50 protein-coding genes, 8 tRNA genes and 1 pseudogene (2 of these 59 cut by a window edge) are annotated in these 57671 nt (G+C 38.4%); 20 read left to right on the top strand and 39 right to left on the bottom strand.

The window, feature by feature from the left end:
- Positions 1 to 1060: the 5' portion of a mechanosensitive ion channel gene (locus QSG86_RS15600; RefSeq protein WP_317032338.1), read on the bottom strand. It extends 506 nt beyond the left edge of the window; 1060 of the gene's 1566 nt are visible here — the first part of the coding sequence; the start codon lies at positions 1058 to 1060; its stop codon lies beyond the left edge, outside the window.
- A 376-nt stretch (positions 1061 to 1436) separates the two neighbouring features.
- On the opposite strand from QSG86_RS15600, the gene QSG86_RS15605 reads away from it, so the two are divergent.
- Entirely contained in the window at positions 1437 to 1859 is a 423-nt protein-coding gene (locus tag QSG86_RS15605) for a hypothetical protein (RefSeq protein ID WP_317032339.1), read from the top strand.
- 102 nt (positions 1860 to 1961) lie between these two features.
- Here QSG86_RS15605 and QSG86_RS15610 read toward each other — a convergent pair whose 3' ends face one another.
- Complete coding sequence (locus QSG86_RS15610) at positions 1962 to 2723, bottom strand: ferredoxin--NADP reductase (RefSeq protein ID WP_317032340.1); 762 nt, start codon at positions 2721 to 2723, stop codon at positions 1962 to 1964.
- An 86-nt stretch (positions 2724 to 2809) separates the two neighbouring features.
- Between QSG86_RS15610 and gigC the strand changes: the two genes are divergently transcribed.
- Complete coding sequence (gigC, locus tag QSG86_RS15615; RefSeq protein WP_317032341.1) at positions 2810 to 3694, top strand: LysR family transcriptional regulator GigC; 885 nt, start codon at positions 2810 to 2812, stop codon at positions 3692 to 3694.
- Between the two features lie 43 nt (positions 3695 to 3737).
- Here the strand turns inward: gigC and QSG86_RS15620 are convergent, their stop codons facing one another.
- The 15 genes from QSG86_RS15620 to QSG86_RS15690 all read right to left on the bottom strand — a co-directional run bounded on the left by QSG86_RS15620 (position 3738) and on the right by QSG86_RS15690 (position 20376).
- The gene (locus QSG86_RS15620) at positions 3738 to 4037 is read right to left on the bottom strand and encodes a cold-shock protein (protein WP_317032342.1); all 300 of its coding nucleotides are present in this window, start codon (positions 4035 to 4037) and stop codon (positions 3738 to 3740) included.
- Between the two features lie 80 nt (positions 4038 to 4117).
- Complete coding sequence (gene upp, locus QSG86_RS15625) at positions 4118 to 4753, bottom strand: uracil phosphoribosyltransferase (protein WP_317032343.1); 636 nt, start codon at positions 4751 to 4753, stop codon at positions 4118 to 4120.
- Positions 4754 to 5311: 558 nt separating this feature from the next.
- Complete coding sequence (gene nuoN, locus QSG86_RS15630) at positions 5312 to 6805, bottom strand: NADH-quinone oxidoreductase subunit NuoN (protein ID WP_317032344.1); 1494 nt, start codon at positions 6803 to 6805, stop codon at positions 5312 to 5314.
- A gap of 3 nt (positions 6806 to 6808) precedes the next feature.
- A complete protein-coding gene (gene nuoM / locus QSG86_RS15635; protein WP_317032345.1) occupies positions 6809 to 8425 on the bottom strand; it encodes an NADH-quinone oxidoreductase subunit M in 1617 nt (538 codons plus the stop codon).
- 1 nt (position 8426) lies between these two features.
- Positions 8427 to 10316 (bottom strand): NADH-quinone oxidoreductase subunit L, encoded by a 1890-nt coding sequence (gene nuoL, locus QSG86_RS15640; RefSeq protein WP_317032346.1) that lies wholly within the window; start codon positions 10314 to 10316, stop codon positions 8427 to 8429.
- Positions 10313 to 10621 (bottom strand): NADH-quinone oxidoreductase subunit NuoK, encoded by a 309-nt coding sequence (nuoK, locus tag QSG86_RS15645; protein WP_317032347.1) that lies wholly within the window; start codon positions 10619 to 10621, stop codon positions 10313 to 10315. The genes nuoL and nuoK overlap by 4 nt, the downstream gene beginning before the upstream one ends.
- On the bottom strand, positions 10621 to 11142 hold the full coding sequence (gene nuoJ, locus QSG86_RS15650) for an NADH-quinone oxidoreductase subunit J (RefSeq protein WP_317032348.1): 522 nt from the start codon (positions 11140 to 11142) through the stop codon (positions 10621 to 10623). Before nuoJ ends, nuoK begins: the two co-directional genes overlap by 1 nt.
- Positions 11139 to 11681, bottom strand: coding sequence for an NADH-quinone oxidoreductase subunit NuoI (nuoI, locus tag QSG86_RS15655; RefSeq protein WP_317032349.1), 543 nt, complete (start codon positions 11679 to 11681; stop codon positions 11139 to 11141). The genes nuoJ and nuoI overlap by 4 nt, the downstream gene beginning before the upstream one ends.
- An 18-nt stretch (positions 11682 to 11699) precedes the next feature.
- The gene (gene nuoH / locus QSG86_RS15660) at positions 11700 to 12716 is read right to left on the bottom strand and encodes an NADH-quinone oxidoreductase subunit NuoH (RefSeq protein WP_317032350.1); all 1017 of its coding nucleotides are present in this window, start codon (positions 12714 to 12716) and stop codon (positions 11700 to 11702) included.
- Positions 12717 to 12719: 3 nt separating this feature from the next.
- Complete coding sequence (gene nuoG, locus QSG86_RS15665; protein ID WP_317032351.1) at positions 12720 to 15404, bottom strand: NADH-quinone oxidoreductase subunit NuoG; 2685 nt, start codon at positions 15402 to 15404, stop codon at positions 12720 to 12722.
- A gap of 11 nt (positions 15405 to 15415) precedes the next feature.
- Positions 15416 to 16747: an NADH-quinone oxidoreductase subunit NuoF gene (gene nuoF, locus QSG86_RS15670; RefSeq protein ID WP_317032352.1), complete on the bottom strand. Its 1332-nt coding sequence runs from the start codon at positions 16745 to 16747 to the stop codon at positions 15416 to 15418.
- Complete coding sequence (nuoE, locus tag QSG86_RS15675; protein ID WP_317032353.1) at positions 16744 to 17253, bottom strand: NADH-quinone oxidoreductase subunit NuoE; 510 nt, start codon at positions 17251 to 17253, stop codon at positions 16744 to 16746. Before nuoE ends, nuoF begins: the two co-directional genes overlap by 4 nt.
- Positions 17254 to 17266: 13 nt before the next feature.
- Positions 17267 to 19054: an NADH-quinone oxidoreductase subunit C/D gene (nuoC, locus tag QSG86_RS15680; RefSeq protein WP_317032354.1), complete on the bottom strand. Its 1788-nt coding sequence runs from the start codon at positions 19052 to 19054 to the stop codon at positions 17267 to 17269.
- Between the two features lie 92 nt (positions 19055 to 19146).
- Positions 19147 to 19824 (bottom strand): NADH-quinone oxidoreductase subunit B family protein, encoded by a 678-nt coding sequence (locus tag QSG86_RS15685; RefSeq protein WP_317032355.1) that lies wholly within the window; start codon positions 19822 to 19824, stop codon positions 19147 to 19149.
- A gap of 6 nt (positions 19825 to 19830) precedes the next feature.
- Positions 19831 to 20376, bottom strand: coding sequence for an NADH-quinone oxidoreductase subunit A (locus QSG86_RS15690; protein ID WP_317032356.1), 546 nt, complete (start codon positions 20374 to 20376; stop codon positions 19831 to 19833).
- Between the two features lie 470 nt (positions 20377 to 20846).
- Here QSG86_RS15690 and QSG86_RS15695 point away from each other — a divergent pair, with 470 nt between their 5' ends.
- Complete coding sequence (locus tag QSG86_RS15695) at positions 20847 to 21203, top strand: hypothetical protein (RefSeq protein WP_317032357.1); 357 nt, start codon at positions 20847 to 20849, stop codon at positions 21201 to 21203.
- A 121-nt stretch (positions 21204 to 21324) separates the two neighbouring features.
- Here the strand turns inward: QSG86_RS15695 and QSG86_RS15700 are convergent, their stop codons facing one another.
- Positions 21325 to 22233, bottom strand: coding sequence for a farnesyl diphosphate synthase (locus QSG86_RS15700; protein WP_317032358.1), 909 nt, complete (start codon positions 22231 to 22233; stop codon positions 21325 to 21327).
- 502 nt (positions 22234 to 22735) lie between these two features.
- On the opposite strand from QSG86_RS15700, the gene yccS reads away from it, so the two are divergent.
- The 3 genes from yccS to QSG86_RS15715 all read left to right on the top strand — a co-directional run bounded on the left by yccS (position 22736) and on the right by QSG86_RS15715 (position 28345).
- Entirely contained in the window at positions 22736 to 24910 is a 2175-nt protein-coding gene (gene yccS / locus QSG86_RS15705) for a YccS family putative transporter (protein ID WP_317032611.1), read from the top strand.
- Between the two features lie 83 nt (positions 24911 to 24993).
- Positions 24994 to 25554 (top strand): YcxB family protein, encoded by a 561-nt coding sequence (locus QSG86_RS15710; RefSeq protein ID WP_317032359.1) that lies wholly within the window; start codon positions 24994 to 24996, stop codon positions 25552 to 25554.
- A 154-nt stretch (positions 25555 to 25708) separates the two neighbouring features.
- Positions 25709 to 28345 carry a sulfite reductase flavoprotein subunit alpha gene (locus QSG86_RS15715; RefSeq protein WP_317032360.1) on the top strand — a complete coding sequence of 879 codons (2637 nt, stop codon included), beginning with the start codon at positions 25709 to 25711 and terminating at the stop codon, positions 28343 to 28345.
- A 131-nt stretch (positions 28346 to 28476) separates the two neighbouring features.
- Here QSG86_RS15715 and QSG86_RS15720 read toward each other — a convergent pair.
- The 11 genes and pseudogenes from QSG86_RS15720 to QSG86_RS15770 all read right to left on the bottom strand — a co-directional run.
- A pseudogene (locus QSG86_RS15720) lies at positions 28477 to 28591 on the bottom strand (transposase); the annotation flags it as partial.
- A gap of 405 nt (positions 28592 to 28996) precedes the next feature.
- Positions 28997 to 29072 (bottom strand) — tRNA-Val (locus tag QSG86_RS15725).
- 24 nt (positions 29073 to 29096) lie between these two features.
- Positions 29097 to 29173 (bottom strand) — tRNA-Asp (locus QSG86_RS15730).
- Positions 29174 to 29208: 35 nt separating this feature from the next.
- Positions 29209 to 29284, bottom strand: a tRNA-Val gene (locus QSG86_RS15735).
- A 27-nt stretch (positions 29285 to 29311) separates the two neighbouring features.
- Positions 29312 to 29388: transfer RNA gene (locus QSG86_RS15740), tRNA-Asp, on the bottom strand.
- Between the two features lie 11 nt (positions 29389 to 29399).
- Positions 29400 to 29475 (bottom strand) — tRNA-Val (locus QSG86_RS15745).
- A gap of 19 nt (positions 29476 to 29494) precedes the next feature.
- Positions 29495 to 29571 (bottom strand) — tRNA-Asp (locus QSG86_RS15750).
- A 48-nt stretch (positions 29572 to 29619) separates the two neighbouring features.
- A tRNA-Asp gene (locus QSG86_RS15755) sits at positions 29620 to 29696 on the bottom strand.
- A gap of 28 nt (positions 29697 to 29724) precedes the next feature.
- A tRNA-Val gene (locus QSG86_RS15760) sits at positions 29725 to 29800 on the bottom strand.
- Positions 29801 to 29978: 178 nt separating this feature from the next.
- Positions 29979 to 30491: a cell wall-recycling L,D-carboxypeptidase ElsL gene (elsL, locus tag QSG86_RS15765; protein WP_317032361.1), complete on the bottom strand. Its 513-nt coding sequence runs from the start codon at positions 30489 to 30491 to the stop codon at positions 29979 to 29981.
- Between the two features lie 14 nt (positions 30492 to 30505).
- Positions 30506 to 30871 (bottom strand): YbaN family protein, encoded by a 366-nt coding sequence (locus tag QSG86_RS15770; protein ID WP_317032362.1) that lies wholly within the window; start codon positions 30869 to 30871, stop codon positions 30506 to 30508.
- A gap of 86 nt (positions 30872 to 30957) precedes the next feature.
- Between QSG86_RS15770 and QSG86_RS15775 the strand changes: the two genes are divergently transcribed.
- The 3 genes from QSG86_RS15775 to dapE all read left to right on the top strand — a co-directional run bounded on the left by QSG86_RS15775 (position 30958) and on the right by dapE (position 33435).
- The gene (locus QSG86_RS15775) at positions 30958 to 31827 is read left to right on the top strand and encodes a DUF1853 family protein (protein ID WP_317032613.1); all 870 of its coding nucleotides are present in this window, start codon (positions 30958 to 30960) and stop codon (positions 31825 to 31827) included.
- A 111-nt stretch (positions 31828 to 31938) separates the two neighbouring features.
- Positions 31939 to 32088 (top strand): entericidin A/B family lipoprotein, encoded by a 150-nt coding sequence (locus tag QSG86_RS15780; RefSeq protein WP_317032363.1) that lies wholly within the window; start codon positions 31939 to 31941, stop codon positions 32086 to 32088.
- A 213-nt stretch (positions 32089 to 32301) separates the two neighbouring features.
- The gene (gene dapE, locus QSG86_RS15785; RefSeq protein ID WP_317032364.1) at positions 32302 to 33435 is read left to right on the top strand and encodes a succinyl-diaminopimelate desuccinylase; all 1134 of its coding nucleotides are present in this window, start codon (positions 32302 to 32304) and stop codon (positions 33433 to 33435) included.
- 164 nt (positions 33436 to 33599) lie between these two features.
- Here dapE and QSG86_RS15790 read toward each other — a convergent pair whose 3' ends face one another.
- The 3 genes from QSG86_RS15790 to QSG86_RS15800 form a co-directional block, all read right to left on the bottom strand.
- On the bottom strand, positions 33600 to 34832 hold the full coding sequence (locus QSG86_RS15790) for an ATP-binding protein (protein ID WP_317032365.1): 1233 nt from the start codon (positions 34830 to 34832) through the stop codon (positions 33600 to 33602).
- A 124-nt stretch (positions 34833 to 34956) separates the two neighbouring features.
- On the bottom strand, positions 34957 to 37038 hold the full coding sequence (locus QSG86_RS15795) for a methyl-accepting chemotaxis protein (RefSeq protein WP_317032366.1): 2082 nt from the start codon (positions 37036 to 37038) through the stop codon (positions 34957 to 34959).
- Positions 37039 to 37485: 447 nt separating this feature from the next.
- Entirely contained in the window at positions 37486 to 37854 is a 369-nt protein-coding gene (locus tag QSG86_RS15800; protein WP_317032367.1) for a PleD family two-component system response regulator, read from the bottom strand.
- A gap of 523 nt (positions 37855 to 38377) precedes the next feature.
- On the opposite strand from QSG86_RS15800, the gene rutD reads away from it, so the two are divergent.
- From rutD to QSG86_RS15840, 8 genes are all read left to right on the top strand, one after another.
- Positions 38378 to 39220: a pyrimidine utilization protein D gene (rutD, locus tag QSG86_RS15805; RefSeq protein WP_317032368.1), complete on the top strand. Its 843-nt coding sequence runs from the start codon at positions 38378 to 38380 to the stop codon at positions 39218 to 39220.
- 503 nt (positions 39221 to 39723) lie between these two features.
- A complete protein-coding gene (rutA, locus tag QSG86_RS15810; protein WP_317032369.1) occupies positions 39724 to 40836 on the top strand; it encodes a pyrimidine utilization protein A in 1113 nt (370 codons plus the stop codon).
- Complete coding sequence (gene rutB / locus QSG86_RS15815) at positions 40833 to 41561, top strand: pyrimidine utilization protein B (RefSeq protein WP_317032370.1); 729 nt, start codon at positions 40833 to 40835, stop codon at positions 41559 to 41561. The genes rutA and rutB overlap by 4 nt, the downstream gene beginning before the upstream one ends.
- 31 nt (positions 41562 to 41592) lie before the next feature.
- Positions 41593 to 41973: a pyrimidine utilization protein C gene (rutC, locus tag QSG86_RS15820; protein WP_317032371.1), complete on the top strand. Its 381-nt coding sequence runs from the start codon at positions 41593 to 41595 to the stop codon at positions 41971 to 41973.
- Between the two features lie 78 nt (positions 41974 to 42051).
- Positions 42052 to 42618, top strand: a complete 567-nt coding sequence (rutF, locus tag QSG86_RS15825; RefSeq protein WP_410487482.1) for an NADH-dependent FMN reductase RutF — start codon at positions 42052 to 42054, stop codon at positions 42616 to 42618.
- Between the two features lie 30 nt (positions 42619 to 42648).
- The gene (gene rutG / locus QSG86_RS15830; protein WP_317032372.1) at positions 42649 to 43998 is read left to right on the top strand and encodes a pyrimidine utilization transport protein G; all 1350 of its coding nucleotides are present in this window, start codon (positions 42649 to 42651) and stop codon (positions 43996 to 43998) included.
- Between the two features lie 45 nt (positions 43999 to 44043).
- Entirely contained in the window at positions 44044 to 44880 is an 837-nt protein-coding gene (locus tag QSG86_RS15835; RefSeq protein WP_317032615.1) for an NAD(P)-dependent oxidoreductase, read from the top strand.
- 38 nt (positions 44881 to 44918) lie between these two features.
- Positions 44919 to 45512: a nitroreductase family protein gene (locus QSG86_RS15840; RefSeq protein ID WP_317032373.1), complete on the top strand. Its 594-nt coding sequence runs from the start codon at positions 44919 to 44921 to the stop codon at positions 45510 to 45512.
- Between the two features lie 150 nt (positions 45513 to 45662).
- On the opposite strand, the gene QSG86_RS15845 is transcribed toward QSG86_RS15840, so the two are convergent.
- The 3 genes from QSG86_RS15845 to QSG86_RS15855 are packed head-to-tail and all read right to left on the bottom strand — an operon-like array spanning position 45663 to position 50612.
- Entirely contained in the window at positions 45663 to 46790 is a 1128-nt protein-coding gene (locus QSG86_RS15845) for an ABC transporter permease (RefSeq protein ID WP_317032374.1), read from the bottom strand.
- Position 46791: 1 nt separating this feature from the next.
- Positions 46792 to 49557: a ribosome-associated ATPase/putative transporter RbbA gene (gene rbbA, locus QSG86_RS15850; RefSeq protein ID WP_410487503.1), complete on the bottom strand. Its 2766-nt coding sequence runs from the start codon at positions 49555 to 49557 to the stop codon at positions 46792 to 46794.
- Entirely contained in the window at positions 49551 to 50612 is a 1062-nt protein-coding gene (locus tag QSG86_RS15855; protein ID WP_317032375.1) for an HlyD family secretion protein, read from the bottom strand. The genes rbbA and QSG86_RS15855 overlap by 7 nt, the downstream gene beginning before the upstream one ends.
- 546 nt (positions 50613 to 51158) lie before the next feature.
- Here QSG86_RS15855 and QSG86_RS15860 point away from each other — a divergent pair.
- Positions 51159 to 52874: a proline--tRNA ligase gene (locus tag QSG86_RS15860; RefSeq protein ID WP_317032376.1), complete on the top strand. Its 1716-nt coding sequence runs from the start codon at positions 51159 to 51161 to the stop codon at positions 52872 to 52874.
- 82 nt (positions 52875 to 52956) lie between these two features.
- Here the strand turns inward: QSG86_RS15860 and dcd are convergent, their stop codons facing one another.
- Entirely contained in the window at positions 52957 to 53526 is a 570-nt protein-coding gene (gene dcd / locus QSG86_RS15865) for a dCTP deaminase (RefSeq protein ID WP_120400892.1), read from the bottom strand.
- A 152-nt stretch (positions 53527 to 53678) separates the two neighbouring features.
- Between dcd and QSG86_RS16705 the strand changes: the two genes are divergently transcribed.
- Positions 53679 to 53867 (top strand): transposase, encoded by a 189-nt coding sequence (locus QSG86_RS16705; protein ID WP_410487504.1) that lies wholly within the window; start codon positions 53679 to 53681, stop codon positions 53865 to 53867.
- 102 nt (positions 53868 to 53969) lie between these two features.
- On the opposite strand, the gene QSG86_RS15870 is transcribed toward QSG86_RS16705, so the two are convergent.
- The 3 genes from QSG86_RS15870 to QSG86_RS15880 all read right to left on the bottom strand — a co-directional run bounded on the left by QSG86_RS15870 (position 53970) and on the right by QSG86_RS15880 (position 57087).
- Positions 53970 to 54563 (bottom strand): LysE family translocator, encoded by a 594-nt coding sequence (locus QSG86_RS15870; protein WP_317032377.1) that lies wholly within the window; start codon positions 54561 to 54563, stop codon positions 53970 to 53972.
- 420 nt (positions 54564 to 54983) lie between these two features.
- Positions 54984 to 56228, bottom strand: coding sequence for an iron-sulfur cluster carrier protein ApbC (gene apbC, locus QSG86_RS15875; protein ID WP_317032378.1), 1245 nt, complete (start codon positions 56226 to 56228; stop codon positions 54984 to 54986).
- Between the two features lie 409 nt (positions 56229 to 56637).
- Positions 56638 to 57087: a hypothetical protein gene (locus tag QSG86_RS15880; RefSeq protein ID WP_317032379.1), complete on the bottom strand. Its 450-nt coding sequence runs from the start codon at positions 57085 to 57087 to the stop codon at positions 56638 to 56640.
- Positions 57088 to 57435: 348 nt separating this feature from the next.
- Between QSG86_RS15880 and metG the strand changes: the two genes are divergently transcribed.
- Positions 57436 to 57671, top strand: the 5' end (the start) of a protein-coding gene (metG, locus tag QSG86_RS15885) for a methionine--tRNA ligase (protein ID WP_317032380.1). 1813 nt of this gene lie beyond the right edge of the window; 236 of the gene's 2049 nt are visible here — the first part of the coding sequence; it begins with the start codon at positions 57436 to 57438; its stop codon lies beyond the right edge, outside the window.

Below are 57671 nucleotides of genomic sequence, written 5' to 3' on the forward strand. Positions count from 1 at the left end.
TCAACCAGCCAATAAATTGGGAAATTTTTAAATGCCCTAAAAAGCGTTGCATACCCACTTTTTCAGGAACCTGATCAATACCTGTACCCGCAATAATATCAACAATTAAGTTGGCCACAAATTTAGAAATCACATAGGCAATAATTAAGATTAATGCTGCCGCAATAATATGTGGAATCGCATACATAATTTCAAACAACATTGCTGTTGCAGGTTGTGAAATTGTACTTACGCCTAACGCTTCAAATGCAATAATTAATGCGGTAATGATAATAATAGCAAAGACAAATGATCCAATTAATCTGGATACATTGGTATTTTTACATACACCAATTTTCTCGATGCCCTGTTGAATATTTAAGCTTGATAATAATCCTTCCAAAATACCACGCACAATTTTGGCTAGAATATAACCCACAAAAACAATTACACAGGCAATAAAAATATTCGGTAAATATAAAACAGCCACATTAACCATATTCTGAACAGGCACCAATAGCCCATCTAAACCTAAAATAGCTAAAATGATCGGTAAGAATAATAATAAAACTAACCAATAAATAACATCACTAATATGATGACTAATCGTGGTGACGCCCGCTTCAGTATTGAGTTTTTCGTCTAAAGAAGTACGATCAAGCAATCGCTTACTACCAACACGAATAATGGTCGCAATAATCCAGCCGATAAAACCAATGGCGATCGCAGCAATTAACTGAGGAATAAATAACAGGAATTGCTCAATCATTCGACTAAATGGACCACTCACACTGGTCAGATTTAGTACATTTAGTGCACCAATAATGGCGATAACTAAAATAATCCAGAACACAACTTTGGCCACAATTTCTTCAATATTTGAATGATGGCCAGTTGCATTTGATAATTTATGATTGGTTCCTAATTTTTGTAAAACTTTTCTTACAGCAGCAGCAATTAATAAAGCAATAATCCAGCCAATAATTAAAATCACAATAGCACTTAGAATGGGCTGTAATTGCTCCCAGTAGTAGGCAACAGAAAAACGACTACTATTAATTCCAGTGAGATAATAATTCATATATTTACCTCTATATTTTTATACATAATGTTGTATGGTTTTTTTTAAGATCGATAAGATCGGTTTAATTTTTATCCAACATATATTTCGACACACCCTAAAGCAATGATTAACTGCACAAATACAACAAAACGATTGTCATCGCGATAAAATAATCTGTATTGTTCACCCACAAATACGATTAAAAAATTTATAATGCTGATTATTGTTTTTATACACAGCATAAAATTGATGATTATTTATGCATAATATTTGATCTTGGTACTCTAAAGGATAACACGCGTTTGCTGAGTTAAATGACAGAATTTAAAAGACTAAGCAGATAGAAGAATTTGAGCTATAATTATGCACCCTTTGTTAGAGCATATTCAGTTATATGGCGTATCGTCAACAAAGTGTAGTGCTCGAGCTTGACACTGACGTCACTCACCAATGTTCATTGCACTATACACGTGATCAACATCTTATTGGTATTATTGAATTTTCAAAACTGAGTTATACACTCAAGTGGGAAGATTTAGAATATTTTAGACGTCGGACAGATGAATTTTCCGTCATGCCTTTTCCTGATTGTATTAATGCAATGATCATTGATATTCGTGCGATTGCTGCTTTTTTAGATGCAGAAGTACCGATTATTCCATGGCGACTACTAGAAGAGGAATGTCCCATCCGATTAATTGTACCGCAAGACCGCGTAGACTATTATGCTGGAATCTTTGATGCGACATGGCTATCTACCGATATTGATACTGCAATTTTAGAATTACGTGAATTTATGGATATGTTTGTTCACTAATGATTCAATATAATCGATTGCTATCCGTTTAATTCCATCATCCAATTGATTGACCATTCATTGAAAATATCCACAAATAAATGGTCAATTTTATTCATACGATTACCAATAATTTTCAACAGCAATATTTCCTTCACCACGACGATTCATGGTTAATCCCCGTGCTTTCAACGCTTCCTTAGTATCCTCAACCATTTGAGGATTACCACATAGCATGATATGACTGCTTTGTGGATTAAATAGACATTGTGCAACTTGTTCTAATTGACCATTAGCAATTAATGTAGGCAATCGTTCATGTAGTTGTGCTTGTGGGTCACGCGTAATAATCGGAATAAATTTAAACCGTGTGTCTTCTGTAGCAAAGTTTTCTACGATTTCGCTAATGCGTGTTACATAAGCCAATTCTGCTGCTGTACGTACGCTATAGACTAAATTAATTTGCTGATAACTACTCCATGTTGCAAAATCTTGTAACATTGAAAGAAAAGGTGCTAAACCAGTTCCCGTTGCCAACAACCATAAATCATGTGGTAATGGCAATTGATAACGAGCCAAAGTTAAATAACCATAAGGAATCTTTTCCAAATAGATTTCATCGTTTATTTGCAAATGCTGTAAATTTGAGGTAAATGCCCCTTCTGGGACAACAATTGAAAAAAACTCTAAAACGTCATCATACGGCGATGACACTACAGAATATGCACGCACAATTAACTCATCATTTACTTTAAGACCAATACGAGCAAACTGTCCAGCAGTGAACTTAAAGTGTGCTGGTCGAGTAATGGTAAAACTAAACAACGTATCGGTCCAACGATGTATAGATAAGACTGTTTCTAAGCTAAATTTTTCAATTGACATGATTTCTACGTGGCATGAAAGACGATGCTCATGTTAGCATGGTGGGATAATTTATGAATAATTTTTAATGTTAAGGCTCCCCACTCATGCGCATGACATTACGCCAATTGGCTGTTTTTGTAGCAGTTGCTCAGGAAGGCACAGTGACCAAAGCCAGTGATGCTGTTAAGCTCACTCAAAGTGCTGCTAGTATGGCTTTGGCCGATCTAGAAGATGGTTTAGGTGCTCCTTTGTTTGATCGTTTAGGTAAACGCTTACAGTTAAATGACTTAGGCCGTTTTTTGCTTCCACAGGCACTAGAAATTCTGGGTCGCTGTGATGCATTTGAACAAGCTGCCAAAGGCGAACTGCAAAGTATCGATTTACGTTTAGGTGCAACCTTAACGATCAGCGATTATCTCATGCCTGATCTTATGGCCGACTTTTTACAGATTCAGCCCCAAGCCCATTTACAATTGCATGTGGGTAATACTCGACAAATGATTGAAGCAGTCAATCAGTTTCAATTAGATTTAGCACTCATCGAAGGATCTTGCTATTTACCTCAGTTGCAATGCATTCATTGGCGTGATGATGAACTAGCGGTATGTTGTTCACCGCAGCATCCATTGGCACAGCTTGAACGTGATTTAACAGCACAAGACTTTGCATCAGTAGAATGGATTTTACGTGAAGAAGGCTCTGGTACACGAGAAGTGTTTGATAATGCTATTTTACAAGATGTTCCCGATGCCAAAATTCGTTTAACTTTAGGCCACAATGAAGCCATATTAAAGATTGTTGCAGGGGGTTTAGGCATGTCCTGTATTTCAAAACTTGCCATTGAACCTTTATTAGAAAAACAACAGTTGGTGATTTTAAAAACACCATTTTGGCAACTTACCCGTCCTTTATATATGCTGGTTCATCGCCAAAAATATCAAGGACCAGGTTTAAAAGCATTTATGAAATTTTGTGAAGTTTCTGCTTAAGAACAGCGCTACAGCTAACCGAGCAAATCCATGCTCGGTTATTTTATTTACCCCTAAAGCTTCCCAATAAGGCAGATGTAATTGAGGTATTGTGTGCATAAGTTTTGGCTTTTTTGGCCTTATATGAATGTGACTCGACACGTTCAATTTTAATCGCTTTAAATTTTTGCCCATTGGCTTCAAGCAAAAATTTAACCCGTTCATTTCTTTTTGGCTCCCCTTGTTCAGATGGGAAATCAGAAATATGGAAAAAAATATCAGGATGCCCTGCTAGCGCAAGAAAACCAAAACCTTTATCTGGATGATATTGTTTAACTTTACCTTGCTGAAACTCTGTTTTCATGACCTTATTCTACCTTCCATCAATGCACTCGATTAAAGAGGCTACCATAGCCTCTCTTCATCTTTTAGGCAATTTTAGCTTTAGTCTTTTTGTACTGAACCAAAAATTTTATCACCAGCATCACCTAAGCCAGGCACAATATAACCACTTTCATTGAGACCTTGATCAATAGAGGCAGTAAAAATAGTCACATCTGGATGTGATGCTTCAACACGTTGAATCCCTTCTGGAGCAGCAACCAAAACCATCACGCGAATGTCTTTACAACCACTTGCTTTTAAAACATCAATCGCGGCAACCAATGATGAACCTGTTGCCAACATTGGATCGATAATCATCGCAATACGATTTTGTACATCAGGTACCAATTTTTTATAATATGTCCGTGCTTGTAAGGTTTCTTCATCGCGCTCTAATCCCAATACAGAAACTTTAGCACTCGGAATCAGATTTAAGAAGCCATCTAACATACCAATTCCAGCACGTAAAATTGGCACGACGGTAATTTTTTTACCTGCAATACGATCTACCGTAACAGGCCCTGCCCAACCATGAGTTTCATGATCAACCATAGGTAGATCTTTGGTCGCTTCATAAGTCAATAACATAGTGACTTCTTGCGCAAGTTCGCGGAAATTTTTAGTACTAATATCTGCGCGACGTAATAAGCCTAATTTATGTCGAATCAGCGGATGACGGATTTCATGAATAGCCACAGGAGAACACCTAAAAGGATAAAATAAATTTCTTTTATTATAAGGCTATTTTTCTCACTGAACAAAATAAAAAAACAAAGTTGATTTAGGGACTATAAACTATATTTTTTTTAAGAAAGCATTAGTCGTATATTTTAAAGATAAAATTCGATTCAATTAATAGCGCTATAACCCTTATTTTTCATACAATTATCAAAATTTCTCACAACCAACCAATCTTTATCATCTTCTAGATTAACGTTTATTAGGGATTTAAAAATATGAGCGTATTTATCTAATTTTACTTGATCATTACAGTGTTTTTGAATGATCAATCATCAACATATCTTTCAATATGAATCAGCATAATATCCGTTTTTATCTATTCATTGATCTCATCTATTCAAATTCGTCAGTATTTTAAATAATATCGATAATGCTAATGACGGTTGTTTAACATCTCTAACATCATGATATACAATAAAAACCTATCCAATAAAATAACAAAAGCCGAGTTAATCACTTAACTCGGCTCTCAATACAATGTGATGAATTGATTTTAAGATGCAATATCTAAAATTAATTTTGACTCAACATCATATGTAAAGGTGAGAAAATCTCAGCTTGTACAGCAAGATTGATAATTGGATCTGGATAGACACCAATCACAATTACGGCCAAAGCCGAAAGCAATACCATAATACCACCGACTTTTTGCCCCCAATGATCGACAGCATCAATACGCGGTGTTTCTGGTGGTGTTAAATACATAATCACCATCACACGGAGATAGTAGTATAAACCAATACCAGAACCCACAATCAGCATTGCAGCAAGGAACCAGTGTTGTGCAGTCACAGCAGCCATTACCACCAAGAATTTACCGATAAAACCAGCAGTTAATGGGATACCAGCCAATGAAAGCATCATCACTGTTAAAACCGCAGTTAATACTGGACGACGCCAAAATAGGCCTCGGTAATCGGCAAGACTTTCAGCTTCATCTTTATTGTTGTAAGGGCTAGACATTAATGCCACAGCACCAAAAGCACCAATTGTTGCTAAAATATAAGTAATGACATAAACCGTCACATTACCTAGGCTTGCAAACGTTAAGCTAATTAAACCAATCAGTAAGTAACCAAAATGTGCAATAGATGAATAGGCTAATACACGTTTTAAATTCACTTGACGTACTGCTAAGAAGTTACCGACAAGAATTGATAACACAGCAATAATGGTTAAGATCGTGAGAATGCCATCAACTGCAATCGCACCAGAGCTCAATAGATAACGGACAAATAAACCAATCGTTGCAACTTTAGCAGCTGTCGCCAAGAAGGTTACGATCGGTGCAGGTGCACCTGCATAAACATCTGGTGTCCATTTATGGAATGGTGCCAGTGATAATTTAAAGCCAATCGCAAAGATGATGAGTGCAATACCCAGTAGCACCAAAGGTTGATGAATATTTTGCAATAAAACCTGAACAGAGTCATAAAATGACAATGAACCCGTATATGCATAAATATAAGCCATACCCATCAACAGCATTGCAGATGCAGTAGCTGATAGTACTAGATATTTAACCCCTGCCTCTAAAGACTTAGAGCGCTGATAGGTATATGCCAATAAGCCATAAAGCGGAATTGACATGAGCTCAAGACTAATGAAGAAAGAAGCATAGTTTGAGCTAGCCACCATTAACATTGCACCAGTTACGGAACACAACATTAAAATATAAAGCTCTTCGCGTTGATCTTGATATGACTCAATATAGGCATGGGATAAGGTACAGCACGCCAATGCTGAGACCAAAATCATCACTTGGTATACCAAAGTGAATGGATCAACCATAAACATACCCATCACATTGGTCGGTTGGAATGAACCGTTCATAATGCTGAGTATGATATACAGTAACGATAAATTGAGACCAATCACAGATGCTGTGGCAATTAAGTTATGGTTACGCTTAATTGCAGTCAACAACATCACCACGATCGCAGTTAAAGCCACGATCATCACTGGTGCCAATGGCATTAGATCAGAAAAAGACATTGTGAAGTTCATGACTTATTGGATCTCCACAGTTTCTAGTTGAACCGTTGTTTGCTGTACAACATCAACTACTTCTTGAACTGGAATGTAGCTATTTGCTAACCACGCCATGCTTGAATTAGAAATATCCAAGAACGTTTGTGGATATAGACCAAGCCATAATAGACCGAATGCACAGATCAATAATAAAACTACTTCACGTGCGCTTAAATCTTTTAATGGATGTTTATAGTTTTGTTTTTGCGCTTCATTCGGTACACCAAACAAAGTTTTATGAATCAAGATTAGACCATAAAGACCAGCAAAAACTAAACTGATAGCGGCAATAATGGTAAAGGTTGGGAATTTAGCAAATGAACCCATCAAAATCAGGAATTCACCAATAAAGTTACCTAGACCTGGAATACCGACCAATGCTGCGACAAAGAACATTAAGAAAAATGAAAAATATGGTAGTTGACCACGAATACCGCCCAATAAACGCATATCGCGGGTATGGAAACGTTCGTAAACCTGACCACACATAATAAACAAGGCAGCAGATGACAAACCATGTGCCAACATCATAATCATTAAGCCTTGGAAAGTTAACAAGTTACCTGCGTAAATTGCCAATAATACAAAGCCCATATGTGAAATTGATGTATAAGCCAGCAAACGTTTCATATCCGTTTGCTGGAAGGCACACCAAGCACCGTAGAAAATACCAATTAAACCGAAGATAATCGCAATATCTGCAAATTGTGCAGATGCAATCGGGAAAAATGGAATGACAAAACGTAGTAGACCGTATGCAGCTGTTTTAATCAGGATACCCGCTAAGTCTACAGAACCTGCTGTAGGTGCTTGTGCGTGTGCATCTGGTAACCAGCCATGCAATGGGAATACAGGAAGTTTAACTGCAAAACCAATAAAAAAGCACAGCATGAATGCATAAGCAAATGCTGGATTAGTTGCTTCTAAATGGTGTGCTGCCAAGAGTAAGTTATCGTATCCAAAGGTAATTTGACCTTGAACAACCATCGCATTATAGATCACCAGACCTAAAATACCGATCAGCATGATCAAACCCGCAACTTGGGTATAAATAAAGAATTTTGTTGCCGCATAGACACGTGATTTATTATTTTCGCCTTTATGTCCCCATAACGCAATCAAGAAATAGATTGGGACCAGCATCATCTCCCAGAAGAAGAAGAACAAAAATAAATCAATTGCCAAGAATACGCCAATAACTCCACCCAGTGACCATAAAAGGTTTAAATGGAAGAAGCCAACATTCTTTTGAATTTCTCCCCAAGAACATCCGACAGCAAGAATACCCAATAATGCAGTTAAGCCAACCATTAATAGCGAAAGACCATCAATGGCTAAATGGATATTAATTCCGAGTGTTTGAATCCAAGGAAGATAAAACTGAGCTGCCCAGGTAGGGTTAGCACCGCCCAATTCATAGCTATACGTTCCTGATTGCCATAATACAAGGGTGAGGATAAAAGTAATCACCATCCCAAGTAAAGCAATGTAGCGTGGTAAGTGGTCATCGATTTTATCGACTAACCAACAGACAAAACCAGCAATGAACGGAATAAGAATCAGAGCGGGTAAAATGATGTTATTTGAAGCTTCCATTTTAGTTCCCCACGACCTGAGTCACGATTAACACCATCAATAACACCACGATACCGAGTGCCATACTTGATGCGTATTCACGTAATGAACCTGTTTGACGCGAGCTGGTAAAGCTATTGCCAGCTTTCACAATCGCTGGAAGAACAAGCCATAAACCATCAATTGGATCACGTCCTAAGATTTTTGCAATCAACAAATAAGGTTTGACAAAGACAATGTTATATAACGAATCAAAACCTAATGCATTACGACAAATACTTGCCATACCTGCACCCAATGAGGTTTTAACAAATGCTTTTACCGCACCATACGCGAAGACAAATAAAACAATTGCAACCACAATACCTGCAACCGCAAATCCAGATGCAACATGCTCTGCACTATGCATATGTTCAACTAATGCATCGGCAATATTGAATGCTGGAATTTTTGCTGCTGTTAAAATACTGTCTACTGGTCCTTTTAATAAAGCACCTAAACCTGTTGCCAATACAGCAAGAATAGCCAATGGCGCCCAGTATGTAACACCTTTGATTTCATGATAAGGCGTATTTTCTTTACCGAAGAACACCACCCAAACCAAACGGAAGGTATAAATTGCGGTAATAAATGCACCAATCACACCAGCCCAGTATAGATAGTCATAAATAGCAACGGCTTGACCTTTAACCCATACTGCACCCAAGATCGCATCTTTAGAGAAGAAACCAATGGTGACAAATGGAACTGCAGCTAATGCACCACCACCGATCGCAAAACATGCAAATAGGAATTTATTTTTATAAAATAATCCACCCATTTTGAAAATGTTTTGTTCATGATGATACGCTAAAATCACCGCACCAGAAGACAAGAATAATAATGCCTTAAAGAATGCGTGTGACAACATATGGAATAAACCAGCCTGATAGGCTTCAGTTCCTACAGCAAGGAACATATAACCCAGCTGACTCATCGTCGAGTATGCAAGAATACGTTTGATATCGGTTTGCACTAAAGCCGCAAAACCAGCCACCAATAATGTCACTGCACCTGTGATCGCAATAAACAACATCACTTCTGGTGCTTGTTCAAAGACAGAGAACAAACGACAGCACAGGTAAACACCTGCAGTAACCATGGTTGCTGCGTGGATTAATGCAGAAACAGGCGTTGGACCCGCCATCGCATCAGCAAGCCAAGTCTGCAATGGAATCTGTGCCGATTTACCTGCTGCACCCAAGAACAACATTAATGCTGTCCAAATGGTCAAAGATGAACTTTTCGTCATGACAGTGGCAGCATGATCGATAATATACTGTGTATTTAACGTACCAAATTGTTGATAAATCAAGAACAGTGCGATCAATAAAAACACATCACCAATACGCGTAACCGTAAAGGCTTTAATTGCTGCAAAGCCGTTTGCTGGTGTTTGGTAATAATAGCCAATCAGAAGATATGAACATAGACCAACACCTTCCCAACCCAAGAATAATAACGCTAAGTTATCACCCAATACCAACAATAACATGCTGGCAACAAACAGGTTAAAATAGGAGAAAAAACGTGCAAAATCTTCTTCACCACGCATATACCAAGATGCGAAAATGTGAATGAGAAAACCAACACCTGTAATCATCCCCATCATCAGCAGTGAAAGACCATCAAGGTGAAGGCTAATGCCAGGATTCAATCCTGCAACGTTAAACCATGTCCACAAGTGTTGGACATAGGGTAACTTACCATTGTCAACAAAATCTAAGCCTGCAATTAAAGCAAATAATGCAGCAAGTCCAACTGAACCTACGCCAATAATTGCTGCAACACGTTCAGGAAGATGATGACGTCCTGCCGCTAATAAAACAAAACCAATTAGCGGGAATAATACTGTTAAATATAAATAACTCATCCGCGCATCTCACTAGCAGCATCCACATCCAAATGATGGAAGCGATGATAAAACTGAAGGACAATCGCAAGACCGATACACGCTTCTGCTGCTGCAAGCGTAAGAATCAAGATAAACATGATTTGACCGTCTGGTTGTACCCATGCACTACCAGCCAATACAAACGCAAGTGCTGCTGCGTTCATCATGACTTCAAGGCTCATTAAAATGAAGAGTAAGTTGCGTCGTACCATTACACCGTAAAAACCGAGTGCAAAAAGGATGGTCGCAACGATCAACCCGTGTTCTAAAGGAATGTTGCCCATTATTGTTTATCCCCTTCTGCACCTGGTTCTCGTTTACCAATATGGAATGCTGCGACAAGCGCTGCAAGCAATAACATCGCGGCAACTTCAACCAATAATAAATAGTGAGTAAAGAGTGCTTCACCAACTTCTTTTGGACCAACCATTTGTGTACCCATCAAATTATCGCTATTGCTGTAATCTGAAGAAAGCATCCAAACTAAAGTTAGACCCATTAAAAAGCTCATCAATGCAGGATATGCCCATGCAGATGACGTTAACCATTTGCTTTCCTGTTCAACAGTTTGATGTCCAAGATTCAACATCATCACCACAAACACGAATAACACCATGATTGCACCCGCATAGACAATGATCTCCAATGCGCCTGCAAAAGGCGCACCTACGATCATAAAAATCCCTGCAACGGCAAGCAAAGAAATAATTAAACTCAGTAAAGCATGTACAGGATTCGTGTTTGTTACCACACGAATCGTAGAGACGATGGCCACCAGTGCCATTAAATAAAACGGCCAAATCATGGTAATAGACTCCGTACATCAACAGGCGCACTTTCATGTTGTGCTTGACCTTTGTCTTTACCAGCTACTGCCATACCCGTGACACGGTAGAAGTTGTAGTCTGGATATTTACCAGGGCCTGAAATAAGTAAATGTTCTTTATCATAGACAAGGTCTTGACGAACATATTCAGCCAATTCGAAATCAGGTGTCATCTGAATTGCAGTCGTTGGACATGCCTCTTCACACATCCCACAGAAAATACAACGTGAGAAGTTGATACGGAAAAACTCCGGATACCAACGACCATCTTCTTTTTCCGCTTTTTGTAGTGAAATACAGCCTACAGGACACGCAACCGCACATAGGTTACATGCCACACAGCGTTCCTCACCGTCTGGATCACGTGTCAACACAATACGACCACGAAAGCGTGGTGGTACGATTTCTTCAGCCGGTACTTCTGGATATAAAATAGTGTCACGTTTACGTGTCACGTGTGAGAAAACCATCCACAGTGAACGAACGATTGACCCAAATCCAGCTAGAAATTTAACCATTTTGTTCTCCCTGCTGTCTTAGGCCTGATTCATGAGAATTATAGCACCAGTTACCAGTAAGTTAACTAATGCCAAAGGCAAGCAAATTTTCCAACCAAAGTTCATCACTTGGTCATAACGTGGACGCATTAATGAACCACGTGCCAATACAAACATCATGACAAAAAATGCTGTCTTGATAATGAACCAGAATGCAGGTGGAATAAATGAAATTTCCAAGTTAAATGGCGCAAGCCATCCACCGAAAAATAAAGTCACAATCAATGCAGAGATTAAAACGACGTTGACATATTCAGCAACGAAGAACATCCCCCACTTCATACCACCATATTCGACATGATAACCTTCAGCCAATTCTTGTTCAGCTTCAGGTTGGTCAAATGGATGACGATGCGTTACGGCAACACCAGCAACCACAAAAATCAGGAAGCCAATAAATTGTGGTACTACAAACCAAACATCTTTTTGTGCTTCTACAATTTCACGCATGTTGAATGAGCCTGCAATCGCAACCACACCCATTAATGAAATCCCCAAAAACACTTCATAAGAAATGGTTTGAGCTGCAGAACGTAAACCACCGAGTAATGCATATTTGTTGTTTGATGACCAACCACCAAACAGGACGGCATATACTGCGATACCAGCCATGGCCATAAAGAACAATAGGCCAATACTCATGTCTGAAACACCTAAATAAGGTGATACAGGAATAACCATAAACGACAATACGGCTGTTGCCATGGCTACGGCTGGCGCCATACGGAATGTTAATTTATCCGCAAACTTGGGTGTCCAGTCCTCTTTAAACATGATTTTCAGCATGTCTGCCACAATTTGGAACATCCCACCAGGACCTACACGGTTTGGACCATAACGGTCTTGCCATAAGCCCAGTAAACGACGTTCAATAAATGACATCAATGCAGCGACAATCACCACAACCAGTAAAATTATAATCGCTTGGATTACCGAATAGGCAATTGGCCAGTTCTCAGCCCAAAGCGGTGTTTGACGGATTAATTCTTGATTCATGAATTACACTCCTACCGCAACTGAAACAGGCTCTGCCAGTGATACTGTTGGTGCTAAGCCAACTGGATAACCAATATAACCTGTAGGTAAATATTCAATCACCATCACTGGAAGTGTGACTTGAGTATCACCTGCCTGTACGGTCATTGTTTGCCCATCTTGCACATTTAAACGTGCTGCATCTTGTTCGCCGATCGCAAAAGTTGCTTCTGGAATACGTGACTCCATCGCTGGGGTTTTCACGGTAAACTCACCTGAACCAAAGATATGATACATCGGCACTAGACGGAAACTGTCTGGGTTCACCAATACTGTTGCAGGTGCAATAAAGCTACGTGCTGGACGTTTTGCCAAGCGATCAAATAAACGTACACCAGCATCACCTCCCAAGAGATGACCACCCACTTGATCTTGGAATTTATTCCATGATTGTGGTGAGTTCCAACCTGGTGCCCAAGCAAATGGTACTAATGAGGCTGCTTTTTGTGGTCCAACATAACCTTCCATAGAGAAAGTTAATGCAGAGTCAACATCAACAGGTTGCTTTGGCTCATGCACAGATAATGGTGCGCGCATTGAAGTACGGCCAGAATAACGACGTGGTTCGCGGGCAATTTTTAAGCCGTGTATACGATAACCTGCATCTGGTGCAACATCTTCAATGGCTTGTAGTGCTGGTACATTTTTGGCAACATCTTCAATGACATCGTCCAATAAAGTCCATGAAATAGGTTTATTTTTAATCCCTGTTTCCAAGGCATGCAACCAGCGCCAAGATTCTTTAATCGCAACATCAGGTTTATAATAGCTTGGATCATAAACTTGATAGAAACGTTGTGCACGACCTTCTTGAGAGACAACAGTACCATCACCCTCTGCAAAACTTGCAGCAGAAAGCACAATATTGGCTTTTTTCACTGTTGCAGTTTCAGAATGATCTAAGACAATAATATCTTGTACTTGATCTAAAGCAGCATCAATTTGCGCAGCAGGTAAACGACGATAAAGGTCATTTTCAATCACAATCACTGCATCATATTGTTGAGCAAATGCTTGTTCAAGACTTAAGCCACCCAAAATTGCCAAGCCCATCGAGTTGACTTCAGGTACAGTCAAGCTTAAACCTGCGTGACGACCTAAATTCTGGGTTACTTGTGCAGCAGCCTCCATGATTGCAGGATCTTGCAAACTGGTACCTGAAATAATCAATGGCTTTTTCGCTGCTTTTAATGTGGTCGCAATATCTTGTGCAAAGGCCTTAGCATCATCCTCTAAACCAATAATTGCTTCACCAGCAAGTGCAGCGGCAACAGCAAAACCTAAACGTGCAATATCATTTGGAGAAGCGACAACTTCTGCCTCTGCCACATCATTTAAGCGTGTTTGTGTTGCTGCCAGAATATAGATCGGTGATTTTGCATCTTGGGCAATACGCTGTACAGGCTCTGCCAACCATTCTGGTGTACGACGTTCAGCAGCCATTTGTTTGCCTTTATTTTTCGCCGCTTGACGAACAGATAAAGCCATACGTGGTGCTGTTTGGGTTAAATCTTCACCCAAGATCAATACGGCATCATAACTTTCAATTTCACGCATGGTTGGATTATAAATTCCTTCCATTTGCATAATTGAAGCCGCTAGATCTAATAAGTTTTGTTCTTTCTGTGATACACCAATTGAATAGTTTTCTTGACCAACCAGTTGACGTAATGCAAAGTTAGATTCAAGTGATGCACGTGGAGAGCCAATACCCAAGACTTTTTTGCCTTGAATTTTCTCAATCACGCTATCCAGCGCCACATCAACAGAAACAGGTGTAACGATTTGCTGATCACGGAACTGCGGCTGACGTGGACGATCTGCACGATTGACATAACCACCACCAAAACGCCCTTTATCACAAAGGAAATATTGGTTTACGTCACCATTAAAACGGTTTTCGATCCGGCGTAATTCACCATAGCGTTCACCCGGTGAAATATTACAACCTGAAGAACAACCTTGGCATACGCTTGGTGCATATTGCATATCCCATTTACGGTTATAGCGTTCTGAATGTGTCTTGTCAGTAAATACACCTGTTGGACATACTTCAGTTAAGTTACCTGAAAACTCGGACTCTAAAGTACCAGATTCTGGGCGACCAAAATAAACGCGTGATGCATTGGCGTAAACACCAAAATCGGTACCGCCTGCATAATCTCTATAATAACGTACACAACGATAACACGCGATACAACGGTTCATTTCATGTGCAATGAAAGAACCTAATTCTTGGTTATAGTGGGTACGTTTGGTAAAGCGATAACGACGACGATCGTGTTGTGTCATTACCGTCATATCTTGTAAATGACAGTGACCACCTTCCTCACAGACTGGACAGTCATGTGGATGGTTGGTCATCAAAAACTCAACCACGGAAGCACGAAAATCTTTCGCTTCTTTATCTTCAATCGAAATGTAGGTATTGTCGGTCGCAGGTGTCATACATGACATCACTAAACGACCACGCGTATCTTCTGGATTCGCGTATTGCGTTACCGCACATTGACGGCAAGAACCGACAGAACCTAAGGATGGATGCCAACAAAAGTATGGAATATCAATCCCAAGGCTCAAACATGCTTGTAGCAAGTTTTCCGAGCCGTTGACTTCATACGATTTGCCATCGACATGAATTGTAGCCATAGTCGAATTCCTTAAGCTTGTTCTACGTTGCTAGTTTGAGCTGCGGCATTGACTACCTTGGCTTCAAATTCGCTACGGAAATGTTTGAGTGCGCCCATGAGTGGTTCCATTGCACCAGGAGCATGAGCACAGAAAGTTTTACCAATCCAAAGCTTACGCGTTAACTCTTGTAAGTGGTCGATATCTTCTTGTTTACCTGTACCATCTTCTAATGCTTTGAGTGATTTCACTGCCCAAGGTAAACCATCACGGCAAGGAGTACACCAGCCACAAGATTCACGCGCAAAGAATTCTTCTAAATTACGTGTTGCTGAAACCATACACTGCGTTTCATCGACCACCATTAACAGACATGTACCTAAGCGTGAGCCTGCTTTCATGATGCTTTCAGCATCCATCGGTAAGTCAATATGTTCTGCAGCTAAGAAGTCAGTAGATGCACCACCTGGCAACCATGCTTTTAGCTTTAAACCATCACGCATACCACCAGCATAGTCTTCAATCACTTCACGTGCAGTGGTACCAAATGGTAATTCCCAAAGACCAGGGAATTTTACTTTGCCTGAAGCACCGTAAATTTTTGTACCTGGATCTTTAGATTTACCTGCAGATAAACCAATGTACCATTCAGGACCATTCAACATAATCGCAGGCAGGTTATTATAAGTTTCGACGTTATTGACAATAGTCGGACGTCCCCAAGCCCCTGCAACTTGTGGAAATGGTGGTTTAGTACGTGGGTTAGCACGACGACCTTCAAGTGAATTAATTAATGCGGTTTCTTCACCACAAATATAACGACCTGCGCCAGTATGAACATATAACTCAAAGCTCCAGCCAGTATCTAAGATATTTTCACCTAAATAGCCTTTTGCACGTACTTGTTCTAAAGCGTCATTCAGATATTGAGCAGCTTCAATATACTCACCACGAATGAAGATATAACCTTGAGTTGCTTCCAAGGTATACGCTGCGATAAGCATGCCTTCAATCAATTGATGAGGTAGCCTTTCCATCAACAAACGGTCTTTAAAGGTACCTGGTTCCATTTCATCGGCATTACAAATCAAGTAACGTGGACCTGAGTTGTCATTGGGTGCCATCAGAGACCATTTAATCCCTGCAGGGAAGCCTGCACCACCACGACCTTTAACAGTTGCAGCCTTAATGACTTCAAGCACATCTTTTGGTGGCATTGCAATTGCTTTTTTAAAGCCTGCATACCCTTCTAGTGCTTCATAATCATCTGCATTACGCACATGTTCTTGTTTGCTCAAACGCCAAGTCAGTGGATGAGTTTCAGGATTACCGTCGCCATAAATTGGTTTTGGTTCAGTATTCATACATACTTCTCCAATAACTGTTGAATTGAGGTTACTTCAACCAGACCGTGAGTATCTTCATCAATCATTAACGTTGGGCCTTTATCACAGTTACCTAGACAGCAGATAGGCAATAAAGTAAAACGACCATCAATTGTCGTTTGACCAAATTGGATCCCTAATTCACGCTGGAAAGCTTCTGCCAAAGTTTCCGCACCCATTAAAAAGCATGCAATCGAATCACATAATAAAATTACATGACGACCAACAGGCTGACGATAAATACGGTTATAAAAGGTTGCTACCCCTTCCAAATCAGCAACGCTGATCGAAAGCAATTGTGCAATTGCATGTAGCTGTGCATCATTCACCCAGCCATTACGACGTTGTACACACTTAAGTGCATCTAATGATGCAGCACGTGGGTATGGATAATGTGCAATGTGATGTTGAATATCATGGATTTCATCTGAGGTTAAAATCCCTTCAACATTCACACGTGGCTTTTTGTCAGTCAAAATCATCATTATGCGTTACCCCTTAACGATCCACGTCAGCCATTACGACGTCAATTGTCGCTAAATAAATGATTAAGTCAGACATCAGACTGCCATTAATCACAGAAGGCATTTGCTGTAAATGCGTGAAAGTTGGTGTACGAATACGTGTACGATAACTCATGGTTGACTTATCTGAAGTCAGATAATAATTCGATGCACCTTTCACCACTTCAGCCATCACAGAAGCTTCACCTGCTGGCATAACAGGACCCCAAGATACACTTAAGAAATGCGTAATCAGCGTTTCAATATCATGTAAGGTCTTATCTTTTGGTGGTGGAACAGCCAATGGATGATCAGCCTTATAAGGACCAGATGGCATATTATCCAAGCATTGCTTAATAATTTTTAATGACTGCTCAATTTCACGATAGTGAACGATAACACGTGCATACGCATCGCCTTCGTATTCTACCGGTACTTCAAAGTCATAATTTTCATAACCACTATATGGACGATATTTACGCACGTCAAAATCAATACCAGTTGCACGCAAACCAGTTCCCGTTACTCCCCAAGCCAATGCAGATTTTGCATCGTATTGTGCAACGTTACGGGTACGACCCTCAAAAACTGAGTTTTTTAATGCTGCAGTATGATATTCCTTCAGACGTTTTGGCATCCAATCCAGAATTTCGCGGATCAGAGATTGCCAATTATTTGGAAGATCGTGCGCTACACCGCCAATACGATACCATGCTGGATGCATACGGTAACCTGTGATTGCTTCAACCGCATCATAAATTTTTTGACGGTCGGCAAACATATAAAAGACAGGTGTCATACCACCAGCATCTTGAATCGCAGTACCAATAAACAACAAGTGGTTATTAATACGGAACAATTCAGACATCATGACACGAATACACTGTGCACGATCAGGAACAGTAATTCCGGCAAGTTGCTCAACCCCCAAAACATAAGGCATGTTTTGTGCACAACCACCAAGATAATCGACGCGATCAGTATATGGAATGAAAGAATGCCAAGTCTGACGCTCAGCCATTTTTTCTACACCACGATGGTGATAACCAATATCTGGTACACAGTCTTTAACTTCTTCGCCATCTAACTGTAATACGATACGGAATGCACCATGCGCAGATGGATGGTTAGGTCCCAAGTTCAGGAACATGAAGTCTTCGTCTTCATTACCACGCGTAAGTCCCCAATCTTCTGGGACAAAACGTAAATGTTCCTGTTCAAAATCCTGTTTTGCCTGATTCTGCATATACGGTGTATATTCTGTTGCACGTGCAGAATATTCTTTACGCAACGGATGACCTTCCCAATACGTCGGTAATAAAATACGACGCAACATTGGATGCCCTGTAAAATTGATACCGAACATGTCATATGCTTCACGTTCATACCAATTGGCATTGGGCCAAATATTGGTTGCTGTTGGAATATTTAAATCACTTTCATTCAAGGCAACTTTGATACGAATATCAGTATTACGCTCTAGTGAAAGTAAGTGATAAAACACAGTAAAATCAGACGCAGGTAAACCATCACGGTGAGTACGTAAACGCTCATCTACCGCAGATAAGTCAAACAACATCACGTAAGGACGTGACACTGTACGCAAGAACATTAAAACATCTTGCACGCGTGCGCGTTCAACCCAGACTGTTGGAAAATCTTCGCAAGTCGCTTGCACGTAGAAATTCTCACCAAATTTGGTTTTGAGTTCTTCTACAATTGCAAATGCTGGGCGTGAATCAACTGGAGTTGACTCTGGCATAGCAATGTCAGTTTCAGCCATTCGCTTGGCTTCCTATTTAATACAAATTCATTCCACTTAAACGACAATGATTCTTAAATACAGAACCATCAATAAAACTTTAATCGTTTAAATTATTTAATTTCATCCATAGAACGTAAATTTTTCACAGCAATACGCTGTTCTTTCTTACGCTCACGTTCTGGCTGCATCTTTGGCTTATATATTGGCTGAAGATCATTACCAATCACTGCTGAAAGTGGACGGCGTTCTAATTGAATTTGATCTTGCAATAACATCAAGGCTTGAATGAGTGCTTCAGGACGTGGCGGACAACCAGGTACATAAACATCCACTGGAATAATTTTATCTACGCCTTGTACGACAGAGTAAATATCATACATTCCGCCTGAGTTTGCACATGCGCCCATTGAAATGACCCATTTAGGCTCAAGCATTTGCTCATACAGACGTTGAATTACAGGTGCCATTTTAATAAAGCACGTTCCTGCAATAATCATTAAGTCTGCCTGACGTGGTGAAGCACGAATAACTTCCGCACCAAACCGTGATAAGTCATGTACACCAGTTAAAGTCGTCGCATATTCAACATAGCAACATGATGTACCAAAGTTAAACGGCCAAACTGAGTTCTTACGACCCCAGTTTACTGCTGTATGTGCAATATCCTCTAAACGAGTCATAAAGACATTTTTATTCACTTCTTCATCAAGTGGATCAGTCACAATTTGACGTTCTTGAAGTGGATATTGATCAGCATCCGGATTCGCACGGGTTAATGTATATTTCATCCCGAGTTACTCCTTTTCAGATGATGAAGTCGCAGATTTTTTCACACGACCAGAGGATTGAGCTGGGATTTGACCAGTAGGGTCTGTTACCAATTCTTCAATTGAGTTAAAGCGTGTAATTTCAGCAATATTCATATTTGGTGAACCTACTTTAGCTTTAATGCCGGCCGCTTTACGCTTATCAGATGGTGACCAGTTTAATGCACCCGTTGATAATTCATAAATCAAACCAATTAATAAAACTAAAATAAACACTGCAGCTGTGGTGAATCCAATCCACCCTACTTCACGTACCGATGTAGACCATGCATATAGATATAATGCTTCCAAATCGAATACGACGAAGAAAATAGCAACCAAATAGAACTTTGCAGACAAGCGGATACGTGCTCCACCTGCACTGACAACACCAGACTCAAATTGCTCTTGCTTAGCACGGCCCCATGATTTACCCCCAAGGAGTAACGGAACAGTAAGCATAAAGACGCATAAAAATGTAACGCCGATCACGAAGGCAATAATTGCCCAATCGTATGGAGTAATGGCACTCATGCGGGGATAACTCCTGGCAGGCCTATTTATTAACAAAGAATGTATGTATTGGCCTTCAAATACACCAAACACAAAATTAATCCCACCAATTGTACCTGATTTATGATTTCACTTGCTAGTTCATAAACCTTAGTCTTTTGGATGATTTTTTCATCAAATTGATAAAATTCAATCACTCAATCCCTCTGCCGATGCACTAAATCGTTTTATTAAATAAAAAACACATTTTCTATTATTTTTTCCCAGAATGATAATTATCGGCTTATAACTTGATGGAATATTCAATTTGTTCTATTTTAAAATCATCGTAATGCAAAAAATAGGATGATCAGACTCCTTTATTATCACGATAAGATTATCAAGATAAAAAAAAATTGTTTTTTTTTGCAATCCTGAAAAGCAATATGTTTATTTTCAATGTGTTTTTATGTTATTTGTATAAAACACTAACGATAAAATATAGGTCTTGCATGAGTCTAGAATATACACATAAACCTAATTATTTTTTATATGCACAACTTATTATTCGCCATATCGAGAATTATATTGAAAAACATCCAGATGCAGAAAATGCAATTTTTGATTTGCGCGATATCTATGAACTTTTTCGCCAAGATAAAGCAGCAGCATCGACCAATCTAGATGGTATTTTAAATATTGCTGATGCTTATAAAATTGAAACGTTAAATGGGGATAAAAGACTGATTACACGCTATTTAATTGATATTGAAAATAACTCTTTACTATTTGATTTTGATAAAGATGCGCTAAACAGCTTAAAAAATGGTAAAGCCATCATACCACCTGATGCCACCAAGTTTAATTAACAGATAGGGATCTATATTGATGGGTCACTGCAGATACAGCAGCTTTATCATCATGATATCGATCCATTCATGACAAACCATTATCTAAAGCGTGTCAATGACACGCTTTTTTTTATTGATATTATTGTTTTCTATTCAATAAAAACAAAGATATTGCTTCTAGCTCACTCGCTTGACCTTTAAAAAAATGCAGTGCTTGAAAAGCATCATCATGTAATTGCTTGGCATATTGTATCGCCTGATCTAGCCCCATTAAAGCCGGATAAGTTGATTTCTCAACCAATACATCCTTACCTGCAGTTTTTCCCAATACAGCAGTGTCTGCGGTGATATCAAGAATATCATCCTGTACCTGAAAAGCTAAACCTATGGTTTGTGCATATTCACGTAATTTAGGAATGGCTGGATCCGTTCCATGAAATATTGTAACTGCAGCCATCATAATGGCTGCAGAAATTAATGCACCCGTTTTATTACGATGAATCGTTTCCAAAGTTTCTTGATCCACAGCCTGACCTTCTGCCTGTAAATCCAATACTTGACCACAGACCATTTTTGAGGTCGCTGTCGCCAAAATCTGCATTTGCTTTAATACAATATCAGGACCTACTGCAGCGCCTTGATCAAACAATCGACTCCCCAAAATTTCAAAGGCCATCGATTGCAGAATATCGCCTGCAAGTAATGCAGTATCTTCACCAAACTTCACATGACAAGTAGGTTGACCACGACGCAATAAATCATTGTCCATACAAGGCAAATCATCATGTGCTAAGGAATAACAATGAATAAGCTCAATCGCAACAGCAGCTCGACGAACTGCTGCATAATGAGCATTGGGCTGAATAGCTGCTGTTGCATAACACAATGCTGGACGCACTCGCTTTCCACCCAACATGACAGCATGATGCACTGCGCCTTTTAGTGGCTCAGGAATTGAGAATGCATTTAATGCTGTCAGTAAATCATGTTGAACAGTTTGTTGTGCTGTTGTTAATACATTTAGTTGCTCATGAGTGAGAATGGACACACTTGCCTCGATATATTTATGACAGTATTGGTAAAGTCAGTGCTTCTACTAACCTATTTTTAACTATTGTACCTTTAAAATATCAAGCTTTGATACTCTTAAAAAAATTCAATCCACTCATATGCCAACCTCTGCCATGACGTATTACTGTCTTACAACTATAAGGCCTAATAATCGCCTCTTGGCCTTAATCATTACTGAATAATATGATTGCAAGCGATCATGCCGGATATTTTTATTTTAGACAGCTTAATTTTAAGCAGTTTCATGCCAAATGATCATGAATTGGTTAAGATGACTGGTGTATATTGATTTAACCGTCATGATATCGCCTCAATTCAATGCGATAACTAAAATCAATTCATTATTTTAATACAGCAGCATACCGAATAGCGGATGAATTGTTTAAAATAGATGAAGTGCTCCATATCGAACACATATTCCGTACTATTACACCTATGCTACGGTCATTGTCACGATCAGAATGAATAAAGGAATGGCTTTGAGATCTTGGCTGAAACGTCTTCAACAGACGACCTATAATACGACTGTCATGTATAACATTCGCATGATTATTGCATTTTCAGGAACAGCATTTGTACCTTATTTCTTGAATTATCAGCTCGCTACCATTCCCTTAACACTGGGTGTTGTTGCAGCAGGCATTAGCGATATTGATGATCGCTTTTCAGTCCGTATCTTAAATCAACTGTATACCTATATTGGTTTTTTTATTACTGCTGTTTCCATTTTTTTTCTCTTTCATCATCCAATACTTTTTGCAATTGGCTTAATCGTGTCCTGTATTGCATTGATTTTATTGGGGTCATTAGGTCGAAGATACGCCACCATCTCCTATGGCTGTCTGGTCATTTCAGTCTATGCCATGTTAGGTGTTGATCTCTTTGAACCATGGTATATGCAAGCCACCCTATTGGTCATTGGTGCCGCTTGGTATGGCTTAATTTCAACCATTAGCTTTCTACTTTTTCCTGTACATGAAGTACAGGATCGGCTGGCACAATCCTATGCCTCACTGGGCAACTTTTTATTCGCCAAGTCAAATTTGTTTGATGTTGATATGACACCAGAGAGCTATCAACAAAGTATGATTGACTTATCATTAGAAAATGGCAAGTTAATTGCAATTTTTAACACCATGAAAACCGTATTGCTCACCCGTCTAAAAGGAGATCGGGGACAAAAAGACACCCGTCGTAGTCTGCAATACTACTTTGTAGCACAAGATATTCATGAGCGCGCAGACTCAGCCCATATTGACTACCCAAAACTGGCAAAAATTTTTGAGCACAGTGATACGCTGTTTCGTTTTCAGCGTATTCTGTCTCTACAAGGCAAAGCATGTCATGATTTAGCGGATAGCATTATTAAACGTGAAGCATATAAGCATAATCCCCGTTTTAAATATGCCTTCCAAAACTTAAAAAACTCAATTTTAAAATTACGCTCAGAACACCAATATGATCAAGTTTGGGTCAATGCACTTAATGCTCTATACCAAAACTTAAAATCAATTGATGCTCAGTTAAATAATTTAGAAACTGAGCGCCATATAAAACTCGATAAAGCCAAATATATTGAGAATCAATTAAAGGATGACGATCTCAAGGGTTGGGATGATATAGTGATCAGGATTAAACAACATTTAACACCTGAATCGGTATTATTTCGTCACGCCATTCGCTTATCACTGGTTTTATTGGTCGCATATATTTTTGTACAAGTAAGCCAAATTCAGTATGGCTACTGGATTTTACTCACTTCATTATTTGTCATTCAGCCTAACTTTAATGCCACCAAACGCCGATTAAGACTCCGTATTATTGGTACACTAATCGGCATTATTATTGGTTATGCTGTATTGTATTTTATTCCCTCTATCGAAGGACAACTGATTGTTTTAATCTTAAGTGGGGTGTTGTTTTTCGAATTTAGAAGTAAACAATATGCACAAGCGACAGCTTTTGTGACATTACTGGCTTTAATTAACTTTAATCTGGACGGTTTTGGTTTTACTGCAGCGATTCCTCGTATGATTGATACCTTGATTGGCTGTGGACTCGCTTGGCTAGGCGTGATGTTTATCTTTCCTGACTGGAAATTTCGCCGCCTACCCAGAACTATTGCACGATCACTCAATGCGCAATGTCAGTATCTTGCAGAAGTGATTCAACAATATAAATTTGGGCGTAATAATGGCTTAAATTATCGTGTCGTGCGTCGTGCTGCCCACAATACCGATGCCGAAGTTGCATCTTTAATTTCAACACTTGCAACAGAACCAGACTTTGATCCTATCCAAAAATCACAGGCCTTTGAATTTTTATGTTTAAACCATACCCTGCTCAGCTATATTGCAGCACTGGGTGCACACCGTGAAAAAATTGAAGATCCTGAAATTTTACAATTACTTGAACATGCTTTTGACGATATCGAAGGTGCGATTCTAAAAGACGAAGTACCAGACCTTACAGCGCATAATATGTTACACGCCATTCGACAGCGCTTAAGCCTCAATAATGACAAGGATCAAAAATCATTGATTGTTTTACAACAACTGTCATTAATTCTGAATATCTTAAAACAGATCAGCCATTTAAAACAAAGTTTAAGCCATGAACAAGATCAACAATCCACTGAACTTGCATCGCTATAAATCGCGTGATTTTGCAACAATAGACTCCTGTAATGACTGAAATAATGCTAAACTTTTTATAGTTCTCATTTGTTAATTTTACTATGACCGCTAAAAATTTTTACGCTTATACTTTACAGCCGGTAAACTATGAAGTTTCCGAAACTGAACAACGCCATGCTCAAATGGTAATTTGGCGCAGTACCAATAAAATTGGTATGAAAGCTTGGCTCATTATGGCTGCTATTCTTGTACTGTCTATTTTGGGGCTTATTTTATTAAAAAACTATTCAACGGTATTTTGTTGGGTCGCTATTGGCTGTGTGATTGCCTACTATCTAGCACGTACTTACGGTCTTGAATGGTATGTAAAACGCAAAATGAAAGAATATCCAGTACAAGAAATCAAAGGAATTCGCTTGGGTGTTCAACCGCATGGTATTGTCATGCGACAACAAATGGGTGCACAAGAAGGGGTTGGTACAATTGCCTGGAAAGATATTTATGAATGGTATAATACGCCTGAATTTATTTTGCTAAATTTTAAAGTTAAAGGTCAGCAAGGTGCGTATATCCTACCGAAGCGTATGGATTCTAAAAACTTTTCATTTAAAACCATACGCCAGCATCTCACCGAATCTGTTGGTGAGGCGAAATCAATCTAATATTTACAGCTTCAAAAACTCCAGCAGTATCATGCTGGAGTTTTTTTAATTAAAAATGTAAATGAGAATAAAAATGATTTCGAAAATCCATAGTCTCTACTCAATATTACTTTATAATAATCCGCTACAGTTTTTCTAAACGCCTCTAACGCTCATGTTAAAAAAAATTCTTTTTCAAATTCACTGGTTTCTAGGTATCACAGCTGGTCTGATTCTTTCGATTATGGGTGTTACTGGTGCGATTTATTCATATGAACAAGAAATCTTAAAATGGATCAATCAGGACAGTTATCACGTTACTATTGAAAACCGCGCCAAAATGACCCCTGCGGAAATTTATCAACATTTTCAAAATACCCAACCTGAGCTGCAAATTAATAGTATCAGTATTGCCGCAGCACCTGATGCATCTTCAACCGTGAATATTGTCAAGGAAGGCGAACGTCGCGGCTACAATATGATGATTAATCCTTATACTGCTGCACAACTTCCCAAAATTCAAGGTCGTGAATTTTTTGCTTTTATCCAGAAATTACATCGCTATTTAACCATTGGTGATGTGGGTAAACAAATCACCGGTGCCTCTGCACTGATGTTAATTTTATTTGTTTTATCAGGTATCTATTTACGCTGGCCGAAAAAACATAGTGTTAAACAATGGCTCGCGATCAAACCCAAACTTAAAGGTCGTAATTTTATTTGGGATTTACACGCTGTTATTGGTACTTGGGTGGTTATTTTCTACTTGATTTTTGCGATTACAGGATTGTATTGGTCATATGACTGGTGGCGTAATGGCATGTTTAAAGTATTGGGTGTAGAACGACCACAACCAGAAATGCAGGCAGGCGGCCCAGCACAAAATTCAGAAAGAAATCAAAGACAAATGCGTGGTGAAAACCATAACAATGCCACCATGCAATCGATGACGACAACAGAAAATTCTCCTACTAAAGGCCAAAGAAATCATGTTTGGCAGGATGAAAAATCCAAAATTACTCGACTGCAAATTGAACAGGCATTAAACCAAACATGGCATGGTTTTAATCAGCAATTTAACCAGCAATATTCGACAGTTACATTTAATATTCCTAAAAAATCTGATCATGAAATCAGTGTGACGTTTATGGACAAGGACGTACAACACGAACGGGCACGCAATAGCGCAACATATAACTATAACACGGCACAATTTACCGACGTCAAACTCTACGAAGATAAAAAGCTCAATGAAAAGATCATGAGCAGTATGTTACCAGTGCATCGTGGCAGCTTTTTTGGCCCAATTTATCAATTTATTGCCATGATTGCATCGCTATTAATGCCATTGTTCTTTATTACTGGCTGGATTTTATATATCAAACGCCGTAAACAAAAAAAATTAACTTTGACAGCACGCCAGCAATTAACAACCGACACAATAAATCCTAATACAAAAAATACTTGGTTAATTAGCTATGCTTCACAAACAGGAACTGCCGAACAACTGGCTTGGAATACCGCAAATAGCTTACAACATGCACAGCTCACAGCAATCGTCAAACCAGTACAACAACTGGGCCTGCAAGATTTATTAAATACAACACATGTTTTATTTATTGCCAGTACTTATGGTACAGGTGAAGCACCAGACTTAGCACAAAGTTTTGTTAAAAAAGTACTGAGTCAAAGTCCTGATCTACATCATTTACACTATGCCGTACTTGCGCTAGGTTCTAAAGAATATCCGGAAAGTTATTGTTCTTTTGGCCATCAAATTGATAAATGGTTACAACACCATGGTGCCCAAGCTTTATTCAGTCTTATTGAAGTCAATAATGCAGATCAACATGATATTCAACGTTGGAACAATGCTTTGGCTCAAGCAACACAGCTTGAATTAGCAACCACAGCATTAAAGCAGGTCTTTGATAGATGGCAACTGAGTCAGCGCACCCTACTCAATCCAAATAGCTTGGCTGCACCTGCATTTGAAATTAAGCTCACATCTCAACATAACCTAATATGGCAAGCTGGTGATATTGCACAAATTCAACCAGAAAATAGCATAGAACGAATACAGGCTTTCTTAACACAACACCACCTCACAGCAGACACGACACTGCAAAATTCACTTCGCTACAAAGATCTCAGTAAAAATATTTGTACATGGACTGATCAGGAGCAATTATTGGCACAACTGGTAGATTTACCGATACGAGAATATTCCATCGCCAGTATTCCAAGTCAGCAATACTTAAGTTTGATTGTCCGTCAAAAAATTGATAATAATGGGGAGCTTGGACTAGGTTCTGGTTGGCTCACTCAGCATGCTGTATTGCAACAAGACATTGCTGTACATATTCGCAATAATCCATCCTTCCATTTAAGCGATGATGACCATCCAATGATTTGCATTGCAAATGGTACAGGCATTGCTGGCATCTTAAGCCTACTTCATACTCGCATTTCACAGCACCGTAATCAAAATTGGCTTATTTTTGGTGAACGACAAAGTGCTCATGATTTCTTTTATCAAGACACCATTCAAACATGGAAAGATCAAGGTAAGCTGGCAAAGCTAGATTTAGCATTTTCTCGTGATCAGGCAGATAAGGTATATGTCTATCACAAACTGCAACAGCATGCTCAAGATTTAAAACAATGGATCGCACAAGGTGCCGTCATTTATGTATGTGGAAGCTTACATGGTATGGCCAGCGATGTTGAGCGAACACTCATTGAAATCTTAGGTGAAGAACAACTCGACCAATTACGTGAAGATGGACGTTATAAACGTGATGTTTATTAAATCCATACAGCGACGTTAACGACAAAACGTCGCTTGATCACCACCATCGATCGCAAACTATATCAATAGACAAAAGAACTCCACCCACATTAGGGTGGAGATGAATTTTACAAATTTTAATGTTATTGATTTTAAATATATTGCTTAATTATTTCTAAAGACACATCATCACAAGATCCTGCAAAATATAACCGTGACCATAAAACAGCTTTGCTATAACGCTGTGCTTTGATCTAAAAATACATTTTTTATCTTGCTAGAGCTGATAGATGTTAAATGATGAACCATGTTTGGTTAATGACACCACTGCTCGCTACTGCATCCGCATATAAACATGACTAGCTTCAGCGTTGCATGCTCTTTGATCAAGATTACTCAATACCGGTTAAAATGTTGCTATATAAGCAAAATGGCGAGATGAATGATTGGTCAAAGCTAACTCGACCTGTCCAAGCCAAAAATATCATGATTGTTATCAGCTATCGCAAGAAAATCGACAGATTTAAGCGACCTTTAAGTAGATTGCATGCAGTTATATTGCGAATGTTAATTTAAATGAATAACATTTAAGATAAAGAATTAAAATTAAGCCATCATAAAAGACTAAAATTCAAAACTAAAAGAGATTATAACAATAAAATTAAACAGGGATGGTGGGCGCTGACGGGATCGAACCGCCGACATTCTGCTTGTAAGGCAGACGCTCTACCAACTGAGCTAAGCGCCCTCAAAGAGGATTTTTATATTTAAATGGCGCAGCGGACGGGACTCGAACCCGCGACCCTCGGCGTGACAGGCCGATATTCTAACCAACTGAACTACCGCTGCATATATAGCTTAATGCTATCACCTCAATAAAGAGATGGTGGGCGCTGACGGGATCGAACCGCCGACATTCTGCTTGTAAGGCAGACGCTCTACCAACTGAGCTAAGCGCCCTTAAAGGCTAATTATTAGATTTTTAGATGGCGCAGCGGACGGGACTCGAACCCGCGACCCTCGGCGTGACAGGCCGATATTCTAACCAACTGAACTACCGCTGCATCGAAAAATCTGGTGGGCGCTGACGGGATCGAACCGCCGACATTCTGCTTGTAAGGCAGACGCTCTACCAACTGAGCTAAGCGCCCTCAAAAGGTTAAAGGTAAATGGCGCAGCGGACGGGACTCGAACCCGCGACCCTCGGCGTGACAGGCCGATATTCTAACCAACTGAACTACCGCTGCATTTACACAATTACACAATTGTGGCAAACGACGTATTAAAATTTTAAGTGGCGCAGCGGACGGGACTCGAACCCGCGACCCTCGGCGTGACAGGCCGATATTCTAACCAACTGAACTACCGCTGCACTATAAAATTTCAACATGAAAGAAGCTTGGTGGGCGCTGACGGGATCGAACCGCCGACATTCTGCTTGTAAGGCAGACGCTCTACCAACTGAGCTAAGCGCCCTTTCAAATCGACTTCATCGTTTGATGAGGTGCATTATAGAGAATCTTTACCGCCTGTCAAACGCTTTTCAGTCTGTTTTGCATTTTTCTCTATCAAATGCTTAAAAAATAAGTCATTCGCTATAAAAACAAACAATTTTAACGATTTTCTATTCATTTTCTGTCATATTTTGCGCTATTTAAAATCCCACTGACGCTAAACTTTTTTCAGAAATATAAACTAAAGCATCTTCTGGCAACACATCAAATAATTCAATAATTTCACTATTGCGCATTCGGATACATCCATGTGACATTGGAATTCCCATCGGCTCTTTATCTGGTGTACCATGAATATAAATATAACGATTAAATGTGTCGCAACCATCGCCTAAATTAAGGCCTTTTTGCAAACCCGTTAACCAAAGTATTCGTGACAAAATCCAGTCTCGTTCAGGAAAAGCCTCAGCCAAGTCTTCTGAATAAAGTTCTCCAGTTTCTTGTCGCCCAATAAATACGGTATTTTGCGGTGCATTTTTGCCTATTTTAACTGCAACTTTATGCCATCCCCTTGGGGTTTTACCACTGTCTTGCTGCTCACCGATACCATTTTTTCCTGAAGAAATACTATAAAACAAGTGGTGTCGTGGTACATATAAAGTTTGTTGTGCTAAATCAATAAGGATGTCTGCTTGATCTAAGCTATATGTCATTTGAATTATACCTTTTAGTTTTTTTGAGGTTCAGGCCTTAACCAAAGCCAAATCGCCACGATAAACATCGTAACATCTGTAAAAATTTTAACCAGTAATGGCGCATTGGTATAGAGCATGATAATACCACTGATCAGCATCATCGATGTTGCTAACCATTTGGCTTTACGTGGCACTGTTCCATTTTTACGCCATGCTGTTAGAATGGGACCATATTTAGGATGAGCCAACAACCACTCATCCATTTGTGGCCAACCTTTTGATGCAGCCCAAGCAGCCAAAATAAGAAACACTGTTGTTGGCAACCCAGGCAATAATGCACCGATGAAACCTAATGTGATAAAAATCAACACCAATGTTCGCCAAAACAACGTTTTCATAAATGTTCCACAAGTTAATCAGGCGCATAGTATAAATTGTTTTGCAATCAGATCTGCGTGTATTCTACTTTTAAAGATGTAACATGATGCCACTATTTACAGAATACGATGACAATGAACTCTGGCTCCGCTATCAAACACCAATCGTCAGACAGCTTGCTTTTGCCCTCATCAGCCCCAATATTATTCAAAAAATACCAAATCAACTCAATATATTACATCCATTTAGCCTACATCCAACTCAATTTTGGTCACAACTGTTCAGCATCTATCAACCACGGTTAGATGATTTAGATCGACATCCAGAAGTACTATATGATTTTTTAAATCGTCTTAAAAGTACACGCTTAGGCTTGCGTTTTGAAAGCTTAATTTGGTTCTGGCTAAATGATCATGCCTATCATGCCTATCAATTACTGGGACATAGTATTCAAATTATTGATGGTCCTAGAACAATAGGCGAGTTGGATTTTTTACTCAAAAATACCGAAACCAACCAAATCGAGCACTGGGAAGTCGCACTTAAATATTACTTGGGTGAGCAAAGATTATCGTTAATGCATTGGTATGGGCTAAATAGAAGCGACACGCTATTTAGAAAAATCAATCATTTTACCCAAAAACAATTTCAATTTTCTCAAGCCTTAAATCATGTTATTGATCTAAAATTTGCCGTATTAAAAGGACAACTCTATTTACCCTTATCTCATGGCGATATTCCTGACTGGATTAATTTAGATCGTCGACTCGGATTATGGGGTAACACACTGCCACAAAATCATAGCGACTATATACGTCTCAGTCGGCATGAATGGTTATGTCCAAACCTGAATACAGATTGTGTCAATCCTCAATGGTGGACCGATGGTTTATATTTAAATCCCCAATATCAGCAATATTACATGTACAAAAGACCACCATTATTCAGTCAGTTTAATAAAGTACCTCGAACATGACTGCCGATACATGTTGTTACCCAAATAACCCAAAAAGAAACATTTCCTACGATTATTTTCTTTTATTTTAGTTACACTTATAAAAAATCAGTGCACAACAAGGTGAATCTTATGAAAAAAATTTTACTTGCAAGCTTAGCTGTTACTTTTATTTTAACTGGTTGCAATACCGTTAAAGGTGTTGGTAAAGATGTTTCAAAGGTCGGTGATGCAGTAACCAATACCGCAGATAAAACCTCACAAGGGATTAGCAAAATGTAATTCTCCTTGAGAAAAAATGCACTTTAGAATCACAATGCCAATTAACGCCGATTAATTGGCGTTTTCATATCTTCTAGGCAAAATCAAAACAAAGCATTCAAATTCGCGTAAAATACATTTTTATAATCTTTCACTTTTTCTTATCAAAATCTCCCCTTCTTGATCAGTTTCACCTATTATAGTAAAACTTTTTTGACATGATCTTTTACTGGTATGACTCAATCAGCAACTCTCGAGCTTAGCTTAGAATTATTACGCCAACCGTCTGTTACCCCTATTGATCATACTTGCCAAGAAATTATGGCAAATCGTTTAGCAAAGATTGGTTTTAATATTGAACACATGCGCTTTGACGATGTCGATAATTTATGGGCGCGTAAAGGCAATACAGATCCTGTTTTCTGTTTTGCAGGTCACACCGATGTTGTTCCTACTGGACAACTCGAAGCATGGAATTCAGATCCATTTATTCCAGAAATTCGTGATGGAAAACTTTATGGTCGAGGGAGTGCAGATATGAAAACTGCACTTGCTGCCATGGTCGTTGCTTCAGAACGTTTTGTGCAAAAGCATCCTGATCACAAGGGATCAATTGCCTTTTTAATTACCTCAGATGAAGAAGGCCCATCGATCAACGGCACAGTAAAAGTTATAGAAACCTTAGAAGCACGTCAAGAAAAAATGACATGGTGTCTGGTCGGTGAACCATCAAGTACACATCAACTCGGTGATATTGTAAAAAATGGTCGTCGTGGATCACTCAATGCCAACGTTACCATTAAAGGTAAGCAAGGGCATGTGGCTTATCCTCATCTTGCCATTAATCCTATTCATACTGCCTCTAAAGCGATTGCAGAATTATGTGATACTGTTTGGGATCATGGAAATGAATACTTTCCTGCAACCACATTTCAAATTTCAAATATTCAAGCAGGTACGGGCGCAACCAATGTGATTCCAGCAACCTTGCAATTATTATTTAACTTCCGTTATTCAACCGAGCTAACAGCAGAACAACTACAGGCACGTACCTTAGAGATTCTAGATCGTCATGGCGTAGACTATGATATTGAATGGACACTGTCTGGTTTACCATTTCTAACGCCTGTGGGAGAATTGGTCAATGCTGCACAGCATGCTATTCACCAAGTCACAGGGGTGGAAACAACACTATCAACAAGTGGTGGGACTTCAGATGGCCGTTTTATTGCACCCACAGGTGCCCAAGTTCTTGAGCTCGGCGTATTAAATGCTACGATTCATCAAATTAATGAACATGTTAATGTTGCCGATTTAGAGCCACTTGCCGAAATTTATGAACAAATTTTACTGCAACTTTTAACTTAAACTGGCTTTAGACATTTATTTCAACTCATCCACCTCTGTAAAAGTATGGGGCATATTGCCCCCTATTTTTTATCCGTCAAGGTAAATGATATAAGAAAGCATACAGCATGTTTGATGCTGCAATATGCTGCCAAACCGATAGATCTGCTCATGCATTAAATCGCCTATATCTTTCGCGCTACTTTGGGGCGAGTAGATGCAAAAATATGCGCTACAATATAATCAACATCAAGGATAAAACAGCGTTGACCATCAACGACACGCTGACCTATTGCCCTTATACTGGCTGATAGCTGCTGCTGTGTTGACATGGTTGCCACTTGATGAGGTGCACTGATAAAATTATCTACCAGTAATGCTACATTTTCTCCTGCAATAGGTCTCAATAAAATCACTGGCCATAGCGTATGAGTAGCAAAATTTGGCGTATCTTGATCATTAATTAACTCAGATAAATAACGTAATTTATAATCAATATTCGCAATATTAAATCGCTCGTTATCCCCCTTAAAGTATGCTGCTAAAGCAACAGATGAAATACGAACAACAGCACTGAGCTGTATCAATGGTAAAGCAAATTGCTGCTGATGTTGTTGTAATATCAACATATCATCTACAGTACTTGAGTGAGGAATATGAAAAGTAAAGGTTGTACCATGGTCTATATCGGATTTAAGCTGAATTTCTCCACCTAAAGCTTGAATATGATGCTGCACAACCTCTAGCTCCATTAAGTTCATACCATGATCAGATATGTATGTTTGCTGTGATAAGCTCTGTAAACTGTGCGCAATTATTAATGGTAAAATTTTTGAATTATCAACAACTTGGTATCGATCAATTAAGCCCGTGTGATATGCTGTTTCTAGTAAATGTGTGACGTCAATTTCTTGAGCATCATCAGTTAAACTGACCATGATACTCTGCTGTTCATGCGTTAAACGAAGTAGAATACGGGCCAATGTAGATTTATTTTTCGCAGTACGCTCAGCAATTTCTTCAACTCTATACCGAATAGTATGACGTAACATCTGTTCCAATGCTGTGGTTAAGCGCAATAACATGATCGGTTCTAATTGAATATTTGTATATTCACATAACAACTCTGTAGGACGATGATAAAGGAGAGCAATTTGATGAACGACATGTTGTAAACGAGGAATCACACGACTAAAAGGGATTAAATCCACATGCTCTGCATCATGATTTAAGGTATTTGAGCAATTCGACCATGATGTGTTAGATGCCACTGTTTTATGTTGCTGATGCTGTAGTGAAAAAGCTTGATTTATCGGAGATGCCATTGAGGATAAGGCTGTATTTTGTTTTATATATTTTTTAAAATCAATATATCGATAAAATGCAATAGATGTGGAGTTTTCTAATATTTTTTTCATTGTAAAACGACTCAGCGTATCTTTATTCAAAGGTGATGTGTAACTCTTGGCTTAAATCTCACGCTAACATAGCGCTATATCGCAATTTTTAGTTTTAATAGCTTGTTATTGTCCATCAAAATATTTAAATTTCTGCGACAACATCTAATCGCTCGGGCTTGCTCAACAAATGCTGCAAGCTATCTACTATTTGTCGTAACTCAGTCATATTCGTTGTCATTTCTAGAATAATGAGTGATTTTTGTGAAGTAATTTCTTGGATACTCTCCATCGTTATTGCAATATGATGAGTGAAATAAACATCTCGTTTTAGCCCCTCAGTAATATTGCTCATCAATTGATTCAACTGTGCTGATTGTGCCGTTATCTCATTGAATATTGCGTGGATATCTTGCGTGGTATTAAGATCAACCGCTGTTTCTTCGATTTGATGCTGTTGTATCGAGCTGATGATTTCCTGAAATGATTTCTGTATATCCTCTTGCCATGATCTAAGCCGCTTTTGCATCATAGCAACACGCTGTGTCATATTTTGAGCTTCATCTGCAAGCATCAACAAAATCGTGTTGGATGGCTGATCAGACTTTCTGGCTTGAATTGCCGTATTCATCGCTAAAACATGACTTTGAGCACTCAGCTCATCAATTAATGACGTTACTTGATCAAAGTCTGGTAAAGAAAATTCAAATGACGGTATTTCGGCTAAAATTGCTTGAATTTTTTGATTTATCATCTGTACATCATTACCCATACCATCTATTTGATTGATCTTCGACACTGCAACAGCTAAACGCTGTGAAATAAAATGACAACTTTCAATATTTTCAAATAGCTGCTCCCTGAGCACCAGCATGTCATTAATATTAAAAGATATATCTATGATTTTTTGATTTTGATGATCACAATACTCGATCAATCGAGCAATCACATTTTCGACATTAATATCATGCTGCTGTAATATTTTGGTCTGATGATGAACAGTAGCCATAAACTGATGCAACTGCTGAATGGCAATATTAATTGCATCTGTCATGCTATTAAAATTTTCTGTATTGGTTGGCGATAAGGGTAAACTGCCTTGATTCAACTGATTAATTTCATCCAATAAGCGTAACATTGCATTTTGTTGATATTGTGCTTGAATTTGATCATTATGGTCATCCTGATGAGCCACTACATCATGATGATGCTGTAAATTAACTAGCTGATATATATAAATCAATAATATGATGAACATCAGTATCATGGTTAAAATGGGCCATAACAGCCAAGACCAACTTGATACTGAACGTGCAGTTAAATCCTCTGATAACTGTACTATTTGATTGGGTACTTGAGTGACAGTTTTTTGAATCTGAAGAATGGGATTAATATTGGCCAAAACAACAGCGCTGGCTGGCTGGATCACATCATCATAAGCCACCTGAATATTCTGTAATATTGATGTTAATTTAGGATCAGTGATCGGTTGAATACCTCCTGCTGTCTTAGGCTGGAACTGCGTATTTAAATGATCAGTAAATAATTGCATATCTTTATTTAATTGATCTGCATCTTCAATTGAAAAATTTGAGATTAAAAATTCAGGCTCGATCAATTTTAAAATTTGCTGTACGCGTATAATTTGCTCACTGAGCAACAGAATATGCTGACTTGATATAGGGATAGTCAGCATTTGTGCCATCATTGATTGATATTCAATCTGAATCGCAGGCACAATTTCCGTCATTGCAATATGGTTGTCATAAAGCTGATTAATCAGCTTTTTTTGCTTCACTATAAAGTCAATTTGTTTAGATATCATCACCCATTGATCTTCAATTGCCGTGATTTGATTACCATCAATCGACCAGTACTTAAGCTGATTTAAATTATCATTAAATTGGGTTTGTAAATCACGCAGTCTTGTAATCTCATCAGGGGTATTAATCGTAATTACTTCACCGACTTGATGAGAAATCCGCTGCGACAATACGCGTAATTCAGTGAAACTTGTATTTAAATAATAGCGTTGTACTAGCAGCAATAAACTTATGCTCATCGCAAATAGCATGATCATCATCACAGTAAATAATCGTTTAGATTGACAAATAAATTTTACGGTCAACTGTATTTTCTTAAAATATGATGGTGGTTTGTCTAGATGCCCCTTTGATGAATAAATACTTTGCGCCATATTATTTTTCTGTTGTTGGTCTCCCACCATACCTACCCTCTCAATTCTTTATTTTATGTCTTTTTATTATTTTTTATTTACAAATGGTTTGAAATACTAAATTATTCATCTCTCATCTTGTATGACATAATCATTTCATAGCCTTCCAATCAAGCATATTGAATAACACAAATGCCGATTATATCCCTCTAAAAATACAATATTGTGATTTTTTTCACAAATTCAATTAAAATAGTGGTTCATTAATACTTTATTCGTCAAAATTTTTATTAATCATCATTATTACACTTAAGCTTGCGTATATTTTAGTTATAATTTTTAAATCCATAAATAAAACACGGATGAGCTGAAATAAAGTATTTCCTCATTGGCAATCAACATACCCTATATTCAGCCATCAGACAGCAACATCATGCTGATGCAATATAATCGCTTATTCGTCTATATTAATCATAGAATGAAGGTCTTCATCTTGCATTAGGCTATAGGTAAATACTGATGAATAACATCGATTAATAATTGCTCATCAATAGGCTTAGTCAAATATTCTTTTGCCCCTTGACGTTTACCCCACACACGATCTGTTGCTTGATCTTTAATACTTACCATGACAATAGGAATATGTTTAGTGGTTGCACCACGTACAATTTGACGTGTTGCCTGAAAACCATTCACACCTGGCATGACCACATCCATTAATACTAGATCCGGCAATTCAGCCTGTGCAATCGTCACGCCATCAGCACCATTGGATGCTTCCAATACCTCAAAACCATGTTTGGTTAAAATTTCTTTAAAACGAAAAGTTTCTGTAGGCGAATCATCTACAATTAAAATTCGAGCCATTATTTTCCTCAAATACGTCTTTATTCAATAGCATCATGATGATAGCCAGTCATTACAGCAGAGTCGTCTATTCTAAACTGCTGAAGCAAAGATAATAGTCGCTTTAAACCACTCATCCTCTTATTACAAAATCAATATTTCTGCCATTACATCGATGTCGTGAAGCAAATTATATGAGGGAAATATTGCAGACAATATAATTTTTATTCCCTTTTTTCTGATAGCTTATAACATAATCCGCATTAAAAATATACAGCATGGTTTGATTTTTAACCCTGAGTATAATCACTATAAATAAATGAAGCTATCCAGCATATTCAATTATCAAGCGAAATAATTACTTTTTAAATCTTTACCACTCGTTCACACTTTTTAAAATATTTGACTTTTATATGATTGTCCTTAACCAGTATCTATACTTTGCTTTGATCGATACGATATAACCGAGAATATAACGAATTAAAAAATATTCGGCATATATTTTGCTAGATATCATGGCCGTAATTTAAGATACATTTACCCGATGAAATACCAAATACATTATTGCAATACTTTAGGGGCCAAAGACTATATTGTGCTTTCTTCCGGTTTAGGAGGGCATGCTAATTTTTGGCAGCCACAACTTGAAGCATTAACAGCTTATTTTCATGTGTTAACTTATGATCAAGAAGGCTGCCATGCGAATGCAAAACTACTCGATAAAAATTATCGCATTACCGATATGGCCCAACAAATTTTTAATATCTTGAAACACGAACAGATTTCACAATGCCATTTTATTGGCCATGCCTTAGGTGGGCATATTGGTGCTGAATTGGCTGTTTTAATGCATCAAGACAATCAACAGCAACAGCAACAGCAACAGCAACAGCAACAGCAAAAAACATTATTAAGTTTAACCTGCATTAATGCGTGGGATGAGCTAGATTCACATACCGAAAAATGTTTTAAAACTCGTATTGCACTCCTGCAGCATGCTGGCATCATGCCCTATATTGAAGCTCAAGCTTTATTTCTCTATCCACCAGCTTGGATCTCGCGGCATATTGCAACCATTCAACAAAGTGAACAAGATCAATTTAATAATTTTCCACCTATATTCAATGTATTAGCTCGACTAAATGCCTTGCAGAAATTTAAAATTCAAGCGCAACACCACAATGCATTACAGCATACACCCATTCATCTGATTGCGAACCAAGATGATTTCTTAGTGCCTTACCATAAAAGTTTAGATCTTAAATTAGCATTAGGGCATGGGCATTGTTCAATTTTAAAAACAGGAGCACATGCATCGACAATCACAGAAAGTCATATCTTAAACTGTACGCTAGTCGATTTTTTACTCAATTTAAAACAATCATAATAAAAAACTGAAGCGATTAATTCGAATAAAACCTTGGTTTTTGTTTTTCGCTTCATCCAATCTGTATATATTTATACCCATACACTTTAACGATCAATCACTCATTTTATTCAACTTAAAGATTTGCCTAATTTCTGCTAAATGCCTATATCATCGCATCAGCCTTCATAAAACCCACTGGGTGAAAAGCAATTTTATCTCGAAAAAACCTGATCACGATACAGTATTTCAAGCAGCATATTTTTAATTTGATCATTTTTTACACATTTTTTTACCTTTTGGTAAAATTTTAGTTCAATGTCGCACCGATTTAAACCAGAATATATTTACCGCAGCAAACTTAAAAATATTTTTTTACCAAACAGTATAATTAAAATTTAATAAATAACTGTTTTTAAATAATAAAAATAAACTGGCACAGCATTTGCTAAATCATTAATCACAATATTTAGGCAATATCTTAAATATAAATTTTAATTAAAATGACATCATAGGTGGTAAATATGAAAATTGGTATCTTTTGTCCAATTGGCAATAATGGCTGGTTATTGTCTGAAAATGCACCTCAATATCAGCCTAGTTTTGAGATGAATAAGCAAATTGTACAACGTGCAGAATATTATGGTTTTGACTTTGCATTATCCATGATCAAATTACGTGGATTTGGTGGAAAAACTGAATTTTGGGATCATAATTTAGAAACTTTTACATTAATGGCGGGTTTAGCTGCCGTCACCAATAAAATTAAAATTTATGCTACAGCGGCAACATTGGTCATGCCTCCTGCCATTGTTGCGCGTATGGCAGCAACGATTGACTCTATTTCGAATGGCCGTTTTGGTTTAAATGTGGTCAGTGGATGGCAATCTGCAGAATACAGCCAAATGGGTATGTGGCCAGGAAATGAATATTTTGCAAAACGCTATGAATACCTATCTGAATATGTACAAATTTTACGTGAACTTTGGGCAACAGGACATTCTAATTTTCAAGGTGACCATTTTCATATGCAAGATTGCCGAGTGAGTCCACGCCCTCAGGCAGATATGAAAATTATTTGTGCAGGTCAATCCGATACAGGACTTGAATTTTCAGCACAATATGCAGATTACAATTTTGTGTTTGGTAAAGGATTCAATACGCCAACTGCATATGCCGATATTAATCAACGCTTAAAAAAATATACCGACCAAACCGGTCGTCATGTACAAACCTATGTGCTGTTTATGGTGATTGCTGCTGAAACAGATGAGGAGGCCTTAAAAAAATGGCACCACTATCAACAAGGTGCTGATATTGAGGCAATTAATTGGCTAATGAATCAAGGCAATAACGATAATCAATCTGGTACAGATACCAATATTCGTCAAATGGCCTCTGCGATTTCACCTGTCAACATCAATATGGGCACTTTAGTAGGTTCATATCGCCATGTTGCAGAAATGCTCGATGAAATTAGTCATATCGAAGGAACAGAAGGCATTCTATTAACTTTTGATGATTTTATTCAAGGTGTTGAGGATTTTGGGCAACAAATACAGCCCTATATGCAATGCCGTCAACACATCACAGCAGATCAAACCATCAATGGCGCTGTTTGGGAGAAATCAGCATGAATCATATCGTATGTAGTGCATTTAGTGCAGCAAGTTCACAAAGTAAACTTTTAAAAGCTGAGCCTGAATCGATTCAACTGGCACCTGAACATACCGCTTTAATTGTCATTGATATGCAAAATGCCTATAGCTCATTAGGAGGATATTTAGATTTAGCTGGATTTGACGTATCCAATACACAGCCAGTGATCGAAAATATTCAAAAAGCGATCGCTGCTGCACATCAGGCAGGTATTCAAGTGATTTATTTTAAAAATGGCTGGGATGCAGCATATCAGGAGGCTGGTGGAATAGATTCACCTAATTTTCATAAATCAAATGCCTTAAAAACTATGAAAAAACAACCAGAACTCTATGGCAAATTACTGGCAAAAGGCAGTTGGGATTTTGAATTAATTGATGCACTTCAGCCCACAGAAAATGACTTAATCATTGAGAAACCTCGCTATAGCGGCTTCTTTAATACAGCACTAGATAGCATGTTACGTTGTCGGGGTATTCGCAATTTAGTATTTACCGGTATTGCCACTAATGTCTGTGTCGAATCAACATTAAGAGATGGTTTTTTCTTAGAATACTTTGGGATTGCTTTAGCAGATGCCTGCTATCAAGCAGGGCCTATCACTGCACATGACGCCAGTTTATATAACATTAAAACATTTTTTGGCTGGGTTTCTGACACCGCGAGTTTTGTCGATACCTTTAGCAATACCCCCAATGCTTAGATCAGTCTACTGAGTCAACAGGATCAATACCATGCCTAAAACCATTATATGCCCAGTCGGAACATCGCAACCCTTAGCACCTTATGTCCCTGCAACCAAAGCGGACAATATTATTTATGTTTCAGGAACATTAGCTTTTGATGAACATAATAATGTCGTCCATATCGGTGATGCTGCTGCACAAACTCGCCATATTCTAGACACGATCCAAAATATTCTGGCCGCTGCTGGGGCCTCCATGAACGATATTACGTTTAATCATATTTTTATTAAGGATTGGGCTGATTATTCTGCGATCAACCATGTTTATGCAGAATATTTTCCACAAGATAAACCTGCTCGTTATTGCATTCAAACAGGTTTAGTTAAACCCGAAGCACTGATTGAAATTGCCTCGATTGCACATGTTTAATCCTTATTCCATGACCTCAATGATCACTATACCAACACTTGAATGATGTTAGACATGATTCAAGTCAAAGGAAATACCATGAATCAAACACACACTCAGTCTGATATTCAAACACACTCCTCCTCTTTATTAGAGCATTCTTTATCGCAAATACATTTAGAAATTGATCAACACCTATTTCGCCAAGGTATGGCAAATCTTGGTGCGGCTGTCAATGTCATTACTACACAAGGACCAGCAGGGCTGGCAGGTTTTACTGCATCTGCAGTATGCAGTGTGACAGATAATCCACCAACGCTATTGGTCTGTTTAAACCGATCTGCATCCGTTTTTCAAACTTTTAAAGAGAATCAAGTGCTCTGCGTCAATACACTTTCTTCACAACAACAGCATTTGTCTAATCTCTTTGGTGGAAAAACACCGATGTCTGAACGTTTTCAACAAGGAACATGGCAATCGCTGGTGACAAAAGCACCTGTTTTACAAGATGCACTGGTCAGTTTTGATTGTGAAGTAGTCAATAGTTTGTCTGTTGGAAGCCATGATGTACTGTTTTGTCAAGTTAAAGCCATGCAACAACGTCAAGGAATGAATGCGCTGATATATTTTAACCGTGCATATTGTGAGCCATTAGAAATGTGCTAATTGAAAATATTTCATGAGGGGGAAAGTCTCATGCCAACAAAACAACCATGGTTTGCAAAATTTACACCGTATCGTGGCAATTTAGACACCACACCCGTGCAAATTGATGAATATTTACCTATTGGAAAAAGTCTGGTTTTAGGTTTACAACACGCTTTTGCAATGTTTGGTGCAACAGTACTGGCACCTTTGCTGATGGGATTTGATCCCAATTTAACCATCTTCATCACCGGGATTGGTACCATTTTATTTTTTCTAATCACTGGCGGCAGATTACCGAGTTATCTCGGTTCCAGCTTTGCTTTTATTGCAGCCGTAACGCTTGCTACAGGTTATAGTGGTGTAGGAGCCAATCCCAATATTGCTGTGGCATTAGGAGGCACCTTCGTTTGCGGCATACTGTATGCCCTGATTGGTTTACTGGTCATGAAAACAGGAACGCAATGGATTGAGAAATTAATGCCGCCGATTGTCACAGGGGTAATTGTGATGATTATTGGTTTAAATTTAGCGCCAGTTGCAATTAAAAGTGTATCTGCCAACCATTTTGATAGCTGGATGGCATTACTGACGATTGGTTGTATCAGTGTCATTGCCGTGTTTACACGAGGTATGATCCGACGCTTACTGTTATTACTGGGTCTGGTGAGTGCTTATGCACTGTATTTTTTGATTGCCAATATCATAGGGCTAGGTACACCAATTGATTTTGCTCCAGTACATGCAGCAGCCTGGTTTGGCTTACCCGAATTTCACGCCCCAGTATTTGAAGCAAATGCCATTATGCTCATTGCGCCTGTTGCCATTATTTTGGTTGCAGAAAATTTAGGACATTTTAAAGCTGTTTCAGCCATGACAGGCAAAAATCTGTCTCCCTATATGGGGCGTGGTTTTTTTGCAGACGGTATTTGCACCACGTTATCATCCTCCATCGGTGGTACAGGTATGACCACATATGCAGAAAATATTGGTGTCATGGCGGTAACTAAAGTTTACGCGACCACTGTCTTTGTCTTTGCAGGTATTTTTGCAATTTTATTGGGATTATCACCAAAATTTGGTGCCATCATTCATACCATTCCTGTCGCTTTATTAGGCGGTGCTTCCATTGTTGTATTCGGCTTAATTACTGTCGCTGGCGCTAAAATTTGGGTAGATAACAAAGTTGATTTTACTAAAAACAGTACCCTATTGATTGGAGCAGTCTGCCTCATTATGGGAACAGGAAATTACAGCATACATATTGGTGCTTTTGATTTAGGGGGAATTGGTACAGCAACATTGGCCGCAATTTTACTGAACTTTTTCTTAAATCGTCATGAAGATCAAGTGCTAGAGCAGTCCAGTCTTAAAAACAAAAGTAAAATTGTACATAGTTAGGAGAAAGCATTGAGTTTAAATATTGCCTTTATCGGTTTAGGTGCAATGGGATGGCATATGGCCGCTCACTTATCTCGACAAGAATATCCAGTTTGGGTATGGAATAGAACACAGCAGAAATCAGATCAACATGCAAAATGCTTTGGTACGATTGCCGTATCCATTCAACAAGCTGTACAAGCAGATTATATTTTTAGCTGCTTACCGACCAGTGCCGATATTGAAGCATTAATTATGCAATTTCCACCAAAGCCTGGCAGTATTTGGATTGACTGTACTAGCGGTGTGCCGGATTCAGCACAATATTTAAGTCAGTACTTAATAAAACAACACGTCTATTTTTTAGATGCACCCGTTTCTGGACAAACGATAGGGGCAAAAAATGGTGTATTAACGGTGATGGTCGGAGGAGATAAAACCGCTTTCCTTAAAGCCAAACCATTTATAGAAACTTTTTCTCAACTGATTGAATATGTAGGTGAAAGTGGTGCTGGATTTGCAGTTAAAGCCGTCAATAACACACTCATGGCAACACATTTATGGGCATTAGCAGAAGGCTTGCTGCTGTTAAAAGCAAAAAAGGTCAATATAAAGTCGGCATTACATTGCATTAACCATTCCAGTGGTCAAAGTAGTATTTCCACACATATTATGGCACAAAAAGTTTTAACCCGAAGTTTTCATAAAACTTTTGCTTTGAACTTACTACAGAAAGATATCGCTATTGCAATCGACTTATTAAAAAATCAACAGCTCAATCTTGCTTTATTGCAACACGTACAACAGCAATTTCAATGTATAACACCAGCAGATGCCATAGATATTGATTTTTCAGCAGTAGTACAGTCTTTAGAGCAGCAATATCAACTTGAGTTAAGTTAATCATTTAATCAAATTAAATCATCAAATCAGGAATTGCTATGACATTTTTAACTCAACTGGCCAAACGCCGCAGTATATATTGCATTGGCAACAATATTGATATGCATAATAATGATTTAGAGCATCTTATTCTACAAGCAATACGACTGAGCCCCTCTTCATTTAACTCTCAATCATCACGTGCAGTTATTTTATTTGATCAGTCACATCTCAAATTCTGGGACATGGTGTTTGATCGCTTAAGTCATATGATTCCTGCAGAAGCATTGCCACGTACAAAAAGCAAAATTGAATGCTTTAGCATGGGAAAAGGTACTGTTTTATTTTATGAAGACCAACATGTTATAAAACAACTTCAACAACAATATAGTAGCTATGCAGCGGGTTTCCCAATTTGGTCAGAACACTCTACTGCAATGGCACAATTTGCCGTTTGGCTGGCATTGACTGAACACAATATTGGTGCATCATTACAACATTACGGTATGCTGGTAGAACAACAGGTCAGTCAGGAATTTTCGATTCCTACCCATTGGTCGCTCAGTGCTCAACTGGTTTTTGGCTCTATCGAGGATGTGGCCAAGGAAAAGACATTTATAGATGATCATTTAAGGTTTAAAACCTTTGATTAGAAATACGAAAGCAAATATCATCTTTTAATAAAAATAAATGATGACCTGATCATTCAGTCTGTTGATGATATCGGTCATCAGCAGACTAAATTAAAATCCAACATCATTGTATATTGAGATAAAAAATGATTCTCTGAATCATCTTAGAGGCTATGCCATAGTGTGAATTGTCGCTTTAAAACGCTTTAATGAAATATAGAAAAATACGCTAGCAATCGCAATCAACCATAAAAATGAGGGCCATACCACATCAAAACCAGCATTACGATATAAAATTGCTTGTGCTAAAGATACAAAATGTGTGGTCGGTGCAATTAACATAATATCTTGTACTATTTGAGGCATACTCTCACGTGGTGTCGTCCCACCAGAAAGCATTTGTAATGGAATTAAAATGAGCATCATCAATAAGCCAAATTGTGGCATCGATTTAGAAATCGTTGCCATATAAATCCCCATAGAGGTCGTGGCAAACAAGGTTAATAATGCACCAAAGAAAAATAAATACAAATTACCTTCAATCGGTACATGTAATATATTTTCAACCACCAGCTTTAAACCCACAAAAGCGGCTAAAAGAACCACTAGACTCATGGATAAAACCTTAGAGAGCATAATTTCAAATACACTCACTGGCATCACCATTAAATGTTCAATGGTGCCATGTTCCCGTTCACGAATTAAAGCAGCTCCAGTTAAAATAATCGAAAGCATGGCAACATTATTAATAATTTGCATCACACTACCAAACCACATCGGATTAAGGGTTGGATTAAAACGTGCACGCAGCTCAAGCTCAACAGGTAGTGCAGTGATTGCACGATGACGAAGTTGATATTCATTTACTTCATCCTGAATAATTTGTTGGATATATCCAGCACCAGACATGGCTTGTGACATTCGAGTGGCATCGACATTAAGCTGAATAGCCACCTGATTACCGGCTAACACATCTTGTTGAAATCCGACTGGAATATTCACTGAAAAGGTAAATTCCCCTGCATCCATACCACTATCCATTTCATTTAATGCAGTCGTGGTCGACTTAAAATAAGGTGGGGTAAATGCAGCAGAAATACGTTCGGACAATGTTGAGTGATCTTCATCTACAAGTGCAATTGGTGCCATATTTAATGTGTCTGGCATGGCAGTTGCTGCGGTATATACTGAAACAGTAAAGGTATAAATAATTAACAGCAACATTACAGGATCACGCCATAAACTCCAGAGCTCCTTACAGCCAAGCTGATAGATATTCTGTACTTTTTGTTTGAACATCTTATGGCTCCTGTTTTTTAAGTAAAGCAATTGCCGCACACATCACGACAGGCACTGATACTGACATCATCCAGAAGGAATAACTTAAATCAGCAAAACCTAAGGCTTTATTAAATACACCTCGACTAATATTAATCATATGTGTTGCTGGATAAATCTCACCAAACCAACGCCCAAATCCTTCCAGTGATGATACTGGATTAATAATGCCAGCAAATTGCATAATCGGAACTAAGGTCGCAATCATCACTAGAAACATCGATGCAATTTGACTCTTGGTCACAGAAGATGCCAGTAAGCCCGTAGCTGTGGCAAACAAGCTAAACATCAATGCAGAAAAAGTCAGAGTTAAAAAGCTACCTTTTACAGGTACATCAAAGAGCACGATGATCATTAAACACATTAAGAAATAATTCAGCATCGCCAGCACGACATAGGGAATTTGTTTACCAATCAGAAATTCACTTCGTGTGACGGGTGTCACGTATAAGTTGACAATTGAACCCAATTCTTTTTCACGGACAACAGATAATGCTGTTAACATCGCTGGAATTAAAAGTAATAATAATGGGAAAATTGCTGGTGCCATTGCCGCTAAACTTTTAATGTCTGGATTATAACGATAACGTGTTTCTATATTCACATTTGCAGCGCTTGAATATCCCGTTTGTTCGAGTGCTTTTTGCATTAGCCAATAATGATGAATACCCTGTACATAGCCTTTAATGGTCTCTGCCCGCGATGGCATTGCACCATCAATCCACGCTGCAATTTTAACATTTTCGCCACGGGCAATATCCTGAGCAAAATTGGGCGGAATTTCAATCGCCAACGAAATATCACCATTACGCATGCGTTGATCAATTTCGGCATAGTTATGTAGTGGTGGCTTTTCGGTAAAATAACGTGATCCCGAAAGACTCATGGTATAGTTTTGACTTAATCCCGTTTGATCACGATCCAGTACAGCAAAACTAAGATCTTCGACATCCATGGTAATACCATAGCCCATCACAAATAGTAAAATAATCGAACCCAATAATGCCATCGTGGCACGAATCGGATCGCGTGCTAATTCTAGAGATTCTCGCCAAGCATAACTGGCCAGACGTAATAAACTAAATCGTGCCGGTTTCTCACTTCGCTTATCAAAGTCATTGGATGCAGACATATTTTGTTCAATCTCTGTCGCTTCATCTTGTGTACCTGCACCTGCATCAATTAAATAACCAATAAAGGCCTGTTCTAGGTTTTCTGCTTGACGACTGGCAATCAGTTGTGCAGGTGATGCACTATCAAGGACTTTGCCTGCATGCATCATCGACATACGATCACATCGCAATGCCTCATTCATAAAGTGAGTTGAAATAAAAATAGTGACACGATCTTCACGCGACAAATGGATTAAATGTCGCCAAAAATTATCGCGTGCAATTGGATCTACACCAGATGTAGGTTCATCTAAAATTAAGATTTCTGGGTTATGCACTAAAGCCACAGCTAAGGATAAACGCTGCCGTATACCGAGGGGTAAATCATCGGGTAATTTATCTTGTACATCCAATAAATCAAAGCGTTGTAACATCAATTGGACACGTGGCTGAATCTGTTCTGCTGGCACATGAAATAGCTTGGCATGTAAGACCAAGTTTTGCAAAATGGTTAATTCACTATAGAGTGAAAAGGCTTGTGACATATAACCTACACGGCGACGTGTTTCAATCTGATTTGCATCAACAGCTTGACCAAATAACCAAGCCTCGCCTTCAGAAGCTTCAAGTAAACCGGTTAACACTTTCATCGTGGTGGATTTACCACAACCATTTGAGCCCAAAAAACCAAAAATTTCACCAGGTTTAATTTTAAAATTAACATGATCAACAGCAGTAAAATCACCAAATTTAACCGTTAAATTTTTAGCTTCTAATGCATATTCATCCGAATCATCTTGTACTAATGGTGGAATTTCAACAGGCTGATAGCCTTGTTTTTTTTGTTCTGGTAATAGGCGAATAAAGGCTTGTTCTAAATTCTCACTCTGGGTCAGTGTTAGTAGTTCTTCTGGCGTACCTGTTTTTAAAATTTCGCCATCATCCATCATGGCTAACCAGTCAAATTGTTGTGCCTCATCCATATATGCTGTTGCCACAATGACACTCATATGTTGGCGAACTTTACGAATACGACGGATTAATTGCCAGAATTGTGCACGTGCCAATGGATCGACACCGGTTGTTGGCTCATCTAAAATAAGAAAGTCTGGATCATGAATCAGTGAACAACATAGACTCAGTTTTTGCTTCATTCCACCCGATAACTTACCTGCTGGGCGATCCAAAAAATCATACAAACCCGTACTTTTGGTCAACTCATCTATTCGTTTACGACGCTCTACGGCACTATGCCCAAATAAACGTGCAATAAATTGTAAATTTTCTTCTACTGAAAGTGTTTTATACAGATTTTTTCCTAAACCTTGCGGCATATATGCAATATAAGGACAGACACGACGGCGATGTACCTTATCAGCAATATCACCTCCCAGTACCCATAGTTGCCCTTCCTGTACTACTTTTGCACCAGATAAAAGTGCCAGCAAGCTTGATTTACCCACACCATCTGGGCCGATTAAACCAATCATGCAGCCTGCTGGAAGTGATAAAGATACATTATTTAATGCTATCGTTTTTCCATATTTCAGACCAACATTTTTAATCTCGGCAACCATCGGTTTTACTGTATTTTGTACCGATTGCTGTGTCATGATTTAACCTGATTCTGTAAAAAAGCGGGCCATTGTGCTTGTGGATCAATCTTGATATATGCCACACCGGGTAAACCAGTTTTAACTTGCTGAATATGATTTAATAATAACTGTGGATCAATTTTTGCTTTAACACGAAACATCAATTTTTGACGTTCGCTTTCTGTTTCTACCGATTTTGGTGTGAATTGTGCAGTATCTGCGACAAAAGAGACCTTAGCAGGAATGACCAGATTCTTGGCAGCATCGAGAACAATACGTACATCTGTACCAATAGCAACACGTCCAACTACGGTTTCTGGTAAAAAGAAAGTCATATAAACATCTGATAAATCAATTAGATTCATAACTCGACCGCCTGCAGCTACCATTTCTCCAGGCTGAGCAATACGAAATTGAACTCGTGCTTTTAACGGTGATTTTAACTGTGCATCATCTAAATCAAAGTTTATACGTTCAATACTGGCTTTAATCGCATCTTCTTGAGAATGGGCACTCAACACTTGACTACGTGCAGCCACAATCGCACCTTCAGCACTTTGTACTTGTGCTTGTGCAGCAGATAAAACAGCCATGGTACTTTGTACAGCAGCGCGCTCATCATCTAGCTGTTGCTTAGAAACAGCGCCATCTTGAGCTAAAATTTCTGAACGTGCTAAACGATTTTTTGAAGCCACCAATTCAGTTTCACGCTGTTTTACCGCAGCTTCTGCAGCTTTTTTTTCACTGATTCGCATCGCCACTTGCGCATTTGCGGTCGCAATCGCATTTTGAGCTTGTCGCTGCTGTGCTTCTAACTCTCGTAATTGGGCTTCTAAGCTTAAAACCTTAATCCGTGCTAAAACTTGACCAGGCTCAACAAAGTCCCCTTCTTTGACTAGAATTTCTTCAAGTTGTCCTGCAAGTTTACTTGAAATATTAATTTCTGTTGCTTCAATACGACCATTACCACTGACAATACCGTCCATATTGGGTTTGTTGATATTTTGCCAAATTAAATAAGCAACTACACCAATAATAACGATCACACCAATAATAGATAATTTTTTAATATTCATATGATTAATGACCACAAGTTATTGTAAAGTACTATTTTTTAAGTGCATTTTACTGTTTGTTATATCACCATAGCTTCAGTTATATACAGTGCACTAAATCACAACATATCAGCATTAAAACGATAGTGATTATGCCAAGTTAAAGCCATAAGCTGTGTTAAGCTATTTTTTATAAATCATGTTATAGATCATAATACTATTCAGATTTTATAAAAAAGAATATAACGGTACACAAAGCTATACAAATAAATTAATGTCACAATAAATATAATCAGTGTATAGACTAAATTGATGGTATATAAATGCACTATTTTCAAACAAAAGCTATGACACTATCTGGCCTAATGCTTGAGATTTTATATTCAGAAAAAAATAAGCTTAATTAGATATAAAATTCAAATATTTAAAATTATTTTTTAGCTTTATGGTATGACATTAATTTTGTAAAACCATCAATCAACTGAATATCCTTGAAGTTCGCTGCGGAAGCTGTTTTTTTTATTGTATAATCTCAACTTTAACGAAAAATTGATTAGGACAATTTCCATGCGCGCGAGTCGCTTTTTATTTGCAACATTAAGAGAAACCCCTAATGATGCTGAAGTTATCTCTCATCAGCTCATGTTACGTGCAGGGATGATTCGTAAATTGGCATCAGGTTTATATAGCTGGTTACCAATGGGTGTTCGCGTCTTAAACAAAGTGGAAGCGATTATTCGTGAAGAAATGGATCGTGCAGGTTCTTTACAAGTGCTTATGCCCGTGACACAACCAGCATCATTATGGCAAGAATCGGGACGTTACGTTCAATATGGTCCAGAATTATTACGTTTTAAAGATCGTCATAACAATGATTTTGTCCTTGGCCCGACACATGAAGAAGTGATTACAGACTTAGCACGTAATGAACTGAAAAGTTATAAACAATTACCTGCCAACTTTTATCAAGTACAAACCAAGTTCCGTGATGAAATTCGCCCACGTTTTGGTGTGATGCGTTCACGTGAATTTATTATGAAAGATGCCTATTCTTTCCATGTAGATCAAGCGTCCTTACAAGATACTTACGACACCATGTATGAAGCCTACTGTAAAATATTTACACGTCTTGGCCTAAACTTTCGTCCAGTACAAGCCGATACAGGTTCAATTGGTGGTTCTGGCTCACATGAATTCCATGTGTTGGCATCTAGTGGTGAAGACGATATCGCCTTTTCAACTGAGTCTGATTATGCAGCAAACGTTGAGATGGCTGAAGCAGTACTGAGTGGTGAACGTGCGGCACCAAGCCAAGCCTTACAAATTGTTGATACCCCTGATCAAAAAACTATTGCCAGTGTTTGTGCATTTTTACAAACAGATCCAGCACAATCAGTTAAAGCATTATTGGTACAAGGGGTAGCAGATCAATCAGGCCAGATTCCTGTCATTGCTTTATTCTTACGTGGTGACCATGAACTCAATGAAATTAAAGCCGAAAAACATCCTTTAATTGCTGCACCATTAACGTTCGCAACGGAAGAACAAATCGCAGCCTTAGACTTAACGGCTGGTTTCTGTGGTCCACAAGGTTTAGTCGAAAAAGGCCTAACGGTAATCGTCGATCGTGCAGCATCTGTACTTTCCGACTTTGTTGCGGGTGCCAACCAGTTGGACAAACATGCCATTGGTGTCAACTGGCAACGTGATGCCCAATTTACAGAGGTTTATGATCTACGCAATGTAGTCGAAGGTGATCCATCTCCAGATGGTCAAGGTACATTACAAATCAAACGTGGTATTGAAGTTGGTCATATTTTCCAATTAGGTCAAAAATACTCTGAAGCATTAGGTTGTAAAGTATTGGGGGAAGATGGTAAACCACTGGTCGTGACCATGGGCTGTTATGGAATTGGTGTTACTCGTGTAGTTGCAGCTGCAATTGAGCAAAACTATGATGAAAAAGGGATTATCTGGCCAATGGCTATCGCACCTTTTGAAATCGCAATTGTACCCATGAATGCACATAAATCACCGCGTACCTTAGAAGCTGCTGAAACACTTTATCAGGAACTGCAAGCTGCAGGTTATGATGTATTGCTTGATGATCGTAATGAGCGTCCGGGAGTCAAATTTTCTGACCTTGAATTAACTGGTATTCCACACCGTATTGTAATTGGTGAAAAAGGTTTAGATGCCGGTACATTTGAATACAAAGGTCGTACTGATGCTGAATCGGTACAATTAACGCCAGCTGAGTTATGGGCAAAACTTGCTTCATAAAAACACTGCGCAATAAAAAAATCCCGCTTCAGTTGATGCGGGATTTTTTTATTGCGCTATTGGCGTGATATACCTGAATCATTTAAGCTTTAGGTAAGGTCACTCCAGTTTGGCCTTGGTACTTACCACCACGATCTTTATATGAAGTTTCACATACTTCATCTGATTCAAAGAATAGCATTTGTGCTACGCCTTCACCTGCATAAATACGTGCAGGTAAATTGGTGGTATTTGAGAATTCCAAGGTCACATGACCTTCCCATTCAGGTTCTAGCGGAGTCACATTGACGATAATTCCACAACGTGCATAAGTTGATTTACCTAAACACACAGTTAAAACATTGCGTGGAATACGGAAATATTCAACAGTGCGTGCTAAAGCAAATGAATTGGGAGGAATAATACAAACATCAGATTCAATATCGATAAAGCTTTTATCATCAAAGTTCTTTGGATCGACGATTGCAGAGTGAACATTGGTGAATACTTTAAATTCACGTGCACAGCGCACATCATAACCATAACTAGACACACCATAAGAGATGAGCTTTTGACCATTTTCATCTAAACGGACTTGGTTTTCTGCATACGGTTCAATCATGCCGTGTTTTTCGCTCATTTCACGAATCCAGCGATCAGATTTAATTGCCATTCAGTTCTGCCCAAATAATGCTAAAGAATTTACTGCGCTGTACTTTAACTTAAATCCAGCTTAATGAAAATAAGCTAGCGCATTTCAATCGAATTCAATCATTACAATGCCAATATTGTCGCGTCAACGGTAAAGCTGATCATGTTCATTTCCTGCTTGAAATGTATCCTCGTATCATGCTGTGTAAATTTATCAATAATCTAACAACAGTATTGTGCCGCTTGATACCAAAAGCGTTTTCTAAACATTTACAAAAATATGATGGGACGCTTGTTGTTTGGATAAGAGCTTATTGTGGATTAACAACTGGTGACACAACGATTGATACGATCAGACAATAATGGAGCAATATTAACAATAAAAATAGACCTGACGCCTTATCAGGTCGACTAGCGATCTCCACCTCAATTCAAGATTATCGGTGGAGAATTTATCCCATAGAATCAAAGATGCAATAGTGCTGAATAACTCAATGGAATTGAAAAGCTAAATAAAATCAATGATGCGGTTTTTTGTAAATTGGTTTGATTTAACCAACGAATTTTATTTGAAGCTAAAAATGCGCCAATACAAGTCCAAAAGAATGCAATCGGAACAATCAGAATCAAAAAAATCAACATATGTGCAACATAATAGTGGGTATTTTTCCATGCAATCACTGGGAAAACTGCCGATGCAAATAATAAAGCCTTAGGATTTAATAAGGTTGCAACAAAAAGTTCGCGTGCACGAATGGTCGGTTGTGAAAAATTCACTTCGATATTGGCCGTACGCCATAATTTAATCGCAAGAAAAATCATATAACTTGCACTAAATAATTTTAAGATCGTGGGTAATAAAGGAATATAAACGGCAACTTTGCCAATCATAAATCCCCATAAAGTAATGGCGATTAAATAACCGAAAGCCTCAGCAGGAATAAGTCGAAATGACTGACGTACACCCACTTGAATACCAGAAGATGCAAGTAATGTATTTGTCGGGCCTGGTGTCAACAGAATCGAAACCACTAAACCAATAAATAACAATGTAATCATGCATTAAGACCTTTATTTGTACATCAATAGCATAAGAGCGATTTCAAGAATTTAGCAAAATAAAAATTGTAAGCGGAAATATAAAATTTAGGAATACAAACCATATATTTAATATTTTTCAAAAACTTACATATAACTTATTCCCTCAATAGCTCATTATGATCGAACCAGTCATTAAAAATAAATTGTGATAATCGTCAACTTTTATTTTCTATTTTGATTATATCATAATCATATAATTTACATGGATTAATTATGCATTCAAGCGCTGAAACCATAGCGTATGCAGCCTCATATTCAGCTCATCCATCAGGATAGATAGCAAAAAAGCAGGATTGATCATTGATTTATACACAGTCATCTTGTGTCATCATCGGCCTCAACCACGGGGATCAGTAGCAAGATCCCCGTGACTTAAATCTAAAAAATACGTGATTTATCTTTTTCTACTTTAGGTAGTTTATCCAAAATTTTCTCGGCAATATTCATATAACTTTCTGCTGCATCATCTTGCGCAATGACAGAAGGTGTTCCAGCATCACTATTGGCACGAATTTGAGCATTTAAAGGTAAACGCCCCAGTAATGGAATTTCATATTGTGCAGCAAGCTTATCACCACCGCCTGTGCCAAAAATTTGCTCTTCATAACCACAATTAGAACAAATATGCGTCGACATATTTTCAATCACTCCCATGACTGGAATATCAACTCGCTTAAACAGCTCAATCCCTTTGGTGGCATCTAATAAGGCTACATTTTGTGGCGTGGTCACAATCACCGCTGCAGTCACTGGAATACGCTGTGCCAATGTTAACTGTATATCTCCTGTACCTGGTGGCATATCAATCATCAATACATCTAAGTCTGGCCACAATGTTTGGTTGAATAACTGCATCAATGCACCTGTTGCCTTCGGTCCACGCCAAGCCACGGGCGTATTGTTATCACCCGTCAAATGTCCAATGGATAATACAGCTAGGCCATGAGCGTCAAGCGGTACAAAATGTTCAGCTTCAATCATTGGTGTAGCACCGGCATTACCTAACATGGTCGGAATACTTGGACCATAAATATCTGCATCCAATACACCGACTTTAAGGCCTAATTTTTGCAATGCTAATGCAAGATTCACTGTTGTCGTCGATTTACCAACACCGCCTTTACCAGAAGAAACCAAGATCACGTGCTGAATACGTGGATGTTTGGCCACATCACGTTGTTGAGGAGCTGCCTTTTGAATGGGCGGATTATTCGGATCAGCCTCGGTCGCTAAAGACGAGGTTTTTGAGGTTTCTGCTGCATCTACAATAGGAGGTAACTGCTGTGAATGTGTGGCTGTTTGACTAGAGCAACTATGCTGCTCAGTGGTTTTTGGCTGAGTACTTTTTTGTTGGATCACATGCATATTTAATTCAGTAATCCCTGCTTTTTCTAATGCATCCGCCAAATCGTCATGAATTTTTTGTAAAAGTTCTGCTTCTGAAGCAAAGGTATTGATTGTAATTTGTAAAGTCTGCCCTTGTATATTGACTTGGCTAATACGATCCTTTAGTGCTTCATGAGAATTCGGCAAAATATAACATTGTAGTACATTTTGGATTTCTTCTTCATTGACTTCTTTAGAGGGAGAAAAGACCGATTTAAGGGAAGAAAGCCATGACATACTTTTACTCCAAGTCTGGAAAGACAATACAATGTAAAGATTATAGTTTAACGACTATTGACCCGAAGGTTAAGTCAACTTTATCAAAGTAAGTCGAATTCATAGTAAAATCGTTGGTTTTTAGCTCGCCACACGGCTTGATCGAATCCAGCAATGCTGATTTTTGGTGATCATGCTGCTATACTTTTGAACGTCATAAAAAATTATATTTATTTTTCATATCATTTAGACCGGTTGTTTAGACCCACGCCTTATCAAGACATAAGACGTGGTTTGATGCTCAATTTATATTATATAGTCATCACCCAATCTTTTGATGATGAAACCAATTGCTAGGTTATATAGCATATTTGGCATAGCGATCATATTTAACTGTGCTTGCTGACCATATTCGTATCAGAGATCAAGGTTATTTTTTAAATTTACTCAATGTCTCTGATGCTTTTTTCTTGAGTTCATCTAATTTTTCGTTGGCTTGCTGTTTTAAGTCATCTAACTTTTCTACTGCATCACTTTTAAGCGCACTGGCCTTGAGTTTAGCCTCTTCTAGTTTATGACTAGCTTCCGCTTTTAATGTATCTAATTTTTCTTGTACATTTGCCTGTGCTTCTGTTGTTTTATTTTTAAGTGTATCTATTTTTTCATCGATACACGCTTGATGATCTTGATGTGTTTCCTTGGCCTCTTTTTTAAGATCATGCAACTTTTTCTCACCTTGCAATTGTACTTCTTTCGCAGAATTTTGCACATCATCAACCATTTTTTCGCCTTTTATCTTGATTTCTTTGGTTTTAAGCTTGATATCTTCATTTAAATCCGCAGCTTTATCTTTTAAATGATCTAGATGATCGTCTTTCATGATAGTCCTCTCTTAATCGTTTTAAATCGTGGTCTATAGTTATACAAACAAATGGAACTTAATTAAAATCTTGACTGCAATTTGAAACAAATCAGCTACATGTTTTTAACTGATCTATCAATCTGGTACTAAAGTATCATCTCAACCACACGGTCAACGTCATGATCGCTCAAAAACATTAACCCAAAACTCAAGTAATTAATTTAATTGATTTTTTTAAAATAAAATAAAAAACATATAAAAAAACTCAATATTTGAATAGATTTCACTTATTCCATTATGCAACTCAGTACTATCTAAGGTAAAATCGGCTCACTTACATAAAATACGAATGAGAGAGTTATATCCGTGCGTAATATTTTAGTCACTAACGCCCTTCCATACGCCAATGGTCCTATCCATATGGGTCACCTACTCGGTTATATCCAAGCTGATATTTGGGTTCGTGCCATGCGTGCAATGGGCCATAATGTGACTTATGTCTGTGCGGACGATGCTCATGGTACAGCAATCATGTTGCGTGCTGAAGCCAATGGCATTACACCTGAACAGCAAATTGCCAATGTACAACAAGAACATATGCG

The organism is Acinetobacter sp. SAAs474, from assembly GCF_032823475.1.
Taxonomy (GTDB): Bacteria; Pseudomonadota; Gammaproteobacteria; order Pseudomonadales; family Moraxellaceae; genus Acinetobacter.

What these genes read in the sequence shown, in the direction of transcription:
- rutB (WP_317032370.1), top strand. Translation starts at nt 40,833, where the DNA reads ATGAATCATATCGTATGTAGTGCATTTAGTGCAGCAAGTTCACAAAGT.
- QSG86_RS15795 (WP_317032366.1), bottom strand. Translation starts at nt 37,038, where the DNA reads ATGGTGGGAGACCAACAACAGAAAAATAATATGGCGCAAAGTATTTAT.
- QSG86_RS15775 (WP_317032613.1), top strand. Translation starts at nt 30,958, where the DNA reads ATGCCACTATTTACAGAATACGATGACAATGAACTCTGGCTCCGCTAT.
- nuoN (WP_317032344.1), bottom strand. Translation starts at nt 6,805, where the DNA reads ATGAACTTCACAATGTCTTTTTCTGATCTAATGCCATTGGCACCAGTG.
- nuoL (WP_317032346.1), bottom strand. Translation starts at nt 10,316, where the DNA reads ATGAGTTATTTATATTTAACAGTATTATTCCCGCTAATTGGTTTTGTT.
- QSG86_RS15840 (WP_317032373.1), top strand. Translation starts at nt 44,919, where the DNA reads ATGACATTTTTAACTCAACTGGCCAAACGCCGCAGTATATATTGCATT.
- elsL (WP_317032361.1), bottom strand. Translation starts at nt 30,491, where the DNA reads ATGACATATAGCTTAGATCAAGCAGACATCCTTATTGATTTAGCACAA.
- QSG86_RS15880 (WP_317032379.1), bottom strand. Translation starts at nt 57,087, where the DNA reads ATGAAAGACGATCATCTAGATCATTTAAAAGATAAAGCTGCGGATTTA.
- nuoK (WP_317032347.1), bottom strand. Translation starts at nt 10,621, where the DNA reads ATGGGCAACATTCCTTTAGAACACGGGTTGATCGTTGCGACCATCCTT.
- nuoI (WP_317032349.1), bottom strand. Translation starts at nt 11,681, where the DNA reads ATGGTTAAATTTCTAGCTGGATTTGGGTCAATCGTTCGTTCACTGTGG.
- rutC (WP_317032371.1), top strand. Translation starts at nt 41,593, where the DNA reads ATGCCTAAAACCATTATATGCCCAGTCGGAACATCGCAACCCTTAGCA.
- nuoE (WP_317032353.1), bottom strand. Translation starts at nt 17,253, where the DNA reads ATGATGATTTTGACTGACAAAAAGCCACGTGTGAATGTTGAAGGGATT.
- QSG86_RS15845 (WP_317032374.1), bottom strand. Translation starts at nt 46,790, where the DNA reads ATGTTCAAACAAAAAGTACAGAATATCTATCAGCTTGGCTGTAAGGAG.
- QSG86_RS15695 (WP_317032357.1), top strand. Translation starts at nt 20,847, where the DNA reads ATGAGTCTAGAATATACACATAAACCTAATTATTTTTTATATGCACAA.
- nuoG (WP_317032351.1), bottom strand. Translation starts at nt 15,404, where the DNA reads ATGGCTACAATTCATGTCGATGGCAAATCGTATGAAGTCAACGGCTCG.
- rutG (WP_317032372.1), top strand. Translation starts at nt 42,649, where the DNA reads ATGCCAACAAAACAACCATGGTTTGCAAAATTTACACCGTATCGTGGC.
- QSG86_RS15610 (WP_317032340.1), bottom strand. Translation starts at nt 2,723, where the DNA reads ATGTCAATTGAAAAATTTAGCTTAGAAACAGTCTTATCTATACATCGT.
- QSG86_RS15790 (WP_317032365.1), bottom strand. Translation starts at nt 34,832, where the DNA reads ATGAAAAAAATATTAGAAAACTCCACATCTATTGCATTTTATCGATAT.
- dcd (WP_120400892.1), bottom strand. Translation starts at nt 53,526, where the DNA reads ATGGCAATTAAATCTGATCGCTGGATTCGTGAAATGAGCGAAAAACAC.
- QSG86_RS15835 (WP_317032615.1), top strand. Translation starts at nt 44,044, where the DNA reads ATGGGATGGCATATGGCCGCTCACTTATCTCGACAAGAATATCCAGTT.
- rutA (WP_317032369.1), top strand. Translation starts at nt 39,724, where the DNA reads ATGAAAATTGGTATCTTTTGTCCAATTGGCAATAATGGCTGGTTATTG.
- QSG86_RS15780 (WP_317032363.1), top strand. Translation starts at nt 31,939, where the DNA reads ATGAAAAAAATTTTACTTGCAAGCTTAGCTGTTACTTTTATTTTAACT.
- QSG86_RS15715 (WP_317032360.1), top strand. Translation starts at nt 25,709, where the DNA reads ATGTTAAAAAAAATTCTTTTTCAAATTCACTGGTTTCTAGGTATCACA.
- QSG86_RS15770 (WP_317032362.1), bottom strand. Translation starts at nt 30,871, where the DNA reads ATGAAAACGTTGTTTTGGCGAACATTGGTGTTGATTTTTATCACATTA.
- QSG86_RS15710 (WP_317032359.1), top strand. Translation starts at nt 24,994, where the DNA reads ATGACCGCTAAAAATTTTTACGCTTATACTTTACAGCCGGTAAACTAT.
- QSG86_RS15855 (WP_317032375.1), bottom strand. Translation starts at nt 50,612, where the DNA reads ATGAATATTAAAAAATTATCTATTATTGGTGTGATCGTTATTATTGGT.
- rutF (WP_410487482.1), top strand. Translation starts at nt 42,052, where the DNA reads ATGAATCAAACACACACTCAGTCTGATATTCAAACACACTCCTCCTCT.
- QSG86_RS15685 (WP_317032355.1), bottom strand. Translation starts at nt 19,824, where the DNA reads ATGAAATATACATTAACCCGTGCGAATCCGGATGCTGATCAATATCCA.
- QSG86_RS15800 (WP_317032367.1), bottom strand. Translation starts at nt 37,854, where the DNA reads ATGGCTCGAATTTTAATTGTAGATGATTCGCCTACAGAAACTTTTCGT.
- QSG86_RS15620 (WP_317032342.1), bottom strand. Translation starts at nt 4,037, where the DNA reads ATGAAAACAGAGTTTCAGCAAGGTAAAGTTAAACAATATCATCCAGAT.
- apbC (WP_317032378.1), bottom strand. Translation starts at nt 56,228, where the DNA reads ATGTCATGGCTTTCTTCCCTTAAATCGGTCTTTTCTCCCTCTAAAGAA.
- dapE (WP_317032364.1), top strand. Translation starts at nt 32,302, where the DNA reads ATGACTCAATCAGCAACTCTCGAGCTTAGCTTAGAATTATTACGCCAA.
- nuoH (WP_317032350.1), bottom strand. Translation starts at nt 12,716, where the DNA reads ATGAATCAAGAATTAATCCGTCAAACACCGCTTTGGGCTGAGAACTGG.
- gigC (WP_317032341.1), top strand. Translation starts at nt 2,810, where the DNA reads ATGCGCATGACATTACGCCAATTGGCTGTTTTTGTAGCAGTTGCTCAG.
- nuoM (WP_317032345.1), bottom strand. Translation starts at nt 8,425, where the DNA reads ATGGAAGCTTCAAATAACATCATTTTACCCGCTCTGATTCTTATTCCG.
- QSG86_RS15605 (WP_317032339.1), top strand. Translation starts at nt 1,437, where the DNA reads ATGGCGTATCGTCAACAAAGTGTAGTGCTCGAGCTTGACACTGACGTC.
- QSG86_RS15690 (WP_317032356.1), bottom strand. Translation starts at nt 20,376, where the DNA reads ATGAGTGCCATTACTCCATACGATTGGGCAATTATTGCCTTCGTGATC.
- QSG86_RS15870 (WP_317032377.1), bottom strand. Translation starts at nt 54,563, where the DNA reads ATGATTACATTGTTATTTATTGGTTTAGTGGTTTCGATTCTGTTGACA.
- rutD (WP_317032368.1), top strand. Translation starts at nt 38,378, where the DNA reads ATGAAATACCAAATACATTATTGCAATACTTTAGGGGCCAAAGACTAT.
- QSG86_RS15860 (WP_317032376.1), top strand. Translation starts at nt 51,159, where the DNA reads ATGCGCGCGAGTCGCTTTTTATTTGCAACATTAAGAGAAACCCCTAAT.
- nuoC (WP_317032354.1), bottom strand. Translation starts at nt 19,054, where the DNA reads ATGGCTGAAACTGACATTGCTATGCCAGAGTCAACTCCAGTTGATTCA.
- nuoF (WP_317032352.1), bottom strand. Translation starts at nt 16,747, where the DNA reads ATGAATACTGAACCAAAACCAATTTATGGCGACGGTAATCCTGAAACT.
- nuoJ (WP_317032348.1), bottom strand. Translation starts at nt 11,142, where the DNA reads ATGATTTGGCCGTTTTATTTAATGGCACTGGTGGCCATCGTCTCTACG.